General features: G+C 71.3%; 58 protein-coding genes and 3 pseudogenes (1 of these 61 running past the window's edge). 35 read left to right on the top strand and 26 right to left on the bottom strand.

Annotated features, from left to right (window positions below; translation table 11 throughout):
- Both D0Z06_RS11080 and D0Z06_RS11075 read right to left on the bottom strand, forming a co-directional pair.
- Positions 1-66, bottom strand: partial view of a PIN domain-containing protein gene (locus D0Z06_RS11080; protein ID WP_117377444.1) — the 5' end (the start) only. Its footprint begins 348 nt before the window's first position; the window shows 66 of its 414 coding nt (coding positions 1-66); it begins with the start codon at positions 64-66; its stop codon lies off the left edge, out of view.
- A complete protein-coding gene (locus D0Z06_RS11075) occupies positions 63-299 on the bottom strand; it encodes an AbrB/MazE/SpoVT family DNA-binding domain-containing protein (protein ID WP_117377443.1) in 237 nt (78 codons plus the stop codon). The genes D0Z06_RS11080 and D0Z06_RS11075 overlap by 4 nt, the downstream gene beginning before the upstream one ends.
- Positions 300-390: 91 nt before the next feature.
- Here D0Z06_RS11075 and D0Z06_RS11070 point away from each other — a divergent pair, with 91 nt between their 5' ends.
- Both D0Z06_RS11070 and D0Z06_RS11065 read left to right on the top strand, forming a co-directional pair.
- Positions 391-681, top strand: a complete 291-nt coding sequence (locus D0Z06_RS11070; protein ID WP_117377442.1) for a hypothetical protein — start codon at positions 391-393, stop codon at positions 679-681.
- Positions 682-805: 124 nt separating this feature from the next.
- Positions 806-1,270: a hypothetical protein gene (locus tag D0Z06_RS11065; RefSeq protein WP_147332026.1), complete on the top strand. Its 465-nt coding sequence runs from the start codon at positions 806-808 to the stop codon at positions 1,268-1,270.
- 430 nt (positions 1,271-1,700) lie between these two features.
- Here the strand turns inward: D0Z06_RS11065 and D0Z06_RS11055 are convergent, their stop codons facing one another.
- Complete coding sequence (locus D0Z06_RS11055; protein WP_117377439.1) at positions 1,701-2,249, bottom strand: dihydrofolate reductase family protein; 549 nt, start codon at positions 2,247-2,249, stop codon at positions 1,701-1,703.
- Between the two features lie 240 nt (positions 2,250-2,489).
- Between D0Z06_RS11055 and D0Z06_RS11050 the strand changes: the two genes are divergently transcribed.
- On the top strand, positions 2,490-2,837 hold the full coding sequence (locus D0Z06_RS11050; RefSeq protein WP_117377438.1) for a hypothetical protein: 348 nt from the start codon (positions 2,490-2,492) through the stop codon (positions 2,835-2,837).
- A gap of 17 nt (positions 2,838-2,854) precedes the next feature.
- Here D0Z06_RS11050 and D0Z06_RS11045 read toward each other — a convergent pair whose 3' ends face one another.
- From D0Z06_RS11045 to D0Z06_RS11030, 4 genes are all read right to left on the bottom strand, one after another.
- Complete coding sequence (locus D0Z06_RS11045; RefSeq protein ID WP_147332025.1) at positions 2,855-3,268, bottom strand: hypothetical protein; 414 nt, start codon at positions 3,266-3,268, stop codon at positions 2,855-2,857.
- 129 nt (positions 3,269-3,397) lie between these two features.
- Complete coding sequence (locus D0Z06_RS11040; protein ID WP_117377436.1) at positions 3,398-4,582, bottom strand: glycoside hydrolase family 3 N-terminal domain-containing protein; 1,185 nt, start codon at positions 4,580-4,582, stop codon at positions 3,398-3,400.
- 43 nt (positions 4,583-4,625) lie between these two features.
- The gene (locus D0Z06_RS11035; RefSeq protein WP_117377435.1) at positions 4,626-5,063 is read right to left on the bottom strand and encodes a type II toxin-antitoxin system VapC family toxin; all 438 of its coding nucleotides are present in this window, start codon (positions 5,061-5,063) and stop codon (positions 4,626-4,628) included.
- The gene (locus D0Z06_RS11030) at positions 5,060-5,356 is read right to left on the bottom strand and encodes a transcriptional regulator (protein ID WP_117377434.1); all 297 of its coding nucleotides are present in this window, start codon (positions 5,354-5,356) and stop codon (positions 5,060-5,062) included. The genes D0Z06_RS11035 and D0Z06_RS11030 overlap by 4 nt, the downstream gene beginning before the upstream one ends.
- Positions 5,357-5,514: 158 nt before the next feature.
- Here D0Z06_RS11030 and D0Z06_RS11025 point away from each other — a divergent pair, with 158 nt between their 5' ends.
- Complete coding sequence (locus D0Z06_RS11025; protein WP_147332024.1) at positions 5,515-6,234, top strand: PP2C family protein-serine/threonine phosphatase; 720 nt, start codon at positions 5,515-5,517, stop codon at positions 6,232-6,234.
- Between the two features lie 158 nt (positions 6,235-6,392).
- On the opposite strand, the gene D0Z06_RS11020 is transcribed toward D0Z06_RS11025, so the two are convergent.
- The 3 genes from D0Z06_RS11020 to D0Z06_RS11010 form a co-directional block, all read right to left on the bottom strand.
- Entirely contained in the window at positions 6,393-7,151 is a 759-nt protein-coding gene (locus D0Z06_RS11020; protein ID WP_117377432.1) for a pentapeptide repeat-containing protein, read from the bottom strand.
- 315 nt (positions 7,152-7,466) lie between these two features.
- On the bottom strand, positions 7,467-7,868 hold the full coding sequence (locus D0Z06_RS11015; protein ID WP_117377431.1) for a TA system VapC family ribonuclease toxin: 402 nt from the start codon (positions 7,866-7,868) through the stop codon (positions 7,467-7,469).
- A complete protein-coding gene (locus tag D0Z06_RS11010) occupies positions 7,865-8,092 on the bottom strand; it encodes an antitoxin (protein WP_117377430.1) in 228 nt (75 codons plus the stop codon). Before D0Z06_RS11010 ends, D0Z06_RS11015 begins: the two co-directional genes overlap by 4 nt.
- A 259-nt stretch (positions 8,093-8,351) precedes the next feature.
- Here D0Z06_RS11010 and D0Z06_RS11005 point away from each other — a divergent pair, with 259 nt between their 5' ends.
- The 10 genes and pseudogenes from D0Z06_RS11005 to D0Z06_RS10970 all read left to right on the top strand — a co-directional run bounded on the left by D0Z06_RS11005 (position 8,352) and on the right by D0Z06_RS10970 (position 19,386).
- Positions 8,352-9,173, top strand: a complete 822-nt coding sequence (locus D0Z06_RS11005; RefSeq protein WP_147332023.1) for a PP2C family protein-serine/threonine phosphatase — start codon at positions 8,352-8,354, stop codon at positions 9,171-9,173.
- Between the two features lie 1,124 nt (positions 9,174-10,297).
- Complete coding sequence (locus D0Z06_RS27125) at positions 10,298-11,371, top strand: glycosyltransferase (RefSeq protein ID WP_117377428.1); 1,074 nt, start codon at positions 10,298-10,300, stop codon at positions 11,369-11,371.
- Positions 11,372-11,538: 167 nt separating this feature from the next.
- Positions 11,539-12,825 (top strand): lipopolysaccharide biosynthesis protein, encoded by a 1,287-nt coding sequence (locus tag D0Z06_RS10995; RefSeq protein WP_233517617.1) that lies wholly within the window; start codon positions 11,539-11,541, stop codon positions 12,823-12,825.
- A 460-nt stretch (positions 12,826-13,285) separates the two neighbouring features.
- Positions 13,286-13,990 (top strand): glycosyltransferase family protein, encoded by a 705-nt coding sequence (locus D0Z06_RS25095; RefSeq protein WP_147332022.1) that lies wholly within the window; start codon positions 13,286-13,288, stop codon positions 13,988-13,990.
- 55 nt (positions 13,991-14,045) lie between these two features.
- Entirely contained in the window at positions 14,046-15,317 is a 1,272-nt protein-coding gene (locus D0Z06_RS25090) for an O-antigen ligase family protein (protein ID WP_147332021.1), read from the top strand.
- Positions 15,318-15,382: 65 nt separating this feature from the next.
- Positions 15,383-15,625 (top strand): annotated as a pseudogene (locus D0Z06_RS27120) (Wzz/FepE/Etk N-terminal domain-containing protein); the annotation flags it as partial.
- 465 nt (positions 15,626-16,090) lie between these two features.
- Complete coding sequence (locus tag D0Z06_RS26285; RefSeq protein WP_233517599.1) at positions 16,091-16,768, top strand: CpsD/CapB family tyrosine-protein kinase; 678 nt, start codon at positions 16,091-16,093, stop codon at positions 16,766-16,768.
- 384 nt (positions 16,769-17,152) lie between these two features.
- Positions 17,153-18,502 (top strand): sugar transferase, encoded by a 1,350-nt coding sequence (locus D0Z06_RS10980; protein WP_233517598.1) that lies wholly within the window; start codon positions 17,153-17,155, stop codon positions 18,500-18,502.
- A gap of 1 nt (position 18,503) precedes the next feature.
- Positions 18,504-18,722: a hypothetical protein gene (locus D0Z06_RS10975; RefSeq protein WP_117377424.1), complete on the top strand. Its 219-nt coding sequence runs from the start codon at positions 18,504-18,506 to the stop codon at positions 18,720-18,722.
- Between the two features lie 49 nt (positions 18,723-18,771).
- The gene (locus D0Z06_RS10970; protein WP_117377423.1) at positions 18,772-19,386 is read left to right on the top strand and encodes an arsenate reductase/protein-tyrosine-phosphatase family protein; all 615 of its coding nucleotides are present in this window, start codon (positions 18,772-18,774) and stop codon (positions 19,384-19,386) included.
- Between the two features lie 14 nt (positions 19,387-19,400).
- Here the strand turns inward: D0Z06_RS10970 and D0Z06_RS10965 are convergent, their stop codons facing one another.
- The 3 genes from D0Z06_RS10965 to D0Z06_RS25335 all read right to left on the bottom strand — a co-directional run bounded on the left by D0Z06_RS10965 (position 19,401) and on the right by D0Z06_RS25335 (position 20,718).
- Positions 19,401-19,781 (bottom strand): PIN domain-containing protein, encoded by a 381-nt coding sequence (locus D0Z06_RS10965; RefSeq protein WP_117377582.1) that lies wholly within the window; start codon positions 19,779-19,781, stop codon positions 19,401-19,403.
- On the bottom strand, positions 19,778-20,026 hold the full coding sequence (locus D0Z06_RS10960) for a type II toxin-antitoxin system Phd/YefM family antitoxin (RefSeq protein ID WP_117377422.1): 249 nt from the start codon (positions 20,024-20,026) through the stop codon (positions 19,778-19,780). Before D0Z06_RS10960 ends, D0Z06_RS10965 begins: the two co-directional genes overlap by 4 nt.
- 86 nt (positions 20,027-20,112) lie before the next feature.
- A complete protein-coding gene (locus D0Z06_RS25335; protein ID WP_158579947.1) occupies positions 20,113-20,718 on the bottom strand; it encodes an arsenate reductase/protein-tyrosine-phosphatase family protein in 606 nt (201 codons plus the stop codon).
- A 234-nt stretch (positions 20,719-20,952) separates the two neighbouring features.
- On the opposite strand from D0Z06_RS25335, the gene D0Z06_RS10950 reads away from it, so the two are divergent.
- Positions 20,953-22,188: an acyltransferase family protein gene (locus D0Z06_RS10950; protein WP_158579946.1), complete on the top strand. Its 1,236-nt coding sequence runs from the start codon at positions 20,953-20,955 to the stop codon at positions 22,186-22,188.
- A gap of 109 nt (positions 22,189-22,297) precedes the next feature.
- Here D0Z06_RS10950 and D0Z06_RS10945 read toward each other — a convergent pair whose 3' ends face one another.
- The 3 genes from D0Z06_RS10945 to D0Z06_RS10935 all read right to left on the bottom strand — a co-directional run bounded on the left by D0Z06_RS10945 (position 22,298) and on the right by D0Z06_RS10935 (position 24,270).
- Complete coding sequence (locus D0Z06_RS10945; protein ID WP_117377420.1) at positions 22,298-22,699, bottom strand: DUF6841 family protein; 402 nt, start codon at positions 22,697-22,699, stop codon at positions 22,298-22,300.
- Between the two features lie 226 nt (positions 22,700-22,925).
- Positions 22,926-24,002, bottom strand: a complete 1,077-nt coding sequence (locus D0Z06_RS10940) for an LCP family protein (RefSeq protein ID WP_233517597.1) — start codon at positions 24,000-24,002, stop codon at positions 22,926-22,928.
- Between the two features lie 88 nt (positions 24,003-24,090).
- Positions 24,091-24,270, bottom strand: a complete 180-nt coding sequence (locus D0Z06_RS10935) for a hypothetical protein (protein WP_117377419.1) — start codon at positions 24,268-24,270, stop codon at positions 24,091-24,093.
- Between the two features lie 165 nt (positions 24,271-24,435).
- Between D0Z06_RS10935 and D0Z06_RS25770 the strand changes: the two genes are divergently transcribed.
- The 4 genes from D0Z06_RS25770 (at position 24,436) to D0Z06_RS10925 (ending at position 27,170) form a co-directional block, all read left to right on the top strand.
- Entirely contained in the window at positions 24,436-24,591 is a 156-nt protein-coding gene (locus D0Z06_RS25770; RefSeq protein WP_199522253.1) for a hypothetical protein, read from the top strand.
- A gap of 83 nt (positions 24,592-24,674) precedes the next feature.
- The gene (locus D0Z06_RS10930) at positions 24,675-25,994 is read left to right on the top strand and encodes a UDP-glucose dehydrogenase family protein (protein ID WP_117377418.1); all 1,320 of its coding nucleotides are present in this window, start codon (positions 24,675-24,677) and stop codon (positions 25,992-25,994) included.
- An 80-nt stretch (positions 25,995-26,074) separates the two neighbouring features.
- Positions 26,075-26,269 carry a hypothetical protein gene (locus tag D0Z06_RS25085; RefSeq protein WP_147332019.1) on the top strand — a complete coding sequence of 65 codons (195 nt, stop codon included), beginning with the start codon at positions 26,075-26,077 and terminating at the stop codon, positions 26,267-26,269.
- Between the two features lie 70 nt (positions 26,270-26,339).
- Positions 26,340-27,170 carry a hypothetical protein gene (locus tag D0Z06_RS10925; protein ID WP_147332018.1) on the top strand — a complete coding sequence of 277 codons (831 nt, stop codon included), beginning with the start codon at positions 26,340-26,342 and terminating at the stop codon, positions 27,168-27,170.
- A 29-nt stretch (positions 27,171-27,199) separates the two neighbouring features.
- Here the strand turns inward: D0Z06_RS10925 and D0Z06_RS10920 are convergent, their stop codons facing one another.
- Positions 27,200-27,526, bottom strand: a complete 327-nt coding sequence (locus D0Z06_RS10920; RefSeq protein ID WP_117377416.1) for a hypothetical protein — start codon at positions 27,524-27,526, stop codon at positions 27,200-27,202.
- A 175-nt stretch (positions 27,527-27,701) separates the two neighbouring features.
- Between D0Z06_RS10920 and galE the strand changes: the two genes are divergently transcribed.
- Genes galE through D0Z06_RS10895 form a run of 5 tightly spaced genes read left to right on the top strand, consistent with a single transcriptional unit; the run spans position 27,702 to position 32,119 of the window.
- Positions 27,702-28,742 (top strand): UDP-glucose 4-epimerase GalE, encoded by a 1,041-nt coding sequence (gene galE / locus D0Z06_RS10915; protein WP_117377415.1) that lies wholly within the window; start codon positions 27,702-27,704, stop codon positions 28,740-28,742.
- A 49-nt stretch (positions 28,743-28,791) separates the two neighbouring features.
- Positions 28,792-29,577 carry a 3'(2'),5'-bisphosphate nucleotidase CysQ gene (locus tag D0Z06_RS10910; RefSeq protein ID WP_233517596.1) on the top strand — a complete coding sequence of 262 codons (786 nt, stop codon included), beginning with the start codon at positions 28,792-28,794 and terminating at the stop codon, positions 29,575-29,577.
- A complete protein-coding gene (gene cysD / locus D0Z06_RS10905; RefSeq protein ID WP_117377413.1) occupies positions 29,574-30,488 on the top strand; it encodes a sulfate adenylyltransferase subunit CysD in 915 nt (304 codons plus the stop codon). The genes D0Z06_RS10910 and cysD overlap by 4 nt, the downstream gene beginning before the upstream one ends.
- Positions 30,488-31,729 (top strand): sulfate adenylyltransferase subunit 1, encoded by a 1,242-nt coding sequence (locus D0Z06_RS10900; RefSeq protein ID WP_117377412.1) that lies wholly within the window; start codon positions 30,488-30,490, stop codon positions 31,727-31,729. The genes cysD and D0Z06_RS10900 overlap by 1 nt, the downstream gene beginning before the upstream one ends.
- 9 nt (positions 31,730-31,738) lie before the next feature.
- Complete coding sequence (locus D0Z06_RS10895; protein WP_117377411.1) at positions 31,739-32,119, top strand: hypothetical protein; 381 nt, start codon at positions 31,739-31,741, stop codon at positions 32,117-32,119.
- Positions 32,120-32,125: 6 nt separating this feature from the next.
- Here the strand turns inward: D0Z06_RS10895 and D0Z06_RS10890 are convergent, their stop codons facing one another.
- Positions 32,126-33,094 carry a sulfite exporter TauE/SafE family protein gene (locus tag D0Z06_RS10890; RefSeq protein ID WP_117377410.1) on the bottom strand — a complete coding sequence of 323 codons (969 nt, stop codon included), beginning with the start codon at positions 33,092-33,094 and terminating at the stop codon, positions 32,126-32,128.
- A gap of 394 nt (positions 33,095-33,488) precedes the next feature.
- Between D0Z06_RS10890 and D0Z06_RS10885 the strand changes: the two genes are divergently transcribed.
- From D0Z06_RS10885 to D0Z06_RS10870, 4 genes are all read left to right on the top strand, one after another.
- Positions 33,489-34,160, top strand: coding sequence for a sensor histidine kinase (locus tag D0Z06_RS10885; RefSeq protein WP_158579945.1), 672 nt, complete (start codon positions 33,489-33,491; stop codon positions 34,158-34,160).
- A 12-nt stretch (positions 34,161-34,172) separates the two neighbouring features.
- On the top strand, positions 34,173-34,802 hold the full coding sequence (locus D0Z06_RS10880) for a response regulator transcription factor (protein WP_117377408.1): 630 nt from the start codon (positions 34,173-34,175) through the stop codon (positions 34,800-34,802).
- 71 nt (positions 34,803-34,873) lie between these two features.
- Positions 34,874-35,515, top strand: a complete 642-nt coding sequence (locus D0Z06_RS10875; RefSeq protein WP_158579944.1) for a response regulator transcription factor — start codon at positions 34,874-34,876, stop codon at positions 35,513-35,515.
- Between the two features lie 403 nt (positions 35,516-35,918).
- Positions 35,919-37,205: a sugar transferase gene (locus D0Z06_RS10870; RefSeq protein WP_158579943.1), complete on the top strand. Its 1,287-nt coding sequence runs from the start codon at positions 35,919-35,921 to the stop codon at positions 37,203-37,205.
- Positions 37,206-37,248: 43 nt separating this feature from the next.
- Here the strand turns inward: D0Z06_RS10870 and D0Z06_RS10865 are convergent, their stop codons facing one another.
- Together D0Z06_RS10865 and D0Z06_RS10860 are read right to left on the bottom strand one after the other, a co-directional pair.
- A complete protein-coding gene (locus tag D0Z06_RS10865) occupies positions 37,249-38,859 on the bottom strand; it encodes a hypothetical protein (RefSeq protein ID WP_147332017.1) in 1,611 nt (536 codons plus the stop codon).
- Positions 38,860-38,894: 35 nt separating this feature from the next.
- A complete protein-coding gene (locus D0Z06_RS10860; RefSeq protein WP_117377404.1) occupies positions 38,895-40,088 on the bottom strand; it encodes a YveK family protein in 1,194 nt (397 codons plus the stop codon).
- Positions 40,089-40,217: 129 nt separating this feature from the next.
- Between D0Z06_RS10860 and D0Z06_RS10855 the strand changes: the two genes are divergently transcribed.
- Together D0Z06_RS10855 and D0Z06_RS10850 are read left to right on the top strand one after the other, a co-directional pair.
- Complete coding sequence (locus D0Z06_RS10855; protein WP_158579942.1) at positions 40,218-41,306, top strand: glycosyltransferase family 4 protein; 1,089 nt, start codon at positions 40,218-40,220, stop codon at positions 41,304-41,306.
- Complete coding sequence (locus D0Z06_RS10850; protein WP_117377402.1) at positions 41,303-42,082, top strand: polysaccharide deacetylase family protein; 780 nt, start codon at positions 41,303-41,305, stop codon at positions 42,080-42,082. Before D0Z06_RS10855 ends, D0Z06_RS10850 begins: the two co-directional genes overlap by 4 nt.
- A gap of 39 nt (positions 42,083-42,121) precedes the next feature.
- Here D0Z06_RS10850 and D0Z06_RS10845 read toward each other — a convergent pair whose 3' ends face one another.
- A complete protein-coding gene (locus D0Z06_RS10845; RefSeq protein ID WP_158579941.1) occupies positions 42,122-43,090 on the bottom strand; it encodes a sulfotransferase in 969 nt (322 codons plus the stop codon).
- Between the two features lie 74 nt (positions 43,091-43,164).
- On the opposite strand from D0Z06_RS10845, the gene D0Z06_RS10840 reads away from it, so the two are divergent.
- The gene (locus tag D0Z06_RS10840) at positions 43,165-44,451 is read left to right on the top strand and encodes an O-antigen ligase family protein (RefSeq protein WP_117377400.1); all 1,287 of its coding nucleotides are present in this window, start codon (positions 43,165-43,167) and stop codon (positions 44,449-44,451) included.
- Between the two features lie 22 nt (positions 44,452-44,473).
- Entirely contained in the window at positions 44,474-45,556 is a 1,083-nt protein-coding gene (locus tag D0Z06_RS10835; RefSeq protein ID WP_117377399.1) for a sulfotransferase family protein, read from the top strand.
- Positions 45,557-45,622: 66 nt separating this feature from the next.
- Here D0Z06_RS10835 and D0Z06_RS10830 read toward each other — a convergent pair whose 3' ends face one another.
- The 4 genes from D0Z06_RS10830 to D0Z06_RS10815 form a co-directional block, all read right to left on the bottom strand.
- A complete protein-coding gene (locus D0Z06_RS10830; protein WP_147332016.1) occupies positions 45,623-46,783 on the bottom strand; it encodes a hypothetical protein in 1,161 nt (386 codons plus the stop codon).
- 150 nt (positions 46,784-46,933) lie between these two features.
- Positions 46,934-48,091, bottom strand: a complete 1,158-nt coding sequence (locus D0Z06_RS10825) for a hypothetical protein (RefSeq protein WP_117377397.1) — start codon at positions 48,089-48,091, stop codon at positions 46,934-46,936.
- Entirely contained in the window at positions 48,088-49,056 is a 969-nt protein-coding gene (locus D0Z06_RS10820) for a glycosyltransferase (protein WP_158579940.1), read from the bottom strand. Before D0Z06_RS10820 ends, D0Z06_RS10825 begins: the two co-directional genes overlap by 4 nt.
- Positions 49,057-49,139: 83 nt before the next feature.
- Entirely contained in the window at positions 49,140-50,750 is a 1,611-nt protein-coding gene (locus tag D0Z06_RS10815; protein WP_158579939.1) for an oligosaccharide flippase family protein, read from the bottom strand.
- Between the two features lie 461 nt (positions 50,751-51,211).
- Between D0Z06_RS10815 and D0Z06_RS10810 the strand changes: the two are divergent.
- The 3 genes and pseudogenes from D0Z06_RS10810 to D0Z06_RS10800 all read left to right on the top strand — a co-directional run.
- A pseudogene (locus tag D0Z06_RS10810) lies at positions 51,212-51,988 on the top strand (IS256 family transposase); the annotation flags it as partial.
- 49 nt (positions 51,989-52,037) lie between these two features.
- Complete coding sequence (locus tag D0Z06_RS10805) at positions 52,038-54,140, top strand: ISAzo13 family transposase (RefSeq protein ID WP_117377394.1); 2,103 nt, start codon at positions 52,038-52,040, stop codon at positions 54,138-54,140.
- Positions 54,106-54,651, top strand: a pseudogene (locus D0Z06_RS10800) (transposase); the annotation flags it as partial. The gene D0Z06_RS10805 and the pseudogene D0Z06_RS10800, both read left to right, overlap by 35 nt.
- A gap of 15 nt (positions 54,652-54,666) precedes the next feature.
- On the opposite strand, the gene D0Z06_RS27115 reads toward D0Z06_RS10800, so the two are convergent.
- Entirely contained in the window at positions 54,667-54,831 is a 165-nt protein-coding gene (locus D0Z06_RS27115) for a transposase domain-containing protein (protein ID WP_370453309.1), read from the bottom strand.
- Between the last annotated feature and the right edge of the window lie 254 nt (positions 54,832-55,085).

Here is a 55,085-nt window from a genome sequence, read left to right as displayed (position 1 = left end):
GTGGGCGGTGTGGGACCTGAGCAGCAGGGGGATGGCAGCGCTCGTGTCGAAGGCCAGCGGCCTCACCGGCGGCCGGCGTCGATCAGCCCGAAGACGATGTCGTCAGTGACCTCCGTCGTCGACTCGGCGACCAGCCGGCCGTCCTCCTCGACGAGCCGGGCGGTCCGACCGGCCGGGACCAGGTGGAGACCTGCGCCGTAACGGCTCACGTCCACCACGGTGCCCGGCGCGAGCCCGAGGGCGTCACGCAGCGGCTTCGGCACGACGATGCGACCGAGGGCGTCGACGGTGGCCTTCACTGGATGGACGCTACCAGCGACAATCCAGGAGCAGGGCGCAGCGCAGGTGTCGACCTGCGTCCGGCGGGCGGCCGCGAGGTGAAGGGGTGCCGTGGGACTTCTCGTCTTCGCCGTGCCGGCGCTGCTGGTCGTCGTCCTCGGCTACGTCGTCGGGTACGCGCTGCTCGACGCCTTCGGTGCGCCGGCGCCGGTGCCGGAGGTGGTCGGCTGGGTGGCGGGCCTCGTGCTGCTCGTGACCGTCGTCCGGGCGCTGGTGGGCCGGCGGGGGCGGTTGCGCTGGGCGCTGCGGCGGGCTCGGGGTCAGGGGGACCACCCCGAGGTGGCGCGGCTGGAGGCCGCGCTGGCGGAGCAGCGCCGGTGGCCCCGGCGCCGCCGCGGGTGACATCACCGGCGCCGACACAGAACCACCCCGTGCCGGTTCCGGTGACCAGCCGCTAGAGTGCCCGCCGGGGGATAGACCGGCGTTCCCGCGCCGGCGACGGGGGCATGCGGGAACGGGGATGCACGTGGCTGACCACGCCGACGACGTGGCCGGGTTGGAGTTCGCGGTGCGGGTGGCGCTGCGACCCGACGACGTCCGGGAGGCCGGGCGGCGCGCGCTGGCGGCCGCGCGCGGCCAGCGGGGGACGACGATCCGCGAGGCGCACGTGGGCCCGGCGGCGATCCGCTACGTGGTCTTCGGCCGCGGGCTGGTCCGCCAGATGGTGCTGCACCTGACCTGGGAGGAACTCGCGGCCGGCCGCCGCCGGGTGCGGCTGACCGTGGGGGAGCACCTGGTCGAGCCGAACCGGCTGCTGTTCATCCCGCTGGGCCCGCCGGTGGTCCCGGCGCTGCCGACCGCGCGCGCCTTCGTCGCGGCGCTGCGCGACGAACTGACCGGGTCGGCGGCCCGTCCGCCCACCCGGCCGGCGCTGCCCGTGCCGCGGCCGGCGCGGCCGCAGGCGTCGGTCGACTCGCCCGAGGTCGTGTGATCGCTCCGCAGCGTTCCTGCTCGCGTACGCGGCGGAGCGACGCCAGGATCGGTACTTTGCGGTTCCACTACGAGGCGTGACCTCGGAGGACGGCGGCCTCCAGCGCGGTTAATCTCCCGGGCACCGTCGGCGGTGCGCTGTGGATGGCCCGGGGACGACGGCGTGTCGAAAGGGTCCGCGCGTGCACGCTCCGGGCAGCGACCAGCCCTCCCCCCGCACCCCCGCGCCCCCGCGGCCACCGCTGCGGGCCGTCGGTGAACCGGCCGCCGCGCCGGGCGCCGGGCCGCCGTGCACCTGCGGGCACGCCCGCACCGCGCACGAGCACTACCGCCGGGGGAGCGACTGCGCGCTGTGCACGTGCGAGCGGTACCGGCGGGACCGGCGACGGTTCCCCCGCCGCGGCTGACCCGCCGGCACCGGGCCCGCCCGGTCAGGAGGCGACCGGCCCATAGGTCAGGTGCGCGACGCCGTTGCTGAACTGCTGGGAGCCGACCAGGCCCAGTCGGGTCCTCGACGTCCCCTCGGGGAACAGCCGCGCGCCGGCCCCGAGCACCACCGGGTAGACGAAGAGGTGCAGCTCGTCGAGCAGGCCGTCGGCGATCAGCGCCCGCACGAGCGTGCCGCTGCCGCTGGTGAAGAGGTCCTCGGACTCCTTGAGCTGCCGGATCGCCGCCGGGTCGTAGGGGCCGAGCACGCGGGAGTTCTGCCAGGCGTCGGCCGAGCCGAGCGTCGAGGAGACGACGTGCTTCGGGGTGTCGTTGAAGAAGGGGGCGCCGGGGTCGTCCTCGGCGGTCCGGGTCGACCAGGCCGGCGCGAACATCTCGAAGGTGGTGCGGCCGAGCAGGATGCCGGTGCTGGCCCCGGTGATCTCGCCGATGGCGGCGGCCAGGTCGTCGGGGAAGCCGTGCTCGAACGTCCAGCCCGGGTCCTCGTAGACGCCGTCGAGGCTGACGAACTCGTGCACCCGGATCCTGCCCATGGAATTCTCCCTCGCTCGTGCGTGCGGCGGTGCGCCTGGCCGGCGTCCCCGCCCGTCGTGGGTGCAGACGCGGCGCCCCCGCGGAAATCATCGGTCGCCGGCGGCCGCGCGGCACCCGTCGGGGAACGGGAGATGAGCGGCGGGTCGACTGTCCTGCCCGGGTGCGCAAGGTCTCCCGGGTGGCCGCGCGGTCCGCCGTCCGGTTGCTGCGTGCGACGTGGCTGCCGCTGCTGTCTGGACATGGGCGGCAGCCTGCCCGAGCTCTGGGGCTTCGCGCTGGAACCGGGGGTCGTCGCCGCCCTGCTCGTGATCGCGGAGCGGCTGCGCTACGGCACGGCGCCGGCCTGGGCGGCCGGCTACCCGGTGGTGCTGGTCGACGATGCGGTCCCGCTGCACGAGCGGGTGGGCGCCGCGCTGGTCGACGCGGGGCTGCTGCCCGCGCATGTGGCCGGCGTCGGCGGCGAGATGGTCGCGCCGAGCGGGACGCCGGCGTTCGCGGCCGGGCTGGCGCGGCGGCGGCCGGCCGGGCCGGGGGCGCAGGCGGCCCCGCTGGACGACCGGATCGAGGGGCGCGTCCACCACCGCTGAGTTCGGCGGCGGGGGGACTACGGCAGCCGCCGGGAGGTGAGGACGGCCCGGCGCGCGGTCAGGACCAGCGCGGCCCCGGAGAGCAGGTGCAGCGCCGTGGTGAGCGTCGTCGCCCTCGACGTCGAGCGCCGGCCCCAGGTGACCGGCTCGACCACGGTGCCGACGAGGCAGGCGGACCCGATCCCCAGGCACACCTGCGCCGGCACGGTGCTGTCCGGGCGCGATGCCAGTGCGGCGATCACCGCCGCCACCGGCATGGGCCAGGGGGCCATCGTGCCCGAGCCCAGCCCGACGATCTCGTGCGTGGAGACCTTCCCCGGTGGTCGCCAGCCGAGTGGTTCGCCGGGCACGTCCTCCCGGACGCCCACCACCGCCCCGTAGGCCGCTGTCGCGGAGAACAGCGCGCTCGCGGCCAGCATGGGCAGATCCACGGCAGGCGCTCCCTCCGGGTGACGGCTGCGGGCGGACGCGCTCGCGCCCGGCGATCGCATCGTCCCAGCGGTGCGCCGAGCCGGGAAGCCGCTCCGCCCCGGTCGGACGTCCGGCACCGCCGAGCGCGCTCAGGCGGGCGGCAGCAGCCCGGCGCGGGCCTTGGCGAGCAGCGCGGTGCGGACGGCGTCGTCCACCCGCGCGGCGAACACCGGGTCGGCCGCGTCGCGGGCCAGGACGGCGTCGACCATCTCGGGCACGTCGCGCGGCTGCAGGGTGAGCACCAGCGTGCCGCCGGCGGCGAGGAAGCGGGTGGCGCGCTCGCCCACGGGGACGTCCTGCAGGGCGGCGGCGTTGCCGACGTCGTCGGTGATGACCACGCCGTCGAAGCCGAGCCGCTCGCGCAGCAGGCCGGTGACGACCGCCGGGGAGAACAGCGCGGCCTGCCCGGCGTCGAGCTGGGCGTAGGTGGCCGAGGACATCATCACGAACGGGTCGGCGGGGGAGTCGACGAGCGCGGCGAAGGCCTGCACCTGCTCGCCGTCGGCGGTGGTCCGGTCGTCGACGACGACGGGGTCGACGTCGGGGTTGCGGTCGAGCCGGCCGAGGCCGGGGAAGTGCTTGAGGGTGGGGACGACGCCGTGCTCGGCCAGGCCCCAGGCGACCGCACCGGCGGCCAGGACCACCTCCTCGGGGTCCCCGCCGTACTGGCGGCCGTAGAAGCCGATCGGCGGGTTGCCCCGCTCGGTGCCGGGCGGGACGACGTCGACCACCGGGGCGAGGTCGAGGGTGACGCCCGCGGCGGCGAGCTCGCTGCCCAGGCCGCTCGCGAGCGCGGCCAGCTGCTCGGGCGGGAGGGCGGCCTGCTCGACCGCGGGCGGCAGCGCGGAGAAGCCCTCCCCGGAGAGGGCCTGGACGGCGCCGCCCTCCTGGTCGGCGGCGATCCACGGCGCCGGGCCGTCGGCGGCCTCGACCCAGCTCTCCGTGAGGGTGGCGAGCTCGGCGGTGGAGGCGGTGCTGCGGCCGCGGAGAAAGATGCCGCCGACGTCCTGCTCCCGGATGAGCGCCTCGCCGGGGGAGAGGTCGGTGAGCTCGACGCTGACCACGAACAGCTGGGCGACCTGGGCGCGGCGGTCGAGGCCGGCCAGGGCCGCGTCGACGGCCTGCTCGAGCGGGTCGGGCTCGGGGGTCGGCGCGCTGGCCGGCGTCGTGGGTGCCGGGCTGGTCGTCGCCGTCGTGGCCGGCGCGCTGGTGCCGCCGGCGCAGGCGGTGAGGGCGAGGGCGAGCAGCGGGGCGAGGAGGCGGGCGGGGCGCATCGCAGCCCATTGTGCGCAGGTGCTCTCCGGTCGACGGCGAGCCTCAGGAAGGGAGTAGCCGGAACCCGTCCGCGGCGGCGGCGAGACGGAGCCGGTCGTCGAAGGCGGCGAAGGTCCGGCAGGAGGGAACGGCCTCGGCCGCGGCTCGGGCACTGGCCAGCTGGACGGCGTCGTACGCACGCAGTCCGTGCACGGCGCTGAGCCGGGCGGCGTCGTCGAGGATCTCGGGCACCACGCTCACCGCGGCGAAGCGGGCCGGGTCGTCGTGCGTGCCGGCGTAGTCAGCCTCGAACGCGGCGACCAGCACGCCGGCGTCGGCGGCGGACAGCTCGCCGGCTCGCGCCTTCCGCCAGAGCGCAGCGGGTACCTCCACCCGGGCCAGCTGGGACACGATCAGCATCGCGACCGCGCGGACGGGCTCGTGGCCCGGCTCGTCGGCGTAGAGTTTCACGAGGGCCGAGGAGTCCGCGAAGACGCTCACCCGCGATCGGCGGAGACCGTGTCGGACAGCGGCGTGCCCGTACCCGCTCTCCCGCGCGCGGCGGCCACCTGGCCCGCATCGGGGCGGACGGCGACGCGGCCTGGAGGTGCGAGCAGGCCGGCCAGGGACAGTCGCTCCCGGATCTGCGCGTACGGCTCGCCGGCGAGGTCCGGGTCGGTCGCCGCGTCGAGGACGCGGGTCAGGTACTCGTTGACGCTCCAGCCGTGACGGCCGGCGATCGTCCGCACACGGTCGAGGAGATCGTCGCGCACCCGCCAGGTGACCTGTTGCATGCATGCATGCTAGCGCTCCATCGATGAACGAGCGGTGAAGGAAGGACGACGCCCGCCGTGCGAGGCGGACCTGCCGGCTCCGGGCCGAGCCCCTACGCTCGGCCCGCCTGCCTTCCCCGCGGGCGGACCGTCGTCGACGTGCGTGGACTGGAGTGTGGATGCAGGTCGAGCTGACCTGGGGGGCGGCGACCGCGCTGGGTGCCCGGGAGGAGAACCAGGACCGGGCGGTGGCGACGCCGCCGGTGTTCGCCGTGGCCGACGGGATGGGCGGGCACGCCGGCGGGGCGGCGGCGGCCGAGGCCGTGGTGGAGGCGCTGGGCGCGCTGGCGGGCGGGCCGGCGACCAGCGTCGAGCGGGTGCGGCTGGCGCTGCGGCGGGCCGACGGGGAGATCCGCGCCGCCAGCGGGGACGCCCCCGGTGGTGGGGGGTCCACGGTGGCTGGGGTGGCGCTGGTCGAGGAGGGGGCCGGGTCGCAGTGGGCGGTCTTCCACGTGGGCGACTCGCGGGTCTACCGGCTCTCGGGCGACGTGCTGGAGCAGCTGTCCACCGACCACTCGGTGGTGCAGGAGCTGATCGACGCCGGGCACCTCTCCGACGCCGGTGCGGCCAGCCACCCGCAGCGGCACATCATCACCCGGGCGCTGGGGGTGGGGGCGTCGAACCAGGCGGACGTCGTGCTGCTGCCCGTCGTCCCGGGGGAGGTCTTCCTGGCCTGCTCGGACGGGCTGACCAACGAGGTGGGGCCGGCGCGGATCGCCGAGCTGCTGGCCTGCGGTGCCGGGCCGCAGGAGATCGCGGAGGCGCTGGTGACCGAGGCGGACGCCGACGGCGCCCGCGACAACGTCACGGTCGTCGTGGTGGCGGTCGCCGGACCGTAGACGGCCCGTGGCCAGGGGTGGTCTGCCCTGACGGCGTTCCCGCGGGAGCGCCGCCCGGCGGGTTGGCCGCCTCGCGGTGAACCGGACGGTCCCGCCCGGACGCCTGGCCCGTCGGCGGCAGGGGCCGCCACCGGCTCGCCCTGCGATGTGGCGCGCGGTCACGCGGGCCATCCGGTCGCACCCTCGGTCATGGCCACGTCGAGGTTGTAGGCGCCATCGAGCCGCGCTCCGGTCAGGTCGGCGCCGCTCAGATCGGCTCCGCGGTGGAAGCGCTCGCTGCTCGGATCGACCCTGCCAAAGTTGGCCTCCTCGAGGATGCTGTTCCGCAGGTGCGCACCGCGGAGATCGGCACCTTCCAGGCGTGCGGCCCACAGGCTGGCACCGTCCAGGCGGGCGCCCTGCAGGTCGGCGCGGCGGAGGTCCGTGCGGGACAGGTCGAGACCGCCGGCCTCCGGCGACGCCACCCGGTCGTCCGCCAGGGGCGAGCGGCACAGGACGGTGAGGGCGGCCTGCGCATCGGGGGCTCGCAGTCGCAGGATGCGGACGTAGCCACCGTCGCCGACGTCGGCGGCGGGTAGGCGGCCCCGGACGAAAGCCGCGAGCGTGTCGACGACGTACTGGCGGTCGTCGGGGGAATCCCGGGCGATGCGTTCCAGGGCGAAGATCCCGCCCATGCGGACGTGGGAGCTCTCGTTGCCCAGCTGCTCGATCGCCCGCGTGAACCGGTCGGTGACCTGCGCCGACCGCATCAGGGCCAGCTGGTGGTCCTGGTACTCCTGCTGCATGCGCAGGGACTGGCCCTGCCTGCGGTAGTTCAGCATCCCGATGACGAACGTCGCCGCCGCACCGATGATCGCGACGGCGAAGGCCGAGAGCCCCGCGGCCGTGAACGGTGAGTCGTCCTGCAGAACCGTCATCGCCACTCCTGCGGCCGGCGATCGGAGGTTCCACGCTACGCCGGGGCGTCACCGGAACACCACGAGCAGCGCTCGCGGTGCCCGCTCCCCGGGCGCCGGATCGGCCGGAGGGCCGCGGCGACCGCCCTGGGCCAGGGCGCTGTGACACGGGCGTGGGGGCTGCGAGCAGCCCAGACCGGGCCGGCCGGTCATGCACCCGGTCGAGCTCCGGGCCGGTGACGGCCGGGTCGATCACCGCAGCGGCGTGCCGGAAGCCCTGGAGGCGGTGCCGGCCGGCATCACGCCTGGCTCGCCGCGCCCCTCCGGGGGGTGACCTCAGGTGCCGGCGTCGAGCAGCACTGCGACGTCGTCGTGCAGGGCGGCGAGAGCCCGGTCGAGAGTGGCCAGTCGGCCGTCCCGTGACCGCGCCAGGCCGGCCAGGTAGGCGTCGGTCACCTGCTTGTGGCCGACCACGCCGCGGAGGTCGATGTCGGCGAAGCCGAGGTGGTCGGGCCAGAACTCGTGCTCGTCGGAGGCGTCCAGCCCGCGCAGGACCTCGACGGCCTCGCGTGCGGTGGCGCCGCTGCGGAGCAGGAAACGTACGAGCGCCCCCTGCGTGAGCGGGCAGGTGGCGAAGGGCTCGGAGCGCTGCAGGAACCAGCCCTCCGTGAGGTCGTGGTGCACGTGGTCGGTGACGGTCAGCGCGATGAGCACGTTCGCATCGAGCAGAACACTCATTCGTCGTTCTCCAGGGAGCGCACGTCCTCGCTGGTGACCACCCGGCCGATAGAGGCGACCTGCAGGCCGGTGCGAGGACTCACGCTCACCCGGACCGGCCCCGGAGTGGCGAGCGCAGCGCGGAGCAGGCGGGTGAGCGTCTCGCTCAGCGAGCTGCCCGAGTCGCGCGCGATGGCGGAGGCCACCCGGTGGATGTCCTCGGGCAGGTCGACGGTCGTGCGCATGTCCTCACGATAGCGTCACGATGCAGATAGCAGCACCTGTGCATCAAAGTGTAGACCTTGGTCTCCCAGGGCGGCCTTGCGCGGATGGCGCCCTCCGAGTAGTTGGCCACCGAAGGTCTGACGTGACTGGACGCGAGGCTTCGTCCGTGGGGCGGTCGCGCCGGCGACAGGGCGTATCGATGCCCGCCGCACGCACGGGCCGGCCCGCCTGCCTTCCCCGCGGGCGGACCGTCGTCGACGTGCGTGGACTGGAGTGTGGATGCAGGTCGAGCTGACCTGGGGGGCGGCGACCGCGCTGGGTGCCCGGGAGGAGAACCAGGACCGGGCGGTGGCGACGCCGCCGGTGTTCGCCGTGGCCGACGGGATGGGCGGGCACGCCGGCGGGGCGGCGGCGGCCGAGGCCGTGGTGGAGGCGCTGGGCGCGCTGGCGGGCGGGCCGGCGACCAGCGTCGAGCGGGTGCGGCTGGCGCTGCGGCGGGCCGACGGGGAGATCCGCGCCGCCAGCGGGGACGCCCCCGGTGGTGGGGGGTCCACGGTGGCTGGGGTGGCGCTGGTCGAGGAGGGGGCCGGGTCGCAGTGGGCGGTCTTCCACGTGGGCGACTCGCGGGTCTACCGGCTCTCGGGCGACGTGCTGGAGCAGCTGTCCACCGACCACTCGGTGGTGCAGGAGCTGATCGACGCCGGGCACCTCTCCGACGCCGGTGCGGCCAGCCACCCGCAGCGGCACATCATCACCCGGGCGCTGGGGGTGGGGGCGTCGAACCAGGCGGACGTCGTGCTGCTGCCCGTCGTCCCGGGGGAGGTCTTCCTGGCCTGCTCGGACGGGCTGACCAACGAGGTAGGGCCGGCGCGGATCGCCGAGCACCTGGCCCCTAAGGCCGCCCCCCGCTGGCGCTCGCCGACGCACTCGTGCCGAAGGCAGATGCCGACGGCGTCTGTGAAAACGTCACCGTGGTCGTCCGCCAAGCTGGATAGGCTCGAATACGGGCGGACTCAACTATCGTTACCGACCTACTCCTGCCCAAACCGCTCTTCACTTAAGTATCTAAGGACCTCCGACGTATACGTTTTCCGTATCTGAACGTCGTTCATGCCGCCCGCAACGTTCCGCTGCCGCAGGCCGATATCTTGCCCGCGGTAGATCGTTGGGAAGTCTTGAGCGACCCTGCTCACCTGGGACGTCCTTACGCCGAAGGTGACGGCGCAACGGTGAAGCCACAAGTCATCGGCCCGCGGGCAAACCATCAGAAAGGCGGCCCCCTCGGCTTTCAAGCGGTTCAGGTAGCTGGGCGGATACAGCACTCCCGATACCCCTAGCGCCATATGGCCCAGTCGAGATTCGGTCGACTGGACCGCGGGCCATTCCCGATACGGCACCAAGCCCTCAGAAGTGAGTTGTACGAACCGGGCACGGTGACACACAATGTCCGTCGGGCGTTCATCGTGTGCGCAGACTAGCCCCTGTAACCAATGGCGCGGGTAGATGACGTCATCATCGGCTGTGACGAGCGGGGAAGCGTGGTGACCGACGCTCTGAACGTAAGGAAAGTATTTGGTGTGCGGGCCGACATCGTCGGCGACGCACACCTCCAGCCCCCGGCCCGCCAGTCGCTTCAAACCGTCAGGTAATCCCGTGCCCAGGGTCTCAGCGTCGACGAAGAGCATAACCCTCGACGGCCGCTTCCAGCCGCGCGCTATCGACTCGATGGCCAAAGACACGGTATGGATTCTCTTTCCGTGAGTGGTGAGCGATACCACAACGTTCGACTCGGAATCGATCACCGGAGACGACGAGACATGGTTGCGCAACCGCAAGGCGCCGGAAGCACCGTAAGCGATCGCCCGGCGGACGACAGGCCGCCACAATCTCAACACCCACAATCCCCAGGCACTACGCCGCAATTTATGCTCCTTGCGTCGCTTCTGTCCGGCAGCCGGCTGGCAAGTCGGAGGTAGACTTCTCGCACGCTTGACGCCACAGGCATCAGGGAGTGTTCGGCTTCCACCGTAACCGATCCCCAATGCCAGGGATCAAGGTGCTCGCTACGCCTCTATCTCGTATTTCCCCGCCTGATCCCGCCGAAGCGGGCACACCGCGGCACCCCGCGCGACGAGTGAGCCGCCAGTCGTGGGATCCTTCGGTAGCGGCACAGCGCCCCGGCGATCAAGAGCCGTGTGCGGGGTTGGTGCATCTAGGGAGGGTTAATGCGTCTTGCATTGGCGCACGACTATCTTACTCAGCGTGGCGGCGCTGAACGAGTTGCACTTGCGCTCGCAATGGAGTTTGCGGATGCCCCACTGTATACCAGCGTATACAATCCCCATGGCACATTCCCCGAATTCGCCTGCGTCGATGTGCGGACGTCCTTCCTGCAGAGCGTGGAGCGTTTCAGGAGGGATCCGCGCGCCGCGTTCCCGCTCCTGCCCGCTGCATGGAGGCAGCTGCATGTACAACCGGTGGACGTGATTCTAGCCAGCACAACGGGTTGGGCACATGCAATTGGAAAGCCAGAAGGCGCGAGACTGATCGCCTACTGTCACAACCCCGCCCGCTGGCTCTACCAGCCGCATGAATATATACCCTCACGAGTTGCTCAACGATTTTGGGAGCCATGTCGCCGACTGTTGGTGCGTTGGGATGCGCAGCGCGCCTCTTCCGTCGATCGCTATATCGCCAACTCCACTAGCGTAGCCTCAAGAATCCGTGAGACGTATGGAGTTGAACCTGAAGTCATACATCCGCCTGTCATGGTCGACCCTGACGCGGAAAAGGATCCTGTCACCGGAATAGATGCGGGCTACTGGCTCGTGGTTGCTCGTGGTCGCGGCTACAAGAACGTAGACGCAATCATCGAAGCGACCGCTGGGCTCTCAGAGCTCGTCGTGGTGGTTGGAGCGTCCTTTACGGGGCGCGAAGTGCCGACCCATGTACGGACTCTAGGCATCGTCAGTGACGCACAACTGCGATGGCTATACGCGAATGCACGTGCATTGGTTAGCGTTTCATACGAAGACTTTGGACTCACCCCGATCGAGGCGAACGCTTTCGGAACTCCAGTGGCCGTCCTGCGAGCCGGCGGCTTCCTGGATAGCACCCAAGAGGGTGCTTCTGGAGTCTTCATCCCGTCTCCAACTCCCGAGGCGATACGCGCTACACTCCGCAACTTCCCTGACCTTCCTGCCGCTGCCATCCGGGCAAACGCTGCACGCTTCAGCTCCGACAGCTTCTTGCGCCAGCTCTCCGCAATATTAAGCGACGTCGCTAGCGACATGGCATAGTGGCCCATTAGGTCTGAATCTGGCGTCTGGCTGGGATTAGTACTAGTCGGTAGCCATGCTGCCCGACGCCTTAGGTCATCCGCGCTCCATTAAGGTGATTGGGCGTCCCAGGAGTAGGAGATGGTCAGTTGGCAAGCAATGGACGCCGATCTCTGGCGCACGTCCTCGTGGCCTCGGGACTTGCAAATCTAGCCAACCCGATCGCGGCCATCGCAACGGCTCCCATACTGGCCCAAGTCTTGGGTCCGGACGGCCGAGGCGCCGTGGCCGCGGCTACAGCACCACTCGTTCTGATGACTACCGCAGCTCTTCTTGGCATTCCCGAGGCGGTAACGTATGTGGTCGCGAGGACTCCAGGCCAAAGCCGACCGAGCGTCTGGAGGGGAAGCCTCATCGTGCTCGTGTCTGGAGTGGCCTCAACTCTTTCCGTCGTAGCAGCTGCTTCATATACTTCCGGCGGCGACTCGACCGTTGAAAGGCTGACGGTAGTCACGGCGCTGGCCTTGACTCCCGCCCTACTAGTCGGAGTGCAGCGCGGCCGGGCAGCAGGCTTGGGCCTTTTTGGTCGCATCAACGCAGAGAAGTACATTGGGGCGCTGGTCCGACTTGGCGGTATCGGCGCTATGGCCGCCCTCGACGTGCTGACAGTCACGAGTGCCGTAGCCGTGATTGCGGCAGCACCGATAATCGCTGGCATGCCCTACCTGCGTCCAGTCCCAGACTCGGTGATTGACGACTCGCCGGAAACACAGGGGACTAAATGGGGTAGCATACTGCACTTTGGGCTACGCATATGGATTGGAACGTTGTCAGGAGTCCTGCTATCACGGCTGGACCAAGTGCTGATGGCACCTCTGTCCTCTCTAGCCGAACTTGGCTTCTACGTTGTTGCGGTCAACGTCGCTGACCTCGCGCTCATCTTCAACAACGCGGTGCGCGACGTTCTGTATGCGACTGAGGCCAAGGGCGGAACTGCCGGTGAAAGGGCAATTGTCGCCGCGCGCCTATCTGCGGCCCTCTCATTGGTCCTTGGAGTCGTCCTTGCCAGTACGATGACGCTCTGGTTACCACTTGTCTTCGGGCCGGAGTTCGCGGCTTCAGTAGTGCCCGCTGCCATACTGCTCTTGGCCGGTGTCACCGGCGTTCCGGGTTCGATCGCTGGTGCCATTTTGAGCGCGTCGGGAAGGCCTGGGCTACGCAGCACGTCCATGGTGGCAGCCGCGACAGTCAACATCATCCTGTTGTTTCTCTTGGCGCCCGCCCTGGGGGCTGTCGGCGCCGCCATCGCCACTCTCATAGGGAGTTTGATCGCAGCAAACGCCAACATCATCTTTGTGAGTCAGCGACTCCCACATGGCTTCAAGGACTTCTACGGAGTTCGGCGTACGGATTTCCAGCTGGCCTTGGCTGTAGTGCAGCGTCTGACGCATCCGCAACACGTATCCAAAGACTGACAGCGTGGCTGAGCAGAGGTTTCCTAAAGTGCTTCATCGAAACGTCATTGTGCTGTCGACCGCCGACTACGAATCGGCTGTCTGGACAAACAAGCAACACATCGCAAGTCGTCTCGCGGATTCTGGCGTCAGGGTCGCCTACATCAATTCCCTCGGATTGCGGCGGCCGACATTCCAGATTCACGACCTTCGCCGCATGGCGCGACGCTTGCAAGCTGGTCGACGAGTCGCTGCTGTACACAGTCCGTTGAACCTACAAGTTCATAGCCCCAGGGTTGTACCCTTCCACGGTAGTCGTTTAGTTCGTCGAGTCAATGCGTCAATCCTGAGGCGACAGCTCATTGGTCTACCGTGGTCAGACTCGACTCTATGGACCTTTAGCCCGGTTACCTATGGCCTTGAGACGGATGCAAGGCAAGTGGTCTACCATTCGGTTGACCTCCTTCATACGCTGCCGGGCGTGCCGAGTGCAGCTCTCCTGGAGGCTGAGTCGCAGCTAATTCGCCGTGCGGATGTAGTCATTGCAAGCAGCAGAGGCGTTGCAGAGCACCTTGAAGGACTGGGCCGCAAGGATGTCCAGCTCTGGCCCAATGTTGCTGATACGTCCGCTTACGAAGCCGCGACACGGCGGAGCGAGGAGCGTGAGAGGCGCGCAATATTTGCTGGAAACCTCACGCCGGCGAAAATAGACTTCGCAATACTTGAAGCCTTGGCTGACAGTGGCGTGGAGCTAGCTCTGGCTGGTCCGGTCTCCGTCGACGGGACCAGAAACGGCAGTCGACTCAATGATCTGATGTCTCATCGGCGGGTCACGTATTTAGGAAACCTTTCGTCCGAAGAGTTGGCGGTGGAGTGTGCATCCTCTATGGTCGGCCTGATCCCGTACCTGAGGAACGCCTACACCGCAGGCGTCCACCCGATGAAGCTCTACGAGTACTTATCGTCGGGGCTCTCGGTTGTGGCGACACCGCTGCAGAGTCTCACAGGCGAGACGGTCGAGGGCCTGCACATCCATGAGCCTGCCGACTTTCCTACCTTCGTTAGGCATGAGATTGACAGCTTCGACGAGGCTGTCGCACGCCAAAGGCAGGAGGCGGCTAGGGGGCACTCCTGGGAAGCTCGGTTGGAGCAAGTAGCGGCGGTGCTCGATCGTGAGAACAACTGATGCGCGACCCTAAGGGGGTGTTGCGTTGCTAGCCGCTTGGCTCCTGGTGTGTGCCGTGGCGGCGTGGATCTTGCGACGCAAGCCCGAGGGCGCCGCAGGGGTGATCCTCGTCCTGTGGATTATGATTCCGTCTGTAGCTGGTCAATTACTCACGGGTGTAAGCTTCTCTTCAGCAACGGTGACCAACATGCACCCAGCTGCATGGTTCACATACGTGTTCGTATGTATATTCGCGATCGTCGGTCCGCAGGGGTGGATTGCCGATCTCAAATCAACGCCGTGGCTATTGGTACTGCTCGCTTGGCTTATGGCGTACGGTGCAATATCGACGTTCACGAATGTCGGTCAGGCGTCGCCGAGGGGGTTCGTCGGCAACTTCCTGGCTGGAGGACTCTGGCTATTCATATGTGCGGTCGGTGGCGCCCGGAATCAGTGCTTCGCCCTCAGGTTATTGAAGCTCTTCGTGGCTTGCGCGGTTGTAAATGGCCTTTTGTCGATCGTTCAATCCGTCCTTGGGGAAGTCTGGCCGTTCGCCGGTTTTCGAGCGCTCTATCAGGTTGACTTCCGGGACGGTGCGGAGCGCACGAGTGGAACGCTCGATCACCCACTCGTCCTGTCGCTTCTGATGGTGGCCGCACTTCCTCTAGCCATGGTTCTGAGAGGGCACTGGGTAAGGCTCGGGGCGATCACTGTGCTGCTGATCGGTCTTCTGCAATCCGGTTCGCGGGCTGGAGCACTCCTTGGCCTTATCGGGTTACTCGGCGGCGCAATGGTCAGCCGCCAGTCGCTTAACCGAAAACTCGCTCAAGTCATCGGGATTGTGGGTACTGCCTCCGCGTTGCTTCTTGCTGGCGCCGGTGAGGTCGTCATCTCTAGATTTGTGGATGACGATGGGTCCACTTCGCTGAGGCAAGAGGCGTATGCATACTTTTGGGAAAACCTGTCAGATATCCTGTTCGTTGGTGGCGGTTATGCCTCGAGCTTCGATCTAAAGGACAGGGGGCTCATCCCAAGCAGCTTTGAAAATGGTTATGTGATGCTTGCCACCGACATGGGCCTCATGGCGGCGGCAAGCTTCCTCGGCGTTCAGGTCGGACTACTCGTCGTTGCATGGCGGCGTGCTGTGCCAAGAGCTGTGCTGGTGGGGGCGGCGGCGACCATGGCCTGCGCGGCGACCTTTAGTTCCTTCCAAGTCTTGTCGGCAGCTATGATAATCGTGTGGGCACCGATCGCGGTGGCAGCATGCTGGCCAGACGACTCCTGGAGCGGGTGCGATAACACTACTTCGTCGCCGAAGCTGGGGGGAAATGTCGAACACGGGCGGTGACAAGATAGCCGTCTAAAAGCTGGTATGACGTGCTTTCGATCAATCCACACAGGACGGGATGACAGATGGACGCGGGCGAGTTTGTTGCTGCGCTTCGGGGTAGGTGGTGGTGGCTAGTTGTTGGTTTGCTTGGCGGTGGAATTTCGGCGCTGGGCGTGAGTATGCTGCAGACGCCTGCGTATACGGCCGAGACGCAGTTGTTCGTCTCGGCAACGAATACCGCGTCGACGCTAGAGGCATTCCAGGGAGGGCAGCTCTCCCAGCAGCGGGTCCTCTCTTACGCGCGCCTCGTGGAGGGAGGTGAGCTTGCGTCTCGAGTGGCCGCTAGGCTCGACTCTGCGATGGCCCCTGAAGACGTGAAGGAGTTAATCAGCGCAAGTGTTGTACCGGATACAGTGCTAGTGGATGTGGAGGTGACGGCCGACTCGGCTCAACTGTCACAGGATGTCGCGGAGGCGGTCGGGGCAGTCTTTCCTCAAATGGTGGCCGAACTGGAGGGCTCGGAGGACGGGGAAGAGTCTCCTGTGAAGGCGACTGTTACTGAGGAGCCCCAGTTGCCGGAGGAACCGAGCTCGCCTAATGTGATTCGCAATGTGGCCCTGGGTCTCATGTTGGGGCTTCTCGGCGGCTCTGGGTTGGCCGTCGCTCACGCTAGAAACGATCGCTCCGTGAGGGATCCCGACGAGATCGTGCAGCTTGCAGGTGCGCCTGTCATCGGCACGGTATTGCGCGACGAGGCGCTCGAAAGGCGCCACGTTATTGACCGCACCAGTGTGAATCGGACGGCAGAGGACTACCGGCAACTTCGCAACAATCTTCAGTTCCTCAACGTCGACGAGCCGCCCAAGGTGATCATGGTCTCCAGCGCCGTGCCGTCCGAGGGCAAGACCACCGCGGTGGTCAACCTCGGCCTGGCTCTCGCGGATGCTGGCCGGCGGGTGACCATCGTCGAGGCCGACCTCCGTAAGCCCAAGGTCACCCGCTACCTCGGCATGGTCGGCGGGGTCGGGCTCAGCAACATCCTGGCCGACACGGCCGATCTCGACGACGTGCTGCAGCGCTACGGCACCGGAGAGCTCTCCGTCATCGCGGCCGGCCCGACGCCGCCCAACCCGGGGGAGCTGCTCTCCTCCAGGCACATGTTCGCCCTGCTCGACAAGCTCCGGGCCGCCAACGACTTCGTGCTCGTCGACGCCCCGCCGCTGCTGCCCGTCGCCGACTCCACCGGGCTGGCCGTCTACATGGACGGCGTCCTGCTCTCCGTCCGCTACGGCAGCACGCGCAAGGAGCAGTTGCAGCAGGCCGCGGCGACCCTGGAGCGGGTCGGCGCCAAGGCACTTGGCGTCATCCTCAACATCGTCCCGCCGAAGGCCGAGCTGGCCTCGGCGTACGGGTACGGCTACTCCTACGGCTACGGCAAGGACGAGCCCGGGGGTGGCGCGACCCGCTGACCCGGCGTCGCCCAAGGCCGTTGGACGGGCTCGCGCGCCGGAGCCGGCGGCGACCGTGGCGCAGCGGTGCGTGGTGCTGATGTGACGTGTGGTGCCTGCCACCTTCCAGTTGCGGAACTGTGACGGTACGTTCACTCCGCCGGGTGAACGCCGAGGTTCCTCGCGCACCGGCTGTCGAGTCGCGAATGCCCCTGCGGGGTGCGGCGTTTCCACGGGGGTACAGCGATTTCCACGCTCGACGATCGTGACGGACTCGTTCGTCACGCTCCGCGCACAAATGCTCGCTCGACGTCCGGCTTCGCCTCCCGGCTCCGTGGGGAGGGGACCGTCGCGCGACGGGCCTGGCGCGGCGCGTACGTCCGCCGGATCGTCGCCGCCGACTTCGTGTGCGCGCTCGTCGCGGGGTTGATCGGCTACCTCCTCCGCTTCGGCCCGGCCGGCGTCGGCTCCGAGATCGCCTACCTCGCCGCAGCACTGGGGCTACCGGTCCTCTGGCTGGCCGCGATGCTCCTCGGCCGCAGCTACGAGGAGCGTTTCCTCTGGGTCGGCGCCGACGAGTTCCGCCGGGTCTTCTTCGCCGCCGCGCTGCTGCTCGCCACCGTCGGCACCGTCTCCTGGGCCCTCAAGCTGGACGTCGCCCGGGGCTTCGTGGTCGTCGCGCTCCCGCTCGCCACGCTGCTGACCCTCGTCCAGCGCTACGCGCAGCGGCAGCGGCTGCACCGCGCCCGCCAGCAAGGGCACTTCCAGCAGACCACCCTGCTCGTCGGTCACCGCGCCGGCGTCGAGGCACTGCACGCCCAGATCGAGCGCGAGGCCTACCACGGCTACCACGTGATCGGCTGCGCCCTCCCCGGGGGCCGCGACGCCGCCGCCCAGTTCGACGGGCTGCCCGTGCTGGGTGACCTCACCGAGGTCGTCGACGTCGTCCGCGGCTTCGAGGTCGACACCGTCGCCGTCCTGCCCTCGCCGGAGCTCGACGGGCCGGCGCTGCGCCGCCTCGGCTGGGACCTCGAGGACACCCGCGCCGAGCTCCTCCTAGCCCCGGCCATCACCGAGGTCGCCGGCCCCCGGGTGCGCATCCGCCCCGTCGCCGGGCTGCCGCTGCTGCACGTCGAGCGCCCCGAGCTGACCGGCGTCCGCCGGCTGACCAAGGCGACCTTCGACCGCAGCAGCGCGATCCTCGGCATCCTGGCCATCGCGCCGGTGCTCATCGCCCTCGCGCTCGCCGTCAAGGTCACCAGCTCCGGCCCGGTGTTCTTCCGGCAGGAGCGGGTGGGCAAGGACGGCCGCACCTTCGGGATGCTGAAGTTCCGGAGCATGGTGGCCGGCGCCGACCGCATGGTGGCCGCGCTGGACGAGCAGAGCGAGGGCAACGGCGTCCTGTTCAAGATGAAGGACGACCCGCGGGTCACCCGCGTCGGGAAGGTCCTGCGCCGCTACTCCCTCGACGAGCTGCCGCAGCTGTTCAACGTCGTCCGCGGCGACATGTCCCTCGTCGGCCCGCGGCCGCCGCTGCAGAGCGAGGTCGAGAAGTACGGTGACGACATGCACCGCCGCTTCCTCGTCAAGCCCGGCCTGACCGGCCTCTGGCAGGTCAGCGGCCGCTCGGACCTCTCCTGGGACGACTCGGTGCGCATCGACGTCCGCTACGTCGAGAACTGGTCGCTGACCGTCGACTTCATGATCCTGTGGAAGACCGCCGGTGCGGTCCTGCGCGGCTCGGGAGCGTACTGAGATGGCAGTCCTCCGCGCCGTCCCCGGCTCCCGCCGCCCCCGCGCGCTGAGCGCCGCCCTGTACGGCGCGATCCTGATGGCGCTGGCCGTCGTCCTCGCCGAGGCCGTCCTGCTCGGCCTCGTGCCCTCCGCAGCGACCAGGTCGACGGCCGCCGTCCTCCTGCTCGGCGCCGGAGCCGCCGTCGCCGTGCTGATCCGGGACGCCCGCCGGCACCGGTGACCGCCCGCGCGGGGCGGCCGGTTCCCGGCCGCCGTCGGACAATGGGCTGATGCCCCGCCACTGGACCCCCGAGCCGGTCTTCTCCGTGCTCCTCGTGTGCACGGGCAACATCTGCCGCTCGGCGCTGGCCGAGCGGCTCGGCCGGGCCTACCTCGACGAGGCGCTGGGTGACGCCGCCGGCCAGGTGCAGCTCAGCAGTGCCGGTGTCCAGGGCGTCGAGGGCTCGGCCATGCACCCCGACAGCGCCCTGGTGCTCCGCGGCCTCGGTGGCGACCCCGAGGGCTTCGTCGCCCGCCGCCTGGTCGAGGACCTGGCCATCGATGCCGACCTCACCCTCACCATGACCCGCCAGCACCGCCGCGACGTGCTCAAGGCCGCCCCGCGGGCGCTGAACAAGACCTTCACCCTCCGCGAGGCCGCCGACCTGGTGCGGCTCGTCGGGGCGGACGCCGACCTGCCGGGGGAGGGGCTGGCCGAGCGCGCCCGCGCCCTGGTGCGGGAGATGGCCGCGGCCCGCTCCCGGCGGCAGGGCGGGGGCGGGGACGACATCGGCGACCCCATCGGGCTGCCCGTCGAGGCCCACCAGGAGGCCGGCGAGGCGGTCGCCGGGGCGCTGGTGCCCGTGCTGGCCCGCATCGCCACGCTGCAGCCGGCGCGGACCTGAGCTTCGGCGGCCGATCAGACGGGGACGACCTCGAGCAACTCATCGGCGCCGACGAGGTCGTCGGCGTTGCGGGTGTAGAGCCGGGCACCGTGCGCGTGCGCCGTGGCGGCGATGAGGAGATCCATCGTCCGCGGCCGAGGTGCCCGGCCGGCGGCCACCACGGCGGCTGCCAGCCGGCCGTAGCTGGCGGCGACGGCCTCGTCGACGGGCAGGGGGTCGAAGCGGTGTTGCAGGACCGACAGGCGGCGTAGTCGCTCGGCGCGGATCTCCGGCTCACCGGCCACCAGGATGCCGAAGTGCAGCTCGGCCACGGTGGCGGCGCTGATCGCCAGCTCGCCGGTCAACGGGCCGACGTCGGCAGCGATCACCACGCTGGTGTCGAGCACGGCTCTCATCGGCGCAGCCACGGATCGGTGAGCTCGCCGTCGAGGCGATCCCGCTCCTCGGCCCAGGTGGTGTCGGCGGGACCGCGGAACAGCTCGGCGATCTCATCCCACTGCCGCCAGGCGCGCGGCGAGACGGGGACCAGTCGAGCGCTGGGGCGGCCGGCCACCGTGATCGTGACCTCCTCCCCGGCCTCGGCCCGGCGCACGAGCTCGGAGGCGTGCTGGCGGAGTTCGCGCAGGCCGATGGTCGTCACCCGCCGAACAGTAGCACTTGTGCTACCGGTGTGGGCCCTCGGGCAAGAAGCTCGACGGCCTCGGTCGGCGACGACGTCCGGCCGGGTCAGGCCGGGACGAGCGCGGGTAGGTGCGTCCGGACGCTGGTGAACAGGACGTCGGCCAGCGGGCGCAGCGCCACCTCGATCGTGCGGGCCGTCGCCGCGTGCACCTCCGGGCGCCGGCCGATCGGGTCGGCGATGTCGTCGCCGCTGCCGGAGGCCCGGCCGGCGCGGGCGGCGTCCAGGCGCAGCGCCAGGTCGACCGCCCGGGTGCGCACGGGGGAGAGGAACACCCCGCCCAGGTCCGCCCGGTTGAGCAGGTCCGTGGCCTCGAGCAGCGTGAAGGTCCGCCGCAGGCCGCGGGGGTTGACCTCCAGCACCGAGCGCCGCTGGTCGCGGGTCATCGTGAGCACCAGGTCGGCCTCCGCGGCGAGCTCCGCGGTGAGCACGCGGGAACGGAAGCCGGCCGGGTCGCCGCCGAGCGCGGTGAGCGCTGCCGCGGCCTCGGGGTCCATGTCCCGGCCCTCGACGGCGTCCAGGCCCGCGCTCGCCACGGAGACCTCGGCGGCCTCCGGGCTGCCGGCGAGGGCCTCGGCGGCCCAGGCCGTGGCCAGCCGCTCGGCCAGCGGCGAGCGGCACAGGTTCCCGGTGCAGACGAAGAGGAGGCGCACGCACCCGACGCTAGGGGCGGACAGGCAGGTCGTCGCCGCTGCGGCGGGGGCCGTGACCCCTCCGGGTGAGCCGGATTCCCCACGGTGGGTCGCGGCTCGCTGCCGCACGGCGACGGGGATGCGCCCGCCGGGATGACCTGGGCCACGGCCGGGTGCCCGGCGGCGGGCGGCCCCGTAGCGTCGCAGCGGATCCGGGCGTCGTCCGGGAGGTGGCAGCGCGGGGAAGGGCAGCACGTGGCGGCATCGCACGGGGGGCAGCAGGTCGACGACGTCGTGGCCCCGGCGGGGGCCGTCGCGCCCCCGCGCACCAAGCCCGCGTTCCGCACCGACGTCGAGGGGCTGCGGGCCGTCGCCATCGGCGCGGTGCTGCTGTTCCACGCCGGCGTTCCCCGCATCAGCGGCGGCGGCTTCGTCGGCGTCGACGTCTTCTTCGTCATCTCCGGCTTCCTCATCACCGGGCTGCTGGTCCGCGAGGTCGACCGCACCGGACGCATCGCGCTGGCCGACTTCTACGCCCGCCGCGCCCGCCGGATCCTCCCCGCCGCCGCCTTCGTCACCGTCGTCACGCTGGTCGCCGGCTCCCTGCTGCTCGACGGGCCGGAGCAGAGCGACCTCGGCTGGGGTGGCTTCTGGGCCGCGCTGCAGAGCGCCAACTGGTACTGGGCCAGCATCTCGATCGACGAGCTGGTGCCGCGGCTGACCGAGAACCCGCTGCTGCACTACTGGTCGCTCGCGGTCGAGGAGCAGTTCTACCTCGTCTGGCCGCTGACGATCATCCTGGTCGTGGCCGTGGTCCGCCGCCGGTCGGGCTCCTGGCGGCCGGCCCTGCTCGCCACCCTCGGCGTCCTCTCCGCCGCCTCGCTGCTGGCCTGCGTGCTCGTCACCTACGACCACCGGCTGCTGGCCTACTTCGGCAGCCCCATGCGGGCCTGGCAGTTCGGCGCCGGCGCCCTGCTGGCCATCGGCGCGGCCACGGTCGACCGATGGGCGGCCACCGAGCGCGGCCGCCGGCTCGGCGTCGGCCTCGGCTGGGCCGGGATGGCGCTCATCCTCAGCTGCCTGCTGTGGGCCAACGGCACGCCCTACCCGGGCGTCGCGGCGATCGTCCCGACGGTGGGCGCCGCGGCCGTGATCCTCGCCGGCGGCCTGACCGCGCGGCGCGGCAGCGTGGCCGCGGTGCTCTCCTGGGCGCCGGTCCGGTTCGTCGGGCGCATCTCCTACTCCTGGTACCTGTGGCACCTGCCGGCCACGTTCGTCGCCGAGCACGCGTTCGGGCTCACCGGCTGGTACTGGTGGCTGCTCGTCGAGCTGATCGCCGGCGGGCTCGCCTACCTGACGATGGTGCTCGTCGAGCGGCCCTTCCGGTACGCCCCGGCGTTCTCCGCCACCCCCGGCCGCGGCCTCGCGCTCGGCGGCGCGGTCACCGCGCTCACCGTCGCCGTCGCGCTGGCCGTCGTCGCCACCAGCTGAGTTCGGCAGCACGGGGTGATGCGGGTGGGGAACTCGTCGGCACGTCCCCTCTCTGCGTGCACGTACTGCCCTGCGCGGAGTTCGGCGTCCGGTTCCCCCTGGAGCACAGTTAGACAGGGGAGTGGACGACGAGCGCGGAGATCCGGCGTCCCTCTGGCCGGTCGGTGATCAGGTAGGTCACCTCCAACCGAGAGATCTCGCTGCCGTCTGCGCGCCGGCGCACGAACCTGGCCCGGTGACCGGCGCAGCTGCCGTTGAGCACGACGGTCTTCGCGTCGAGTTCCTCGGTCCGGTCGTACCCGGCCGCCCGCATCCCGTCCACCTGCTGGCGTGCCATCGCCAGGACCTGGGTCTCGTCGGTCAGCGCCGTCGTTCCCGCGTCGGTGCTGATGAGGAACGGAATGCCGTAGTGGAGGAGCAGCCGCCGAACGTCGTCGGTGTCTCCCCGCCCCAGCGCGACGAAGTCGTTCAGGTAGGCCCCGAACCACTCCCTGGCTCCGTGCTCGTCCACGCCTCGATGGTGTCGCCCGCCGGTTCCTCGGGTCCAGACCTTCGTGCCAGCCGGCGCGCCGTTCGCCACCTCGACCGCCGTGAAGCGGGGGTGCGGCGAGCGATGCCCCCGCTCGGCCCTCCGGCTCCAGGCCGGGGACGTGCAGCGGCTCTGACTGGGTTTTCCACCCATCTCACCCCTCGCTGCCGAACTCACCACCAGCTGAGCCGGGTCAGCGGGACGCCGCTCAGCGGGGGACGTCGGGCAGCGCCTGGTCGGCGAACTCGTCGGCGTTCTGCGACAGTGAGTCGTTGCGCAGGTACTCCCACATCCGCTCGCCGGCGACGTGGTCCAGGTAGACCACGCTGGCCGCGCCCTCGGTGCCGGTGCCTAGCACCGGTGCGGTGAGGAAGTCGATGCCCTCCAGGCCCAGGCCGCGCAGGTCGTAGGCCAGCGAGAGCAGCTCGCCGTTGCCGAGCTGCTCGTCGACGGCGACCGCGCCGGTCATCGACAGCAGCGCGGCGTCCAGGCGGCCGGGGTCGGTGAGGGTGTCGGTGCTCAGCAGCTTGCCGAACACCGCCTTGAGGTACTGCTGCTGGCGGCGCACCCGGTCGAAGTCGCCCGCGGCCAGGCCGTAGCGCTGCGCGAGGTACCAGCGGGCCTCGTCGCCGTCGAGGTGGTTGACGCCGGCGGCGAAGGTGTGCGGGCCGTTGCTGGTGGTCTCGGCGACCACGACCTCCACCCCGCCGAGGTCGTCGGTGACCTCGGTGATGCCCTCGAAGTCGATGGCGACGTAGTGGTCGACGCGCACGCCGGTGAGCTGCTCGACGGTCTGCACCAGCAGCGACGGCCCGCCGTAGGCGTAGGCGGCGTTGATCTTGCCCATCCCGTGCCCGGGGATCTCCACCCAGGAGTCGCGGGGCAGGGAGACGACCTGGGCGTGCTGCCGGTCGGCGGAGAACCGGGCCAGCATGATCGCGTCGGAGCGGCCGCCGGGGGCGATGCCCTCCTCGGCGGTCGCCAGGGTGTCCGAGCCGACCAGCAGGAAGGTGACCGGGGCCTCGCCCGCCGCCTGCTGCGGGGTGGCCGGCGCCGGCCGGGACTCCTCCTCGAGGCCGGCGAAGACGTCGGCGACCCGCGCCACGTTGCCGGCGTACCGGTCGGTCAGGAACCACAGGCCCCCGCCCACGACCAGCGCGAGCACCAGGCCCAGCACGCCGAGGACGACCAGCACCCGGCGCAGCCCGCGCCGGCGCGGTCGAGGGCCCTCCGGGGCCGCGTGCTGCGGGCGCCGCCCGTCCACCACCGTCTGCTCCGCGCCCATGCCATCCCCCGTCGACCGGATACCCGGTCGAATGTACGGAGCGGTGCCGGAACCGCGCAGGGACGCTGACCCCCGCGGGGGAGGCGGGTCACCCGGGTGGCCTCGGGCGCGGCACCTCCTCCGAGGGGTCGTCGCCTCCGAGCAGTGGTCCCAGGTCGTCGGGACGCGGGCGGCGCCGGTCGGCGAGGCGGACGGTCCGGCCGATCAGCAGCGCGAGGCCGACGGCGACGAGCGGCCAGAGCCCCAGGAGCCACCATCCCCAGCTCATCGGGCCTCCCCGACGTCCGCACCGGCCCGGGTCGCGGGCAGGTCTCCGCACCAGTGAACCGCGCGGAGGGGTGCGGCGCACTCACCCGGTCCCGTGAATGCGAGGGGCGGGGAGCATGACGCACCTCACGTCCCCCTGCCGGTCCCCGACCGGCAGACTGGCCGGGTGCGCAGCCTCCCCGTCCCGGCTCGCCCGCTCGGCCGCGCTCCCCGGTGGCGCGGGCGGCTGCACCTGCACCGCTTCCGGTGGGCGGCCGACGACGCCTTCAGCGGGTCCAGCCTCTACGCCTGCCGCTGCGGCGTCGTCCGCCCCTCCCCCTGACGACCCTGGGTGGTCGGGTGCTCCGCCCACGACCTACGGTCGGCCGGTAACGGAACAGGCGGGGCACGGAGGGGTGCGCTGACATGAGGATCTCGGTCATCGGCTGCGGGTACCTGGGGGCGGTCCACGCGGCGTCCATGGCCGAACTGGGGCACGAGGTCGTCGGCATCGACGTCGACGAGCCGAAGGTCGCCGCCCTGCGCGACGCGAAGGCCCCCTTCTTCGAGCCCGGTTTCGAGGAGCTGCTCGAGCGGACGCTGGGCACCGGGCGGCTGCGGTTCTCCACCGACGTGGCCGACGCGGCCGGCGCCGTCCTGCACTTCGTCTGCGTGGGCACCCCGCAGAAGCGCGGCGAGTACGCCGCCGACCTGCGCTACGTGGAGGCCGCCGCCGAGTCGCTGCTGCAGGTGCTCGCGCCGGGCGACCTGGTGGTGGGCAAGTCGACCGTGCCGGTGGGGACGGCGGCCCGGCTGGCGGAGCTGGTCGGGGAGAAGGTGCCCGGCGCGCTGCTGGCGTGGAACCCGGAGTTCCTCCGCGAGGGCTTCGCCGTGCAGGACACGCTGCACCCCGACCGGCTGGTCTACGGCCTGCCCGCCGGCCCCGACGGCGAGACCGCCGAGCGCATGCTCGACGAGGTGTACGCGCCGATCGTCGCGCGGGGCACGCCGAAGGTGGTCACCGACCACGCCACCGCGGAGATGGTGAAGACGGCGGCCAACTCGTTCCTGGCCACGAAGATCTCCTTCATCAACGCCATGGCCGAGCTGTGCGAGGCCACCGGCGCCGACGTGAAGCTGCTGGCCGACGCGATCGGCTACGACGACCGGATCGGGCGCAAGTTCCTCAACGCCGGGCTGGGCTTCGGCGGCGGCTGCCTGCCCAAGGACATCCGCGCCTTCATGGCCCGCGCCGGGGAGCTGGGCGCCGACCAGGCGCTGACCTTCCTGCGCGAGGTCGACAACATCAACATGCGCCGGCGGATCCGGATGGTCGAGCTGGCCCGCGAGGTCTGCGACGGCTCGCTGCTCGGCAAGCGGGTCGCCGTGCTCGGCGCGGCGTTCAAGCCCGACTCCGACGACATCCGCGACAGCCCGGCGCTCAACGTCGCCGCGCAGCTGCAGCTGCAGGGCGCGGTGGTGCGGGTGACCGACCCGGCGGCGGTGGAGAACAGCCGTCGGCTGTGGCCGCAGCTGGACTACGCCGGCACCGCGGAGGAGGCGGCCGAGCGGGCCGACGCCGTCCTCGTCCTGACCGAGTGGAAGCAGTACCGCGAGCTGGACCCGGTCGCCTTCGGCGAGGTCGTGGCGCAGAAGCGGGTGCTCGACGGGCGCAACGCCCTCGACCGCGAGGCCTGGACCGCCGCCGGCTGGAGCTACCGGGCCCTGGGCCGCCGCGCCGGCTGACGGGCGGGGCCGGTGGGGCCGGTGCGGTCCCACCGGTCCCGCCCGCCCCACCCGTCCCGGATCCGTTCCCGGATCGGCGCATGGCTGCCGAGAGGGCGGGCATGGAGTGGCTCGTGCTCTTCCTCGCCGTCTGGGTCGCGCTCGCCGTCGCCGTCGCCGTCCTCGTCGGCCGCGGCATCCGCATGGCCGACGCCCGGTCGGCGGGCACCGGGACCCCGCTGACGACCGCCGACCTCCCGGCCGGCATGGTCGCCGTGGGGTCCGCCCGCCGCTGAGCGCGGTGCCTCACCCCGCCGGGTGACCACACGGTCACGGTCGGCTGCCGGGCTGCCGATGGTGACGGACATGTGGGCATGGATCGTCGGCGGGCTCGTGGCCTGGGGGCTCGCCGCCCTGGTGGTGGCCGTCGTCCTCGGCCGCGGCATCCGGCTGGCCGACCAGCGCGCCTGGGGGACCGGCGCCCCCGCCGAACCCCGCCCCCGGCGCCGCCGGGTCCCGCTCCCCCCGATCGGCGTCGCGCTCGCCGCGGTCGCCGTCGTCCTGATGACCACCGGCTACGCGACCCGCCTCAGCGGCGCCCGCGGCCCGCTCGCGCGGTTCCTCGACATGGACGCGCCGTTCTCGCTGCCGCGGCTCTACGTCGCCGCCCTCTTCGCCGTCGCCGCCCTCGCGGCCGCCGCCGGTGCCGCCCGCAACCCCGGGCGCCGGACCTGGTGGGCCGCGGTCGGCGTCGTGACCGCCGCCATCGCGGTGGTCAAGGCCGGCAGCACGCTGCACGCCGACGCGATGCAGGCCCTCGCCGCGGCCGTCGGGTCGAGCGCCGCGGTCGTCGTGAGCGTCCTGCTCGCCGCCGCCGTGCTGCTCGTGCTCGGCGTGCTCAGCCGGGCCGAGCGCCGCGACCGGCGCCGCGTGCTGCTCGCCCTCGGCGCCTACGCCGCCGCCTCGGTCGGGCTCTCCGCGCTCTCCTCGGCCGCCGGGTCCTGGGCCGCCACCGCCACGTTCCTCGAGGAGTCCGGCGAGGCCCTGGCCGGGGTCTCCGTGCTGGTCGCCGTCCTCGTCGGTGTCGCCCCCCGCCTGGTGCTGCCGGCCGCGTGGCGGCTGCGCCGGCAGGACGACGCGCTCGGCCTGGAGGTCCCCGACCTCGCCCCGGGCGCCGAGGGGCACGCCCGCGGCTGACGCCGGGGATCAGCGGCTGACCCCGCGGGTCAGCGGCGGCGCGAGCCCGGCCGGCGCGCCGGCGGCGCGATGCAGCGGTTCGTCACCGGTCCCGGCCGCCGCGGCCGCCGGGCGAGCGGCTGCGGCGCGGGCTCCCGGTCCCCCTCCGGCTCGGCGGGCTCCGGTCCAGCCTGCTCGGCAGGCTCCGGCTCGGATGCCGGGACCGGTGCCGGTGCGGGTGCAGGGGCGGGGACGAGCACGGCGTCGGGGAGGTCGTCCCGCTCGTCCCGGTCGGCCCCGCGGATCGCGGCGCCGATCAGCAGGCCCAGGACCAGGGCGCCCAGCGGCCACGCGAGGAGCACCCACCACCAGCTCATCGGCCCCTCCCCGGGCCCGTGCCGCGCTGCCCCCGTCCCCTGCGGCTCGCCGAGTCCTGCGGACACCAGCGTCCGCCCGGGGAGCGACGTCCGCACCCACCGGTGCATTGCGGAACGATGACGATCCGGCGAACGCGAGGGGCACGGGCGCCCACCCCGGCGCTACCCTCCGCCGATGGCGTGGCTGGTCACCGGCGGGGCCGGGTACATCGGGGCGCACGTGGTCGACGCGATGCGGCAGGCGGGGGAGGACGTCGTCGTCCTCGACGACCTCTCCACCGGGGACGCCGCGCGCATCCCCGGCGTCGACCTGGTCGTCGGCTCGGTCGGTGACGCCGGGCTCCTGACCCGGTTGCTCGCCGGCCGCGCGGTCGAGGGCGTGGTGCACGTCGCGGCCAAGAAGCAGGTCGAGGAGTCGGTGCGGGACCCGCTGCTCTACTACCGGGAGAACGTCGCGGGCCTGGTCACGCTGCTCGAGGCGGTCACCGCGGCCGGCGTCCCGTCCTTCGTGTTCTCCTCCAGCGCCGCGGTCTACGGCGCCCCCGACGTCGACCTGGTCACCGAGGCCACCGACTGCCGCCCCGTGAACCCCTACGGGGAGACCAAGCTCGTCGGCGAGCGGGTGGTCGAGGCGCTGGCGCGGGCGACCGGCCTCCGGTACGCCCACCTGCGCTACTTCAACGTCGCCGGCTGCGCCCGGCCCGAGCTCGCCGACCGCGGCCGGTCCAACCTCGTCCCGATGGTCTTCGAGCAGCTGGTCGCCGGCCGCCCGCCGCGCGTCTTCGGCGACGACCACCCGACGCCCGACGGCACCTGCGTCCGCGACTTCGTGCACGTGGCCGACGTCGCCTCGGCCCACGTCGCCGTCGCCCAGGCGCTGCGCGACGGCCGGACCGCCGCGCTGACCGCCAACATCGGCCGCGGCGAGGGGGTGTCGGTGCGGGAGGTGGTCGAGATCATCCGGGCCGTCACCGGGACTGCCGACGCGCCCTGGGCCGAGCCCGTCGTCGAACCGCGCCGGGCCGGTGACCCGCCGCGGGTGGTGGCCTCCGCCGACCTGCTGCGCGACCGCCTCGGCTGGCGCGCCCGCCACGACGTCGAGGAGATGGTCCGGTCGGCCTGGGCCGGCTGGGGCAGCCCGGCGCTCCCCGGGCCCGCCGCCGGAGAAAGTGACCCGGTCCGTGCCGGAGGGGGTCGCGCGACACCGGTCCCGTGAGCACACTGCACGCCTACGGCGTGGCAGCCGCCCACGGATGGGAGAACGCGTGGAGTCGATCCGGACCGGTCCCGACCACGAGCGGGCGGCCGAGCTGGCCACGGCGGCGGGGGAGCTGCTGCTCCGCGTGCGCGGGCGCGAGTTCGGCGACCCGGGCGCGCGCAAGGCCGCCGGGGACGCCGAGTCGCACGAGTTCCTCCTCGACCGGCTCCGGACCCTCCAGCCCGGCGACGCCGTCCTCTCCGAGGAGGGCGCGGACGACGCGGCGCGGCTGACCGCCGAGCGGGTGTGGATCGTCGACCCGCTCGACGGCACCCGCGAGTTCTCCGAGCTCGACCGGGCCGACTGGGCGGTGCACGTGGCGCTCTGGGAGCGCGGCGACCTGGCGGCCGGCGCCGTCGCGCTGCCGGCCGAGGGCCTGACGCTCGGCACCGGACGGCCGCCGGCCCTGCCCCCGCGCGCCGGCGGGCCGCTGCGCCTGGCGGTCAGCCGCACCCGGCCGCCGGCGCTCGTGGCCGACCTCGCCGCGGCCCTCGGCGCGGAGCTGGTGCCGATGGGGTCCGCCGGGGTCAAGGCCACCGCCGTCCTCCGCGGCCAGGTCGACGCCTACGTGCACGGCGGCGGCCAGTACGAGTGGGACTCCGCCGCCCCCGTCGCCGTCGCCCGGGCCGCCGGCGCGCACGCCAGCCGGCTCGACGGCTCGCCTCTGGCCTACAACCGGCCCGACCCGTGGCTGCCCGACCTGCTGGTCTGCCGGCCGGAGCTGGCCGCCGACCTCATCGACGCCCTGGCCGGGCTGGTGCCGGCCGACCGGAACGGGGGAGGACGCCCATGACCACGGCCGTCTACGAGCTCGGCCACCTCGACGCGCTGGAGGCCGAGTCGGTCCACGTCTTCCGGGAGGTGGCGGCGGAGTTCGAGCGGCCGGTGCTGCTCTTCTCCGGCGGCAAGGACTCCATCGTCATGCTGCACCTGGCCGAGAAGGCGTTCTGGCCGGCGCGCATCCCCTTCCCGGTCATGCACGTCGACACCGGGCACAACTTCCCCGAGGTGCTGGAGTACCGCGACCGGCGGGTCGCCGAGATGGGCGTCCAGCTCGTCATCGCCTCGGTGCAGGAGTCGATCGACAGCGGCCGGGTGCGCGAGCAGCGGGGCCCGCGGGCCAGCCGCAACCCGCTGCAGACGGTCACCCTGCTCGACGCCATCGAGAAGTACGGCTTCGACGCCGCCTTCGGCGGGGCCCGCCGCGACGAGGAGAAGGCCCGCGCCAAGGAGCGGGTCTTCTCCTTCCGCGACGAGTTCGGCCAGTGGGACCCGAAGAACCAGCGGCCGGAGCTGTGGTCGCTGTACAACGGCCGGCACGCCCGCGGCGAGCACATCCGGGTGTTCCCGCTCTCCAACTGGACCGAGCTGGACATCTGGCAGTACATCGGCCGCGAGCGCATCCCGCTGCCCTCCATCTACTTCGCGCACCGGCGCACGCTGGTGGCCCGCGACGGCATGCTGCTCTGGCCGTGCGCGCACCTCCCGCTGCTCGACGGCGAGCAGACCCTCGAGGCCACGGTGCGCTACCGCACCGTGGGCGACGTGACCTGCACCGGGGCGGTGGAGTCCACGGCGAGCACCGTCGAGGACATCGTCGCCGAGGTCGCGGCCACCCGGCTCACCGAGCGGGGCGCCACCCGCGCCGACGACCGCGCCAGCGAGGCCGCCATGGAGGACCGCAAGCGGGAGGGCTACTTCTGATGGAGATGCTGCGGTTCGCCACCGCGGGGTCGGTGGACGACGGCAAGTCCACCCTGATCGGCCGGCTGCTCTACGACACCAAGTCGATCTTCACCGACCAGCTCGAGGCCGTGGAGCGCACCAGCGCCCAGCGCGGCGACGAGTACACCAACCTGGCGCTGCTCACCGACGGGCTGCGGGCCGAGCGCGAGCAGGGCATCACCATCGACGTCGCCTACCGGTACTTCGCCACCCCGCGGCGCAAGTTCATCGTGGCCGACACCCCCGGGCACATCCAGTACACGCGGAACATGGTCACCGGCGCCTCGACGGCCAACGCGGCGCTGATCCTGGTCGACGCGCGCAAGGGCCTGCTCGAGCAGAGCCGCCGGCACGCCTTCCTGGCCTCCCTGCTGCGGGTCCCGCACCTGGTGCTCTGCGTCAACAAGATGGACCTGGTCGACTACGACCAGGGCGTCTTCGACGCCATCGCCGCCGAGTTCCGCAACTTCGCCTCCAAGCTCGACATCGGCGACCTCACGGTCATCCCCATGTCGGCGCTGGCCGGGGACAACGTGGTCAGCCGCTCGGTCAACATGCCCTGGTACGAGGGGACCTCGCTCCTGCACCACCTGGAGGAGCTGCACATCGCCTCCGACCGCAACCTCATCGACGTGCGGTTCCCCGTGCAGTACGTCATCCGCCCCTACTCCGGCTCGCACCTGGACTATCGCGGCTACGCCGGCCAGGTGGCCGGCGGGGTCCTCAAGCCGGGGGACGACGTCGTCGTCCTGCCCTCGGGGCTGCCCTCGCGCATCCACTCGATCGAGACCAAGGACGGGCCGGTCGCCGAGGCGTTCCCGCCCATGTCGGTCACCGTCCGGCTCGAGGACGAGATCGACATCTCCCGGGGCGACATGATCTGCCGGCCGCACAACCAACCCTCGGTGTCCCAGGACGTCGAGGCGATGGTCTGCTGGATGCACGACGACCCGATGCGCCCCGGCGGCAAGTACGCGATCAAGCACACCACCCGGTCGGCCCGGGCGCTGGTGAAGGAGCTCCGCTACCGGCTCGACGTGAACACGCTGCACCGCGACGAGGAGGCGGCGACCCTCGGGCTCAACGAGATCGGCCGGCTGCGGCTGCGGGTCACCGCGCCGCTGTTCACCGACCCGTACCGGGTCAACCGGACCACCGGCAGCTTCATCCTCGTCGACGAGGCGACCAACGCCACCGTCGGCGCCGGCATGATCCTCTAGGCGGCCGCCGTGCCCGCCCACGTGCCGGTCGTGTGGTCCGCGGAGACCGGGCACGTCCGGCACGCCTGGGCGCCGGGCCTGGTCGTCGAGGAGCCGGGGACCGCTCCGGTCCACCTGCTGCTGGTCGTGCAGTGGCTGGACAGCGTGAGCTTCCACCTGTCGTGGCCGTGGCTGCACGGCGACGTCCACGCGAGCCTGCGGCAGGCCTACCAGCTGACCGACGCCGCCGGGCACGGCTGCCCGCTGGTCGACTCCCGGGTGATGCCTCTGGCCGGGCGGATGAACGAGGTCACGTACTTCGACACCCGGGCCGTGGAGGGGGCGCAGACCCTCGCCCTGCGGCTGCGCTCCCGGCTGGCCACCCCGGTCGAGGTCCCCGTCCAGGGCTGACCGGCTTCAGCTCCGGGACGGTGCGACCTCCCCGTCCACCCGGCGGGCGCGCCGGCGTTGTTGCCAGACGAACGCGGGTTCGCCGTGCCGCACCTTGAGCCAGGCCCAGCCGCCGACGCCGCCGACGACCGCCGCGCCCGCGATCGTGAGCACGACGGGGGTCGGAGCGCCGAGCAGCTTCGCGCCCGAGGCGAGCAGGATGACGGTGAGCGCGCGGCGGACGAGGCTCCCGGGCGAACGTGACGACACCCGTGCGCCCACCCATACGCCCGGGATCGCCCCGACGAGGATGCTGCCGGTCAGCCCCAGCGTGAAGTCCCCGAAGAGCAGGTGCCCCACCGACGCCGAGGCGACCAGGGGCACCGCCTGGACCAGGTCGGTGCCCACGAGCTGGCGGGCCTTGATGGCCGGGTACAGCAGGAGGAGGCACACGATCATCAGCGAGCCGGCTCCCACGGAGGTCATCCCGACGACGAGGCCGCCGAGGATCCCGACGAGGACGGTCGCCGGCCGGCGGACGGGGATGGTCTGCAGTCGCGGTCGCACCGCCCCGGTGGTCGGGTCGAGCCGGGCGCGCTCGCGCTCGCGCAGCCTCAGGTAGGCCTTGGCCACCATCGCCAGGGAGGCGAGCACCAGCACGGCCCCGAGGGCGAACAGCAGGACCTCCTGCAGTGCGTCGCCGTCCTCGATCAGCCGCAGCAGCAGGACGCCGGTGAAGGCGGCCGGAATGGAGCCCAAGCACAACCAGCCCACGAGGCGCAGGTGCACGGTCCCCTGGCGCAGGTGCACCAGCCCACCGATGGGTTTCATGAAGAAGCTGGCCACCACGTCGCTGGAGACGGCGGCCAGCGGTGAGACGCCGAAGAAGAAGACCAGGATGGGTGTCATGAGGGCGCCGCCACCCATGCCGGTCAGGCCCACGACGAGGCCCACGAGGAGACCGGCCGCGGCGATCCCCGGATCCCACCAGTCCATGAGGCCTCCGTGCCGTGAACCCTGTGGCGGGGCCGTCGTCCGGACCGGGTGCCAGCCGGACGCCGGTCATCGCCGGAGCGGCCGACGATAGAGCCTGCACGCCGTTCCGGTGGCATGTTCGCGAGCGGCCAGCCGCTCTTCCCGGGAGCAAGGTGACGCGTATCGGCCATTCGATGACCCAATGCAGTGGTGGGGCCGTCGGTGCGCGACCGAGGATGACTGCACCTGTGCGCAACGTGATGACCGGGGATGTTTGTTGGCGAAGGTCGCTCCTCGCTGCCGCTACACCTGTCCCACCTGCGCATTGTCTTCTAGCGTCCGCCACTGTTCGGTTCTTCGGACGCCTACCGGCAGCCCCTGCGGCACGGGGGCTGTCCTGAGCCAAGGGGGGGAGATGGCAGTCGGGATGCGGCGGCCGGCGGACCACGTCGTCCACGAGCTCCTGCAGGATCGTCTCCAGGTCGTCCTCCACGAGGTGCGCCAGCCACTCGCTGCCGTCCTGGCTCTCGTCGAGGCCGCGCGCAGCGTCGACGGGGTGCCCGCCGAGGTGCTCGTTCACCTGGACCGCATCGTCGAGCAGGTCCTCGAGGTGCCCGAGGCAGCCAGGAGTGTCCTCCGCGCCGGGGTGCACGACACCGTGCCCGGGGACCCGTGCACCGACGTGGAGGAGGTGCTGGACTCGGCGCTGGCGGCCTCACGGCTGACATGGGCGGGGACGTTCATGCGCCGGGGGGGTGCGGCCGGTCTCGTCCTGGGGAGCCGGGCGGTGATCCGGCGCTGCATGCTCAACGTGCTGGACAACGCAGTCCGTGCTACCGGCCCCCACGGGCGGGTCGTCGTCACCGTGGCGTCCGAACGCGCGGCGATCGACGTGGCGGTGGAGGACGACGGCCCGGGGTTCGGCGGAATCCCGGCTGGCTCCGGTATCGGGCTGGCCGTGACCCGGACGGTGCTGGAGAGCCTGGGCGGCGCTCTCCTCCTGCATCAACCCGTTGCGACCGGAGCGGGGGCGCGGGTCGTGCTGCGCCTGCCCCGCGCCTCCGGCTACCCGGCCAGGGCCGGCTGAGGAAGGCCCACGGTGCGACTCGTCGTCTGTGATGACCACCGGATGTTCGCCGAGCCGTTCGCGATGGTCCTGACCGCACGCGGGCACGACGTCGTCGTGGTCAGCTCCCCCGCGGAGGTCGTGACGGCGGACGAGGGGCACCACGCCGACCTCGTGGTGGTGGATCGGCGCTTCCCGGACGGTGACGGTCTCGAGGCGGTCGCCCGGCTGCACGCGCGGCGCCCTTCCCGACCCGTGGTCGTCCTGTCCGGATCATCGGAGGACGGTGACCGGTTCGTCGCTCTCGAGGCGGGGGCTGCCGCCTTCCTCGACAAGGTGCAACCGATGGCCAGCATCCTCCGGGCGTTGGAGGCCTGTCACGCCGGCCGGGTGGTCCGCGGGGGCACGCCGGCGGCTCTCGCGCGGCCCGCCGACCAGCACGCTGATCTCCGGGCCGGGGTGCAGCGGCTCACCCCCCGGGAGCGCGAGGTGCTCCGGCGGCTCGTCGATGCCGAGGGCACGACGAACATCGCGGCGGCGCTCGGGGTCTCCCGCAGCACTGCTCGGACCCACCTGCAGAACGTGCTGTTGAAGCTCGGTGCGCGGACGCGCCTGCAAGCGGTGACTGCCGTGGTCGCGGCCGGACTCGACGGCGAGCTGTAACCACCCGGATGGCAGCGGACCACCACCACCCGGGCCGGAGGCCGGCCCGGTCGCACCGTCAAGCTCCCCCCGTGCTCCGGGTCCTGCTCGGCGACCACCAGTTGTCCCTCGTCGAGGCGCTGGCCGAAGCGATCGCCGCGGAGTCCGACCTCGAAGTGGTCGGCACCGCAGCGCGGGCGGACGACGTGCTGCGCGTGGTCGGTTCCCGTCCGGTGGACGTGGCCGTGCTGGGCTCGGACACCGGCCCCGCCGACCTGGCGTCCTTGGGTGCCGCCCTCCGGGAGGTCCGTCCGGGACTCGCGCTGATCGCCCTGGCTGATCACGAGGACATCGTCGCCCTGGTTCGTGCCGTGCGCGCCGGCTTCCGGGGCTGGGTCCACAAGGAGGCTGGGGTGCAGGAGCTCGTGGATGTCGTACGCGCCGTCCCCCGTGGCGAGACGCGGATCCCCCCGGTGGAGCTGACACGGGTGCTGGACCACCTGCTGGAGGCCGGCGCTGCAGCCACCCGGTCGGGCCCTCTGGACGAGCTGACCTCCAGGGAGCTCGAGGTGTTGCGTGCACTGTCCGGCGGCGTCACGCGCCAAGAGGTCGCCGATGAGCTCGACATCTCCGTGAACACCGTGCGGACGCACATGCGGCGGATCCTCGCGAAGCTGGGGGTTCACACGTCCCTGGAGGCCGTCGTCATCGCCCGCCGCGCCGGGTTCCGGTAGGCGGGACCTTCGACTCGGGCGTAGACGGGGGTCACCCTCGTGACGGATCCGCGACCGGGAAGCGCCGTCTAGCGTCCCGTGAACAGCAGGTGACGGGCGCGTAGCTCGGGGGTAGACGCATGGGACTCGTCATGACCGTGGCCCGGTGTTGCAGGCGAGAAGCGTCGTCGAGCACCGCATCACCGGCCGGGTGCCTCGCGACCCGCTGTCGTCCGGGTCTCGTGGCCGGCTCATGACCCTGGAACTGGGGCGGGACCCCACCGGGCTCGCACGTGTCCGCGGCCAGCATCGCCGCCATGAGCTGGCACGTCAGGAGCGCACCGGTGCTACCGCCGCGCTGCGACCACGGCGTCGCCGGGCCCGCCGCCGCCGGTCGGGGTTCGTCGCGGCCCTCCTCCTCTCCGTGGACCTGACCGCCTTCGTCGGGGCAGTGCTGGTCACCGGTACCGCGAACTGGAAGACGCTGGTCACCCTGGCGCTGGCCCTACCGCTCTTCCACGTCGCCGACCTGTACCGCTCCCGGTTGTCGCTGTCGGTTCTCGACGACGCCCCGGCCGTCATCGGCCGGTCGCTGGCGGCTGGGGCGGGCGCCATGGTGCTCGCCGGGCTCGGGGACGGCACCGCAGGCACCGCCCGGCTGGGGACCGCCGCGGTCTTCGGCGTCCTGTGCCTCGGAGGGCGCTCGGTCGCCTACGCCGTCATCCGGCGCCTCCGGTCACGGGGCCGGCTGCGTCAGCGGACGCTCGTCCTGGGTGCCGGGACCGTGGCAGGGACGTTGGCCGGGAACCTACTGGCTCACCCGGAGTACGGCCTCGTACCGGTCGGGATGCTGGACGACGACCCGCTCCTCTCCCCCGAGGAGTGCCCCGTCCCGGTCCTGGGGGGGTACAACGGGCTCAACGAGGTGCTCGTCGCCGAGGGCATCGACGTGGTCATCGTGACGTACGGGCGGATGCGGGAGCCCTCGGTCGTGAGCCTGCTCCGTGCCTGCGACCGGCTGGCCTGCGAGATCTACTTCGTCCCCCGGCTCTACGAGCTGCACGCCGTCACGAAGGACACCGAGGTGCTCTGGGGGATCCCGATGGTCCGCCTGCGCCGGGCGCCCTTCCGGACGAGCACGTGGGCGGCCAAGCGCGTGGGGGACGCGGCCCTCGCGGCGCTGGCGTTGTTCTTCCTCTTCCCGGTCCTGGCCGTCTGCGCCGCACTGAGCCGGTGGGGAACAGGTGCCGTGCTCTTCCGTCAGATACGCATCGGGATCGATGGTCAGGCGTTCACCCTGCTGAAGTTCTCCTCCATGCGCCCGGCGTCCGAGAGCGAGGCGTCGACGCAGTGGAACATCGCCGAGGACCAGCGGCTCGGTCGCATCGGCAAGTTCCTCCGCCGCACGTCCCTCGACGAGTTGCCGCAGCTCTGGAACGTCGTCCGCGGCGACATGAGCCTCGTGGGTCCCCGCCCTGAGCGGCCGTTCTTCGTCGACGAGTTCATCCGGCAGTTCCCCTGGTACACCTCGCGCCACCGGGTCCCCGTCGGGCTGACCGGATGGGCTCAGGTGCACGGCCTGCGCGGCGACACCTCGATCGCCGACCGGGCCCGCTTCGACAACTTCTACATCGAGAACTGGTCGATGTGGGGGGACATCAAGATTCTGCTGCGGACCGTGGGCCAGGTCGTGAGGGCGGCCGGTCGGTGACCTGGCCGGCATCGGCCCGCGCCTAGCCAGCCCCCCGCTCCTGTCATCGGCGCCGTCCGGCGGAACGGAAGGCGAGCAGGCCGGCGATGGCCGCGAGCGGCAGGAGTGCCCACCCGGCAAGGTCCTGCGTCGACGTCCCGGAGTCAGGTTCGGGCATCTCGACGACGATGCGGACGGCCTCGGATCTGTTGCCCGCGACATCCAGGGCGACCACGGCGTATTCGACGGCCGTCTCGCCGTCGCGGCCGGAACTGCTGATGAGCTGGTCCCGGAAGCTGGTCGAGCGGACGGTGGCGATCTCCGTCCCGTCACGCTGCAGGACGTAGGCCTGTGCCGGGGTACCGTCGCGCGCCGGAGCCCACCGGTCCGCCTCCGTCACCTCGGCCCAGGACAGGACGACTGTGTCTGGGGACACGGCCCTCCCCTGGAAGGCGTGCGGCGCTTCGGGCGGAGTGCGATCGGTTTCATCGTCCGTGGGTGGGGTCGGTGACATGATCGGCGCCTCCGCATGGCGGTACCTCCCATTCGCGGCGTCACTGGCCAGGATGACTAGTCCCGTGCGGGCGTTGACCGGGTGTTTGGCGCCCGTGGGGTCGAGAAGGCGCCCCTCGCCGAGTACGAACGGCTCCCCCAAGCCGGGCTCGAAGCGCAGGTCGTCGAGCGAGGCCCGCTTGGTGACGATCTGCCCCTCCCACGCGGCGAACAGGTGGAGGGTCCGGGTCGTCTCGTCCACCTGGAGGATCGGGTTGTTCAAGGCGTCGCCGATCGTGCTGATCGGCGACGCCGACCACTGACCGTCCGGGCTCCGGACCAGCAGCTCCAGGAGCAGCGCATCCGAAGGCTCACCCTCGTCGTTCCGCGACGTCTTCACCGCCGCGACCACCAGGTCAGATGGCTCACCCTGCACAGCCGCAACGCTGATGTGGTTGTCTGCCTGCGCCGGCCCGGTAAGGGCTTGCTCGTACGACCACAGACCGGGGGCGTCACCATCCTGGTGCCAGGCGAACTCAAAGGACCCGGTCGACTGGTCCGACCAGAGCACACCGACCCGGTCGTCGAACACCACGACGGCCGCCGACTCCGCCGTGCTGGGGTCGTGTTTGACGGCGAGTGGGAAGTTCTCCCCCCACCATTGCCCGCCGCTGTCGCTGTACGTGACCACCACCCGACCGAAGTCGGCGTAGCTGACCCACAGCCGTCCCGTGCTGTCCCTGATGAGCGAGGCGGTCGCTGCCCCCCCGCGGGTGGTGACCAACCGGGCCGGTGCTGCCCGGTAATCCCGGGTCGCGGGGTCGAACGCCAACCGGGTGTAGTACAGGACACCGTCGCTGCGGCGCGACACCGTGTGCACGGTGTCGCCCTCGAGAAGGGCGTCACCGGCATCCCCCGCATCAGGGTTCACCACCGCGGAGGTGGGTCGCCACGAGTGGTCCGGCATCAGCTCGAACACCCGGACGGTGCGTCCCGTGGGTTCGAGGAGCATCGCCCACCAGGCGCCGGCGTGGAACCAGAGGGCGCTCCGGGTCTCCGGGCTGGTGGGCGCCGAGGACACGGACGTGTCATAGGCCGGCCCCGCGTACGTCCGTACTGTGGTCGAGTCCGCCACCGCAGGGGCCAGGACCCCGACCGTCGACAGCACCGAAGCCAGCACCACGGCAGCGAGTGAGACGATGCGGCGGGATGTCCGCCTCACGTCCGCTCCGGCTCGGAGCGGTCGCCGGCCGGGCCGATGGCTGTGGGCGCCTGGCCAGAGCTCTCCCACGAACGGTGCGTCACAGCTCGCTCGAGCCGCGATGGGACGTCGACCAGGACGACTCCGAGGAGTCCGGCGTCCCTGTAATCGGCGGAGAGTGCGCGGAGGCTCCTCCTGGGCTCTCCCAGCCGTGCCACGGCTACCACTGGTGCGCCGATCGTGGCCGGGTCGAGGGTGACGAGGGGATAGCCGCCGTCCACCAGGAGGAGCCCATCGGCCGTCTCGGAATCTCGTGAGGACGTACGTGCGATCTCCTCGCCGAACCGGTGCTGTCGGATCGCCTCGTTGACCTCGCGCGGAGCGTGCGTCCTCACGGGGCGGAGTCCGGCGAGAGCCACGGACACCATCACGAACAGGCGTTGGCGGACCGCGTCGCACGAGGGTGCGCTCACCAGCAGCAGCCGCCCGGAGGGGACAGATGCCAATCGCCGGGTCACCGTGACGAGACCCGAGATGCCGAGGGGCCCCGGGTACTCGTCCCGTGAGATCGGCGGCAACCGTACGGTTCCCAGCAATGGGACGCCGGCGGCCTGCTGAACGTCGGACGCGGTGACCACCGGACGACGCGCACCCGCGATCAGTGCGATCATCCCAAATCCCAGGGTCACGCCCGCCACCGCGCCGACGGCCGTCCACGCCAGCTGGGGGATCCCGTCCAAGGGCTCGGTGGAGACGACGGCCTCGGCGCCCACCGAGAACTCGCCGACGCCTGCGCCGTTGCGGTTGAGTTCACCAACCAGCGCGGCGGCAGCCAGGTCGGCCAGCCGCGCCGCGACGACCGGGTCGGGGTCCCGAGCCTGGACCGTCACAACGATCGAGTCCTCCGGAGCCACCACGGACACCCGCGCGGGGATGAGGTCGTCGGCCTCTCCTTCGGCGGTCGCCTCGGCGGCCAGGGCTTCCTCCACCGCTCCTGCGGCGAACACGGCCTCCGCGAGGCGGGGAAGGACTCGTTCGTTCACGGCGAGATCCCGGGCGACGACCAGGCTGCTGGCTTGGTACATGGGGGTCGAGGGCGTGATGAAGAGCGGCAGGGCGGCGCACGCCAAGGTGCAGGCGGCCAGGAGCCACCCGTACGTCCGCAGGGTCCAGGTGAGCTTGCTGGCCTGTGGCCGCAGATCAGCGCTCAATCGAACCGTCCCTCGTTCGCAACCAGTGGCGCCGGCTGCGTCACGATAGCGACTGCGGACTGGTCCGGACCGGTATCGTGCGCCCCTTGCTGACCCAGTAGGCGCGGGTCATGAGCGATGGAGCGGCCAATGAGCAGGGTGTTGCTGGTCGGCAAGGGTGCGCCGGACCGCGGCGGCATCCCGACGTTCCTCGAGACGTTGATCGACAGCTCCCTCGCCGAGGAGCACGAGGTGCGCTTTCTCAACGTGGCCCATTCGTCTACGCCGCAGGCGACCCGTCCCACCATGGCCAACGTCGGTCGAACCCTTCGTGATGCGGTGGCTGTCTGGCGGGCCGCGCGAGGGCGGGACATCGTGCACATCCACTCCGCGCTGGCTGCCACCGTCACCGTGATGCGCGCGTCCTTGCTGGCCGTGGCCGCTCGCGCGCGCGGCTGCGCCGTCGTCATCCACGCACACGGGGGCAACATCCAGGACTGGCTCACCACGTCCCGGCGCCGGACGCTCCTGCGGCTCGCGATGACGCCGGCGCATCGGGTGATCGCGGTGTGGACCGCCGGTCGTGCGGCGTTGAGCGCCGTGCTGCCGGCCGAACAGGTGGGGCTCATCGAGAACGGCGTGCCGGTGGACCTTTACGACAGCGCCAGGAGCGTTCCGACGCACGAGCCACCACGCCTGCTCTACGTAGGGCTGCTCACTCCCCGCAAGGGCGTGCTCGACCTGTTGGCGGCGTCCCGGATGCTGCGCCAGCGGGGTGTCGTCCACGAGTTGTGGCTGCTCGGCGGTACTCCTGATGAGGGCCCTGCCGCCGAGGCCGAGGTCCGCGCGCAGCTCGACGGGAACGTGCGATTGCTCGGGACGCGCCCGCCGGAGGAGATGCCGGCCGCCTTCGCTGCCGCCGACGTCTTCTGCCTGCCCTCATGGTGGGAGGCGATGCCATTGTCCGTGCTTGAGGCGATGGCCGCCGGTCTGCCCGTGGTGGCATCCGACGTGGGCGACGTCGGACGCGCGGTCGCCCACGGGATGACAGGCTACGTCATCCCGCCCCGGGCCCCGGAGCGGCTGGCCTCTGCGCTGGAACCGCTGCTGACCGACCCGGAGCTGCGGAGGCGGATGGGTGCCGCCGGACGTGCGCGGGTCGAGGAGTCGTTCTCGGCAGCCGGCACCGTCCGTGCGGTCTCCGACCTCTACCGAGAGCTGCGCGCGCGGGCGTCATGACCATCTTCTGCTACCACTCCGTCGAACCGCTCTGGGAATCCCCCATGGCGGTCGAGCCCGGGGCGTTCGCGCAGCAGGCCGGATGGCTGCGCAGGACCCGGCGCGTGCTCCCCCTGCGCGATGCGTTGCCACGGCTCGATACGAGCGGGCGGTTGCCCCGGGGGGAGGCCGTGCTGACCTTCGACGACGGGTTCACCTCCCTGCACAGCCACGTCCTGCCGGTTCTCACCCGGGAGGCGCTCCCGGCCACGGTGTTCCTGGTGGCGCAGACCCTCACCCCGGCCGGCCAGCCGGTGGACTGGGTGGACGATCCGGGGCCGGAACCGCTCGACACGCTGTCCCTCGACCAGGTGCTCGAGATGCAGGACGCGGGGGTGGACTTCGAGTCGCACAGCTGGGCTCACCATGACCTCACCCGGCTCACGGAGGCCGAGTGCGTCCGAGACCTCCGGGAGAGTCGGGAACTGCTGTCCGACCTGCTCGGACGCGCCGTCACGTTGCTCGCCTATCCGCGCGGCCTGCACGACGATAAGGTCCGCCGCGCAGCCCGGACGGCCGGCTACACGCATGCGTTCACGCTTCCGGAGCGAGCCGAGCAGGTCGACGAGCATGCCATCCCACGGGTGGGGATCTACCGCGGGAACGGGCAGGTCGCCGTCCGGGTCAAGGGCGCCCGGTCGTACCTCCCGCTGCGCACCTCGCCCTGGCTCGCCTGCGCTGCCGGGCACCTGCGTCGCACCGGAGGGACAGGACCGGATGCCGCCGCTGAGGGCTGAGCGAGATCCGTGCTCAGTCGCCGCCTCGGCAGACCCCTGTCAGGCCCTGGCGCCGACGACCGATCGAGTGTCCAGCGAGTAGCCGTAGCGCAGGAGGAGCGGCCAGCTCAGCGCGCGAACGGCGAGCTGCTGACGATGGGGCATCCGGCGACGCCACTCGTCGTCGGCCCTGACCTGAACCGGTCCGACCCGGAATCGGTTCGGGTTACCGGCCACGGTGTGGTTGACGTCCAGGACGACGGTGTCCTCGTCGACGAAGGGCGGAGGGACGTCCTCGCCGAGGAAACTTAGGATGCGGGCGACGGTCGCGCGAGGAGCTGCTGCGAAGTCCTCGTAGCGCACGAACATCCAGCGACCGCCAGGCATGCGCTGGTGCAGGGCCTCAGCGCCGAGGCAGTTCTCCGACCACCGGACCATGCTCGGCAAGAAGCCGCGGGTGGCCATGGTTCGGGCGCCGTCCGCAGCATGCGTCGTCTTGTCCCGCCGTTGCCACGAGTGGATCACCGCAGCCGGGTCGCGCACCATGTGGAGGACGTAGTGCTCCACCTCGTCGAGCCCGGCGATCACCGCTGCATCCTGCGCGCGCTTGGAGCTGTCGACGACGACACGGGCGCCGGTCACCTCGGCGATGGCCGAGATGAGTCCCTCGGAGACCTGGCGCACCTGTTCCAGAGCGGGCCACTGCGACGACCCCGCGGTCGCCTCGCGGATGACACGCAACCGGTGCCGGCGCCAGGCCAACTCCTCCAGCGCCCCACCGATCTCGGCGGCGAGGTCGGTCGCGACCCGGCCCGCGGAGACCTTCTCGATCACCCGGGACCACAACGGGCATGCCTGCAGGCTCGGGGCTCCGCATCCGCATGCACGCCCCTCGAGCAACCCGCGCCGCCACAACCACCGGAGCTCGCCGACGTTGAGGAAGCCCTCCGTCTGGCCGAGCACGCTGGTCAGGATGGTGGTGCCGCTGCGGCCCGGGCCGACGATCGACAACACCTTGGTCCGGCTCACGCCGCGAAAGCTACCGGCCCCGGAGGCGTCGATGTGTGGAAGCATCCCTCAGGCCAGGGAGGAGGGCGTCGCGCGTGACGGTGGTGCAGCTCGTCGCGGTGGCTCTGGCGCCGCTTCTCGTGGTCTACGTCGTCGCCTGCTTCCGCGACCCTCTGCGATACGCGCTCCCGCCCTACGCCGTATTGCTGCCGTTCAGTTCCCTCGTGTCGATCGGCCCCGGGCCCTTCGGCTCCGTCTCGTCACTGCAGGGGCTCCTGCTGGGGAGCGCGTTGGTGGCCCAGCTGGCCACCAGCCGACGGAGCGCCCCACGGATAGCGCTGTCCGTGCCGGTCTGGCTTGCCTTCGTCGCCCTCTGCGGCTTCTCCGTCTATTGGAGCGTCGCACCCCTGCTGACGGTGCAGAACGTCCTCGTCCTGGCCAGCCTGGTGCTCCTCTTCGTCGCACTGGCGCTGACCCGGTTCGACCCCTTGACGCTGCGTCGCTTCGAGAACTCGATCGTGCTGGGTGGCGGCCTCGTCGTCTGCTACGGCCTGGCCCAGCTCCTCTTCCTGGGTGGTCTGCCCGCGCCCGACGGTCGGGGCGCCCGGTTCGGCAACGACCTGCTGGGCGCCAACCTGCAGGCCGCCTTCCTGCTCTTCCCGATCGCGATCGTGGCGGCTCGGGCGTTGACGGGACCGCCCCGGGCCAGGGTGGCCAACGTGCTCGTGATGCTGCTCCTGCTGTTCGGGCTGCTGATGACCGGGTCACGCGGCGGGCTGCTGTCGCTCGTCGTCGTTCTCGGTGTCATCACGCTGTTGGCGTCGGCGCGACTCGCCACCAAGAACGCACTGGCGGCAATTGCGGTGGTCCTGCTGGTGGGCGTCCTGGTCCTGAACCCAGCCGGGATCGGTCAGCGGCAACTACAGGGCACCGACTCATCCGGGCGGGCCGACATCTGGACGGTGGGGTGGCAGGCCTGCCTCGACCACTGCGCCACCGGGGCCGGGTGGGGCTCCTTCCCCCGCGTGTACGCCGATCAGCTCTCCTCCGTCCCGGAGGCCAGAGTTCTGCACCGTGGCACCACGTGGGAGGCGCACAACATCTTCCTGCTCGCCGTCGTGGAGGTCGGTGTCGCCGGGGTGCTGTTGGTCCTGCTCGGCTTGGGGCTGGCGCTGCGTAGTGCTGTGCGGTTGCCGCCATCCCTGCGCGCGCCACCTTTGGCGACCCTGCTCGGGACGGTGCTGTCGTCCTTCTTCCTCTCCTCCCTCAACTTCAAGTTCTTCTGGATCGTCCTCGCCTACGTCGCTGTCTCGGAAACAGTCGCCATCACCGCACGTGAACACACTGTGATCGACGCTCCGCGACCGGCGAGCGTCCTGTGACAGAGGGCAGGAGGCTCGGTTGATGGTGCAGGGTCCGATCTTCGTCGTCGGCACGATGCGTTCCGGGAGCACGCTCTTCCGCTTGATCCTGGATGCCCACCCGCGCATCTCCATCAGCGAGGAGACGGGTTTCATGGGAGCGCTGACGGCCACCAAGAACATCCCGAACTGGCAGCACGGTCACGGCTGGTACCAGCGGATCGGTTGGACGGAACAAGAGTTCGACGAGCGCCTCCGCGACTTCTACTCCGCGTTGTTCGAGCGCCATGCACGGAGCGAGGGCAAGCGCCGGTGGGGCGAGAAGACGCCGTTCCACTCGCGGCACATCGCACAGATGGCCGGCGTCTTCCCGGATGCCGTCTTCGTGGGCATCGTGCGGCACCCGGGCGCTGTCGTCCACTCGCTCACCCGCAAGTTCCACTACGACACCCAGGACGCCGCCGCCTACTGGGACAGCACGAACAGGGAAATCCTCCGGCAGGGCGTCGACCTCGGCGACGACCGCTTCGCCCTCTTGCGCTACGAGGACCTGGTCGGATATCCGGAGGAGACGCTGCGTGAGCTCGTCGACTGGTTGGGTGAGCCCTGGTCGGACGACCTGCTGCAGCACGGCCGAGTACAGGCCGCCCGCGGCACCCCCCGGCTCTCAGCAGGTAGTACCCGGACGCGGGACCCGATCCAGACCGACCTGGCAGATCGCTGGGCCGAGGGACTCACCGCGACGGACACCAGTGCACTGGCCGAGCTCACGGGTGAACTGGCCGGCTTCCTGGGCTACGACCCCCTCCGCCCCGGTGCGCCGGGTTCCCTGGCGCCTCCGAGGGGAGACCGGTACCGATTGCTCACGGGTGCGGCGCTGGCCAGCCGGGTCGCCGAGCCGGGCGCCGTGACGCTCGACGCCCCGACCGAGGCAGTGATCATGCCGGAGATGAGCGCCGCGGAACTCGCCAAGCGCTTGCAGGCGGCCGAGGCAGCATTGGCGAGAATCCGGTCGAGCCGCGCCGTGCGGTGGCGGGATGCAGCCCGGCGGCACCAGCGCCGGGTGTCAGGGCTTCCTCGTGAGCTGGTTGGAGTCGCCGGTCGTGTCATGCGTCACCGCCCGTGAGACGCGACTCGCCGCGGTTCAATCCTCGTTCGCGGGTCCGGTGAGCGCCGTGAGACAGGACCGGGGTCAGCTGTCAGCGGTCATGCCCTCCATCGCGTCCCCAGCTGCCTGAGGGCGTGCGCGGACGCGGCGGCCTGGACGGACCAGAAGCAACCGGACCTCCGCACTTCCGCCCAGGTGCTCGGCGACCGCAGCCCGCAGCGCGGCGGTGCCGATGCCTTCCGGGACGACCAGCACCGTCGCCGTCTCGAGCGGTGGCTGGAGGAGCGCGGGCGGATCGCTGATGTCGAGCACCGTGGGGTGGGGCCGGGAACTGACTCCGTGTCCGTTCGAGGCGTGGGTCGACCGCTCCACACCGTGCTGGTGGGCGGCGTGGGCGGTGGTCAGCTGCGCAGCGTTGACATCCCCGGCCTCGCGAACCCGGGTCAGGACCTCCGTCACCGCCGAGGTCATCCGGAGGCGGATCTGCTCGTCCTCGGGCCGGCTGGCGACGACCACGGTCGGCGCCGGGAGGGCGAGCAGGCGGCGGCACGCGGGTATGAGGCCGGCGAACACCTCCGGGAGGTGGCGCCCCCGCCGCCCCCGCGAGACGGTCACGACACCCAGTGCGGGGACTCCCGTCACCTCTTCCGCGTCGATTCCGTCGAGGACAGGTTGCCGCGCAACCAGCAGCACGGCCACCGCCGCGAGGCCGAGCAGCAGTCCGGCCCCGATGCCCACGGGGATGGCCAGCACGGTTCCCAGGCCCGTCGACGGGGCGACCGGCGGCTCAGCGGGGCTCTGCACGGCGAACGTTCCCACCCCGACGCCGGCAGCGTTGAGCGATTCGACGAAGGCGTTCGCGGCCACATTGGCCAGGTCCGCCGCGGTCCCCGGGTCGGTGTCGTGCCCGACGACCGTGAAGACGATGGAATCCTGCACGGCCACCATCGAAACCCTGTCCGGGACGATGTCCTGGAAGGCGCCGAGGTCGCCGAACTGCGCCGCGACGGCCTGAGCCACCTGGCCGTTGTCGAACACGGCCTGCCCGTATCGCGGAAGGGCGGCGAGGTCGATGTCCAGTCTCTGTGCGATGACCAGGGCTTCGGCGTCGACCGTTGAAGGCCGCTGGACGGTGGCGACCGGGGCTACCACGGCGCCGAGGAGCAGGATGGCGAGGAAGAGCAGCCGATAGCGCCGGAGGCCCCAACGCAGCACGCCGATCGCGTCGGTACCGGCTGGTCTCATCGGAGTCTCCCAGTCCTCGTCGCCGAGTCGCTCGGACCGCGCGCACACGGCTGAGGCAGCCAATCACGCCCCGGGGCGCGAGCACCACAACGTGCGCCGCGCCGGTGTCAGGTCAGCCGGCCGACCACGAGGCGACGGGTCTCCGACGACCTACCGGGTACTGCGCAGCAAGGACTCCACTGGGTCGACCAACGAGCGCAGGTCTACGGGATAGGGATGACGGAGCGCGTGTGCCGGCCGATCGCCCAGGTAGTCGTCCAGCAGGCCGCCTTCCACAGCGGGGGCGTCCTCCACCACGGTCGCCCGACGGTGGGGGAAGAGGAACCGGAACTGGCGGTACACCTGCAGAAATGGGGTCCGCTCCTCTGCGAGAGAGGCACGCATGCGCGCGGCGATCTCTGCCCCGGACACCGGCTCGATCGTGACCTCGTTGCCGTCGTGGCTGGCGACGAGCAGGAGGTGGTCGAGTTGTCCGTGCAACGCGACGGCTTCCGCGCCGAACAATTGCGCCGGGGGGACCTGCACGTTCGCCTGTCGGCGCACCACCGGTGCGGCGCGGCGGAGGACCGACGAAGGGACCCCGTGCAGGCGGTCGGCCATCGCGGTCGCGGACGAGGCGATGGAGGGCATCGCGCGTAGTCGCGCCCGGCTCGCTCGGGAGAGCGCGGCGCGAACTCCAGGCAGTTGGGCCACCTGCCAGTACCACAGTCGGATCGGCTCCGGGACGCCGTGGAGTCCCCCGTCCGGCGTCAAGTAGACCCATTCGTCGCCGATGTAGTGAGCGCCCCGTGCGGCGAACGCGAGCAGTGTCTCGGTCTTCCCGCCCTTCGACCAGCCCGTCGCCAGGACTCCCTCCCCGCGGTAGGTGAACGCTGACGCGTGGAGGGGCAGTACGCCCTTGGTCAGCGCGGTGAGGTTGATGATGGCGAGGAGGTGAGGAACGGGGCCGACCCTGCGTTCGCAGACGATGTCGCACCGGTCGCCGATGGCGTCTATGGGGAACGAGGTGCGCGCGGCCACGCCGTCCGCCCCCCGCAGCAGGAGGAACTCATCCCCTGCCGCCGCCGCATCCGGCCAACCGGCGTAGGTCATCCGCGGTGGACCGGGGAGTTGGTCGACGAACCGGACGGTGATGTCGGGTTCCCTCGCCAGGGGTGCGACCAGAGGTCCGATCTGGCTGGTGATCGTCTCCACGTCGCGTGCTCGCGGATCGAGTATGCGGATGCCGACGATGCCGTGGAGGTCGAAGTCGACGTGCGTCCGGGCGGCAAGGTCCTGAGCTGGCGCGGTCGACCTCTCAGGGCTCACCGCGTCACTCCGCGGCGGACGAGCTCCAGCGTGCGCGACCAGACGCCGAGCCCCCAGCCCACGTGCATGGCGAGGAAGGCCGCCGGCACAAGTCCCCGTGCTCGGGCGTCGTCGAGGCCGCGGGCGCTCCGGACCGACGCGATGGCCAGCGCCGCGGCGTAGGGAGCCAGCATCGCGCCGGCCACTCGTGGCCTGATCGGGACGGCTCCCGCAGCAGCGGCCAGGTACGGCACGAGCAGCGGTGGCAGCAGGTGCCGCAGACGCAGCGAGTGCGGGTGGAGTCGCGCGACGTCCACCTTGCCCCGACCGTACCGTCGGTACTGCTGGAAGAGCTCGCGCAGCGACTGCTTGCTCTGCCACGTGATCCTGAGCCGCGGATCGAACAGGAGCCGTCCCCCGCGACTTCGGAGCCGGTGGTCGAACTCGAAGTCCTCGTTCGCAACCAAACTCTCGTCCCAGCCGCCCAGTGAGCGGACGAGTTCGGTCGGGTAGGCGCCGAACGGGATGTGGTCGACTTCCTGCTCCGCCACGCCATGGTGGTAGACCGAACCGCCGACCCCGAACCTGCTGCCTAGCGCAGCGGCGATGGCGCGCCCGGCGAATGTCGAGCCGGTGCCGTCCTTCCGCCCGCCCACTCCGCCCCACCGTTCTTCACGCAGCCTGGCCACAGCGGTGCCCACGTACTCGGGGCCGACCGTGGAGTGGGCATCCATGCGGACGAGCCACCGACCCCTGGCGGCCGCAAGTGCCAGGTTGAGCGCTGTAGGGATGGTCTGCCTGGGGTTGTGCACGAGCTCGATCCGCTCGTCCTCGGCCATGTGCTGCTGGACCACCGCGACCGTGCTGTCGGCGGAACCACCATCCACGACGACGATCTGGAGGTTGCGGTAGGCCTGCCGGCGCAAGGCCTCGAGCGTGGCGCCGATCGAGCGTTCCTCATCACGGGCGGGAACGATGACGCTCACCAGTTCGTCGTCCCCTGCCCGAAGGTCGGTACCGACCGATGGACTCCTCGTTGGCAGCATCACCGGAGCACCTCTCTCCTGGGTCATCGGACGAGTCGCCCGAAAACGGGTACCCGCAGCAGCTCGGGGAACGTGTCACCCAGTTCCAAGGCTCTACGGCTGATCAGCAGAACTGCGATCGAAGCGAGCGTCGCCGCCGCCACTCCGACGGCCAATCCGGGGTCAACAGTGACCTGGAACACCCAGAGCCCGGACGCGGCGACCAGTATCGCCAGGTAGCAGCGCAGCGAACGGCGGTCGATGAAGGTCGTCTTGATGGCACCTCTGAGGGCCCACTGGTTGAGCAGGTTGTGTGCCACCAGTGCGCTGAGGTTCGCGATCGCTATCCCCAGCGCGCCGTGCCGCTGCACGAGCAGCAGGGCGACCGTCACGTTGAGCACTGCCGCGAAGACGTTGACGCCCACCAGGAAGCGGAGGCGCTCGCAGACCTGCAGCGTGTAGGCGTTGAACCCGAGCACGACACTGACGTAGTACCCGACGGACAGCAGGGCCAGAACTAGGGCGGACTCGGAGTACCGCACTCCGAACAGGGCGACGGTCAGTTCTGGTGCCAGAGGACCGGTCAGCGCGAACAGTGGGAACGTGCACACCGCGACGACGGTTGCCGTGTGCCAGTAGGACCGGCGGAGCCCATCGATGTCCGCGCGGGCGAAGAGCCGTGCAGCAAGTGGCAGGAACAGCGGGACGAATGCCTGCTGGACGGCGTTGTTCAGGCGCGACGGGTTGAAGACGGCGCGGTAGCTCGCCACCTCCGCGGCCGAGTGGTAGAAGCCGAGGATCAAGACCCCACCGACGGTGAGGGACAACAGGAACAGTTCTCCGGTGATGAGCGGGACGGAGAAGGAGAAGACGGCCCGGAACGGTAGGACGATACGGCGGATCCGCAGGTGCTGCAGCAACCCGCGCTGCCGGAGCACCTGGACTGCCACGACGACGTACACGAGCAGACCGATGACTCCTGCAGCCAGGTACCCGAGCGCCAGGAAGCTGACCGACGAGCCGGTGACGGCCAAAGCGATCACGACCGCGAGTCGGAGGCCAGGTGTGAACAGGTACTTGCGGACGAAGATCGCCCGAGGCTTGCTGAAGACCGCGAAGAGCGCGACGAAAACTTGGTCGAGGGCCTCCAGCGGAGCCAGGAAGACCAAGATGAGGACGACCTCCACCGTTGCGGGGTCTTCCACAGCCGTCCCGATGAGCTCGTCGGACAGCATGAAGAGCGTCGCGATGGCGACGCTGCTGGTGACCAGGATGGTGACGACAGCGAGCACCAAGGAGCCGAACATCCGCTCGTAGTCCCGCTGCTCGTCGTACTTGGCCATGAATCGGCTGAGCAACCGTCCCTGCCCCAGGGAGAGCAGGACCTGCCCGCTCCCGGCAATGGCTAGGGCGTAGGCGAACGCTCCGTAGTCACTCATCGTCAAGGAGCGCACGATCACGATCTGCGTTGCCGTGGTCAACAGGATCGTCAGTGCTCGCCCCAGGGCCAGCAGAGCGGATCCGCGGACCTGTTTCCGCCGCATCGTCGTGGTGCCGGCGGTGTCGGGGGACCGGCCTGCATCGCTCTCTGCGACTGTCGCCCCCTCGGCCAGCCGCACGAGTTCTTCCGGTCGCGGAGGCGGATCGGCCGCCACCCCGGGGGTCCGTGTGGCGGATGGCGGATCCTCGATCGGACGCGACCCCGGCGTCATTCGGCTACAGCTCCGCGCCAGTGAGGATCCTGCCTGGTCGGCAGCACCTGGTGGGCGTCGGATCTCTGCTCACGCCGCCGCCCCTCCGTCGCGCACTCCACTGATCTCGCCTCGGAGGCCGAGACGTTAGCGGTTCTCGCGCGTGTTGTGAGGGTGCCGTTTCACCGCCGACGAGGCTCGTCCTGCTGGGCAGGCACAGCCCCCCGACCAGGCGCAGCTGGTGGGTCAGCGACCGCAGCACGCTGCGGTAACCCGGCGGACCGGCGGCATCGGCGCCGCTGAACAGGAGTGGCGTCCGCCAAGGTGGTGTACGACGGCCCCACCCGGGGTGAGGCCCGGACGTAGAGGCGGCCACCGCGTGATCTTCTGGAAAACCTCTCACAGCACTCCAGGAGAAGAACGCGATGACCGCACCGAGCAGTATCGACCCTGCCCGCTTCCTGCACGAGCAGCTGGCCCAGGCCAGCCCTGATCTGCTGCGCCAGATGCTGACCACGTTCATCAACACCCTCATGTCCGCCGAGGCCGATGCGGTCTGCGGCGCCGGCTATGGCGAGCGCTCGGCCGAGCGGACCAACAGCCGCAACGGCTACCGGTCCCGGGAGTTCGACACCCGCGCCGGCACCCTGGAGGTGGCGATTCCCAAGCTGCGGGCCGGGTCCTACTTCCCGGACTGGCTGCTCGAGCGCCGGCGGCGGGCGGAGCGGGCGCTGACCACCGTGGTCGCGACCTGCTATCTGCTGGGCGTCTCCACGCGGCGGATGGAGAAGCTCGTCGAGAGTCCCGGCATCACCCGGCTGAGCAAGTCCCAGGTGTCGGAGATGGCGAAAGATCTCGACGAGCAGGTCGAGGCGTTCCGGCACCGGCCGCTGGATGCCGGGCCGTACACGTTCGTCGCCGCCGATGCCCTGGTGCTCAAGGTCCGCGAGGGCGGCCGGGTGGTCAACGTGCACGCCCTGGTCGCCACCGGCGTGAACGCCGACGGGCACCGGGAGATCCTCGGCCTGCAGGTCACCAGTGCCGAGGACGGCGCCGGCTGGCTGGCGTTCTTCCGCGACCTGACCGCCCGCGGGCTGACCGGCGTGCAGCTGGTCACCTCCGACGCGCACCGCGGGCTGGTCGAGGCCATCGGGGCCACCCTGCCCGGGGCGGCCTGGCAGCGCTGCCGGACGCATTGGGCCTGTCAGGAATCAAGCTGTTCTTTCCCGATTTCGGAGCCGACGATCTGCTATGCGCGTCGACGACGAGGTCCGCGGCCAGCTCGCCATCAGGTTCCAAGTGCTGTTGCCGCATCTGAACGAGCGCCAGCAACGGATGGCGCTGGCCTGCGAGGCCCGACTGCTGGGGCACGGGGGCGTGGCCGCGGTTGCGGAGGCGGCCCGAGTCAGCCCGACCACTGTGCGCCGCGGCGTGACCGAGCTGGACTCCGGCGAGGAGCCACTGCCGGCCGGCCGCTCCCGGCGGACCGGCGGCGGACGTAAGCCGGTCACCGCGCGCGATCCCGAGATGACGGCGGCCCTGCTGGAGCTGGTCGAGCCGAACGCACGGGGCGATCCGATGTCGCCGCTGCGCTGGACGACGAAGTCGCTGCGGCATCTGGCCACCGAGCTGACCGCACGGGGACATCCGGTCTCCGCGCCGACGGTGGGCCGCCTGCTCCGAGACAGCGGCTTCAGTCTGCAGGGCACGGCCAAGACGCTGGAGGGCAAGCAGCATCCCGACCGCGACGAGCAGTTCGCCTACATCAACGAGCAGGTCAAGGAGCACCAGGCCGCCGGGGCGCCGGTGATCAGCGTCGATGCGAAGAAGAAGGAGCAGCTCGGGCAGCTGCCCGCGGCCGGTCGGGAGTGGCGACCGAAGGGCGATCCGGTCGCGGTCGAGGACCACAGCTTCTTCAGCATGGGCCCCGACGTGCCGCTGGCCATTCCCTTCGGCGTCTACGACCTGGGCACCGACGCCGGCTGGGTCAACGTCGGCGTCGACCACGACACCTCGGCGTTCGCGGTCGCCTCGATCCGCCGCTGGTGGACCGCCCGCGGAGCACTCGACCATCCGGGCGCAGACCGGCTGCTGATCACCGCCGATGCGGGCGGCTCCAACAGCTACCGCTACCGGCTCTGGAAGGCGGAGCTGGCCGCGCTGGCCGCCGACACCGGCCTCAGGATCACGGTCTGCCACTTCCCGCCGGGCACCTCGAAGTGGAACAAGATCGAGCACCGGCTGTTCTCGCAGATCACCATGAACTGGCGGGGCCGGCCGCTGACCACCCACGAGGTCGTCGTCGCCACGATCGCGGCGACCCGCACCCGGACCGGGCTGCACGTGGAGGCTGAGCTCGACACCGGCCGCTATCCGCTCGGCATCGCCGTTCCCGCCGGCGAGCTGCGCCGCCTGCCGATCACCGCCCATGCCCGGCACGGCGCCTGGAACTACACCATCGCCCCGAGCCGGGCCGCCGAGCCTGGACCGGTGCGCGCCGAGGACCGCGCTCGCGCCCGCGCGCAGGCATTGGCCGTGCTCGCCGACGAACGGCTGACCGGCATGACGCGCGACGAGCTGGCCCAGCTTGTGACGCTGCTGGCACCGGCGCAGGCCGCCCAGGCAGCCCAACGCCGCTTCGAGCAGCGCGGCGGGCCGCGGCGCCGCGCGGCCGGCGCGGGCAGCACCGGACTGCTCACCGACGCCGACCGGGTGCTGGTCACCGTCGTCTATCAACGCCAGCTCTGCTCGATGAACGTGCTCTCGGACCTGCTGGGGGTCAACGCGAACTCCATCGGCCAGGCCATCGCCGACACCCGCCAGCTGCTGGCCGAGCACGGCCGACCGATCTCCGCGAGCACGCTTCGCTTCGCCACCGCCGAAGCGCTGCTCGCCTTCACCTCAAGCAGCGGCCCGGACCCGACCCGACCACGGCTGGCCGACCGCCTCGCCGACTCGGCCCTGACCGGCATCACGCGCGCCGAGCTCGCCGCGCTGACCGAGCGGATCGTGCCCGTGCTGGCCGCCCGTGCCGAGCGCCACCGCCATCGACAACGCGGCGGCGAACGGTTGCCCGGAGCCCGTGGCGGCATCTTCATGCAGAAGATCACCGACCCCGAGCGGGTGCTGGCCACCGTGCTCTACCGGCGCGGACTGGGCACCCACGACACCCTCGCGGAGCTCTTCGAGGTCAGCCGCCGCACCATCGGCGGCGTGCTGCGCGAGGTCGGCCCGCTCCTGGACCAGCACGGCCACGTTGCCCCGCCGGCTCCCGCCCGCTTCGCCAGCGCGGCCGAGATCCTCGCCTCGTTGCCGGCCGGCAGCGGCCACTCCCGGGACACGCCGACAAGTTGATTCTTTACAGGCCCATTACGCGGCGAACCTGATGGCGGTCTGCCCGAAGAACGCCTGGACCTGGGTGCGGGCGCTGCTGCACTCGGTCTACGAGCAGCCCGACGCGGCCAGCGTGCACGCCCAGTTCGACCACGTCCTGGCCGCGCTGACCGACAAGCTGCCGCGGGTGGCCGAGCACCTGGAGGCCGCCCGCGCCGACGTGCTGGCCTTCACCGCGTTCCCGAAGGAGGTCTGGCGGCAGCTCTGGAGCAACAACCCCAACGAGCGGCTCAACCGCGAGATCCGCCGGCGCACCGACGTGGTCGGCATCTTCCCCGACCGCGACGCCCTGATCCGGCTGGTCGGCGCGGTGCTCGCCGAGCAGCACGACGAATGGACCGAAGGCCGCCGCTACCTCGGCCTCGACGTCCTTGCCCGCTGCCGCCTGCACCCCGTGCCCACCGAACCAGCGAGCTCGGCCACCGGCTCCGAGGAGGTGACCGCCCCGACCATTCCGGCGCTCAGCGCCTGACCCAACCAGCACAGATCACGCGGTGTCACCGACTTCGATACACCACGTCAGCGGACTTGACCTGAACAGGCACAGCCCGAGCACGAAGTACACCACCGCGCGGGCCGGCAACAGCCGGCACCGCCGCTGCAGGCGACCGGCGTCGTGAACCGTCCTGGATCTGACGGACGCTGGATTCAGCCTCGATCCACCGTCGATCTTGGTGGACCCGGCCGGCTCGTGACCTGATTGTGGTTGTCTGATCTGGGCGTGGGTGGGCCGCCGGTCTGTCCGGCTCTTCCACGGTCGGTCTCCGATCGGGCCCGGTGGGCGGTGGTCGGCTCAGGCCGCTGCCGGAGGTCCGCAGGTGGTGGAGAACAGCTGGGACCAGGCGGTCTGCCACGGCCAGTCGCGGGGCAGGTGCAGCCGCAGCCGGCGGGCGGAGCGGGCGATCC

The organism is Geodermatophilus marinus, assembly GCF_003428645.1.
GTDB lineage: Bacteria > Actinomycetota > Actinomycetes > Mycobacteriales > Geodermatophilaceae > Geodermatophilus.
This window is presented reverse-complemented; position numbering and strand designations above follow the sequence as displayed.

Excerpts from the sequence above, each read along its gene's own strand:
- D0Z06_RS11055 (WP_117377439.1), bottom strand. The coding sequence starts at position 2,249 with ATGGGCAGGATCCGGGTGCACGAGTTCGTCAGCCTCGACGGCGTCTAC.
- D0Z06_RS11050 (WP_117377438.1), top strand. The coding sequence starts at position 2,490 with ATGGGCGGCAGCCTGCCCGAGCTCTGGGGCTTCGCGCTGGAACCGGGG.
- D0Z06_RS11040 (WP_117377436.1), bottom strand. The coding sequence starts at position 4,582 with ATGCGCCCCGCCCGCCTCCTCGCCCCGCTGCTCGCCCTCGCCCTCACC.
- D0Z06_RS11030 (WP_117377434.1), bottom strand. The coding sequence starts at position 5,356 with ATGCAACAGGTCACCTGGCGGGTGCGCGACGATCTCCTCGACCGTGTG.
- D0Z06_RS11025 (WP_147332024.1), top strand. The coding sequence starts at position 5,515 with ATGCAGGTCGAGCTGACCTGGGGGGCGGCGACCGCGCTGGGTGCCCGG.
- D0Z06_RS11020 (WP_117377432.1), bottom strand. The coding sequence starts at position 7,151 with ATGACGGTTCTGCAGGACGACTCACCGTTCACGGCCGCGGGGCTCTCG.
- D0Z06_RS11015 (WP_117377431.1), bottom strand. The coding sequence starts at position 7,868 with ATGAGTGTTCTGCTCGATGCGAACGTGCTCATCGCGCTGACCGTCACC.
- D0Z06_RS11010 (WP_117377430.1), bottom strand. The coding sequence starts at position 8,092 with ATGCGCACGACCGTCGACCTGCCCGAGGACATCCACCGGGTGGCCTCC.
- D0Z06_RS11005 (WP_147332023.1), top strand. The coding sequence starts at position 8,352 with ATGCAGGTCGAGCTGACCTGGGGGGCGGCGACCGCGCTGGGTGCCCGG.
- D0Z06_RS27125 (WP_117377428.1), top strand. The coding sequence starts at position 10,298 with ATGCGTCTTGCATTGGCGCACGACTATCTTACTCAGCGTGGCGGCGCT.
- D0Z06_RS10975 (WP_117377424.1), top strand. The coding sequence starts at position 18,504 with ATGGCAGTCCTCCGCGCCGTCCCCGGCTCCCGCCGCCCCCGCGCGCTG.
- D0Z06_RS10970 (WP_117377423.1), top strand. The coding sequence starts at position 18,772 with ATGCCCCGCCACTGGACCCCCGAGCCGGTCTTCTCCGTGCTCCTCGTG.
- D0Z06_RS10965 (WP_117377582.1), bottom strand. The coding sequence starts at position 19,781 with ATGAGAGCCGTGCTCGACACCAGCGTGGTGATCGCTGCCGACGTCGGC.
- D0Z06_RS10940 (WP_233517597.1), bottom strand. The coding sequence starts at position 24,002 with ATGGGCGCGGAGCAGACGGTGGTGGACGGGCGGCGCCCGCAGCACGCG.
- D0Z06_RS10935 (WP_117377419.1), bottom strand. The coding sequence starts at position 24,270 with ATGAGCTGGGGATGGTGGCTCCTGGGGCTCTGGCCGCTCGTCGCCGTC.
- D0Z06_RS10930 (WP_117377418.1), top strand. The coding sequence starts at position 24,675 with ATGAGGATCTCGGTCATCGGCTGCGGGTACCTGGGGGCGGTCCACGCG.
- D0Z06_RS25085 (WP_147332019.1), top strand. The coding sequence starts at position 26,075 with ATGGCTGCCGAGAGGGCGGGCATGGAGTGGCTCGTGCTCTTCCTCGCC.
- D0Z06_RS10925 (WP_147332018.1), top strand. The coding sequence starts at position 26,340 with ATGTGGGCATGGATCGTCGGCGGGCTCGTGGCCTGGGGGCTCGCCGCC.
- D0Z06_RS10920 (WP_117377416.1), bottom strand. The coding sequence starts at position 27,526 with ATGAGCTGGTGGTGGGTGCTCCTCGCGTGGCCGCTGGGCGCCCTGGTC.
- galE (WP_117377415.1), top strand. The coding sequence starts at position 27,702 with ATGGCGTGGCTGGTCACCGGCGGGGCCGGGTACATCGGGGCGCACGTG.
- cysD (WP_117377413.1), top strand. The coding sequence starts at position 29,574 with ATGACCACGGCCGTCTACGAGCTCGGCCACCTCGACGCGCTGGAGGCC.
- D0Z06_RS10900 (WP_117377412.1), top strand. The coding sequence starts at position 30,488 with ATGGAGATGCTGCGGTTCGCCACCGCGGGGTCGGTGGACGACGGCAAG.
- D0Z06_RS10890 (WP_117377410.1), bottom strand. The coding sequence starts at position 33,094 with ATGGACTGGTGGGATCCGGGGATCGCCGCGGCCGGTCTCCTCGTGGGC.
- D0Z06_RS10885 (WP_158579945.1), top strand. The coding sequence starts at position 33,489 with ATGGCAGTCGGGATGCGGCGGCCGGCGGACCACGTCGTCCACGAGCTC.
- D0Z06_RS10855 (WP_158579942.1), top strand. The coding sequence starts at position 40,218 with ATGAGCAGGGTGTTGCTGGTCGGCAAGGGTGCGCCGGACCGCGGCGGC.
- D0Z06_RS10850 (WP_117377402.1), top strand. The coding sequence starts at position 41,303 with ATGACCATCTTCTGCTACCACTCCGTCGAACCGCTCTGGGAATCCCCC.
- D0Z06_RS10835 (WP_117377399.1), top strand. The coding sequence starts at position 44,474 with ATGGTGCAGGGTCCGATCTTCGTCGTCGGCACGATGCGTTCCGGGAGC.
- D0Z06_RS10830 (WP_147332016.1), bottom strand. The coding sequence starts at position 46,783 with ATGAGACCAGCCGGTACCGACGCGATCGGCGTGCTGCGTTGGGGCCTC.
- D0Z06_RS10805 (WP_117377394.1), top strand. The coding sequence starts at position 52,038 with ATGCGCGTCGACGACGAGGTCCGCGGCCAGCTCGCCATCAGGTTCCAA.